The 57,671-nt window shown below is 36.4% G+C and carries 57 protein-coding genes, 1 tRNA gene, 3 rRNA genes and 1 riboswitch (2 of these 62 running past the window's edge); of the genes, 54 read left to right on the plus strand and 7 right to left on the minus strand.

Annotation, left to right across the window (positions count from 1 at the left end):
* The 8 genes from CIB29_RS02475 to CIB29_RS02515 all read left to right on the plus strand — a co-directional run.
* Positions 1 to 332: the 3' end of an aminopeptidase gene (locus tag CIB29_RS02475; protein ID WP_094546445.1), read on the plus strand. The gene continues 1,108 nt to the left of window position 1, outside the view; only the last 332 of its 1,440 coding nucleotides appear in the window; its start codon lies off the left edge, out of view; its stop codon occupies positions 330 to 332.
* 15 nt (positions 333 to 347) lie between these two features.
* On the plus strand, positions 348 to 1,343 hold the full coding sequence (pdaA, locus tag CIB29_RS02480) for a delta-lactam-biosynthetic de-N-acetylase (protein WP_242965031.1): 996 nt from the start codon (positions 348 to 350) through the stop codon (positions 1,341 to 1,343).
* Between the two features lie 291 nt (positions 1,344 to 1,634).
* Positions 1,635 to 2,957 (plus strand): SpoIVB peptidase, encoded by a 1,323-nt coding sequence (spoIVB, locus tag CIB29_RS02485; RefSeq protein WP_094546447.1) that lies wholly within the window; start codon positions 1,635 to 1,637, stop codon positions 2,955 to 2,957.
* 230 nt (positions 2,958 to 3,187) lie between these two features.
* Entirely contained in the window at positions 3,188 to 3,994 is an 807-nt protein-coding gene (gene spo0A, locus CIB29_RS02495; protein ID WP_094546450.1) for a sporulation transcription factor Spo0A, read from the plus strand.
* 119 nt (positions 3,995 to 4,113) lie between these two features.
* Positions 4,114 to 5,229 carry a putative cytokinetic ring protein SteA gene (steA, locus tag CIB29_RS02500; protein WP_094546452.1) on the plus strand — a complete coding sequence of 372 codons (1,116 nt, stop codon included), beginning with the start codon at positions 4,114 to 4,116 and terminating at the stop codon, positions 5,227 to 5,229.
* Between the two features lie 18 nt (positions 5,230 to 5,247).
* The gene (locus tag CIB29_RS02505) at positions 5,248 to 6,162 is read left to right on the plus strand and encodes a copper transporter (protein ID WP_094546454.1); all 915 of its coding nucleotides are present in this window, start codon (positions 5,248 to 5,250) and stop codon (positions 6,160 to 6,162) included.
* A gap of 9 nt (positions 6,163 to 6,171) precedes the next feature.
* A complete protein-coding gene (locus tag CIB29_RS02510) occupies positions 6,172 to 6,858 on the plus strand; it encodes a glycosyltransferase family 2 protein (protein ID WP_094546456.1) in 687 nt (228 codons plus the stop codon).
* 17 nt (positions 6,859 to 6,875) lie between these two features.
* Entirely contained in the window at positions 6,876 to 7,688 is an 813-nt protein-coding gene (locus tag CIB29_RS02515; protein WP_094546458.1) for an MraY family glycosyltransferase, read from the plus strand.
* Here the strand turns inward: CIB29_RS02515 and CIB29_RS02520 are convergent.
* A complete protein-coding gene (locus CIB29_RS02520; RefSeq protein ID WP_094546460.1) occupies positions 7,660 to 9,435 on the minus strand; it encodes an Rqc2 family fibronectin-binding protein in 1,776 nt (591 codons plus the stop codon). The genes CIB29_RS02515 and CIB29_RS02520 overlap by 29 nt on opposite strands.
* 164 nt (positions 9,436 to 9,599) lie before the next feature.
* Between CIB29_RS02520 and CIB29_RS02525 the strand changes: the two genes are divergently transcribed.
* The 19 genes from CIB29_RS02525 (at position 9,600) to CIB29_RS18485 (ending at position 26,677) form a co-directional block, all read left to right on the plus strand.
* Positions 9,600 to 9,881 carry a DUF503 domain-containing protein gene (locus CIB29_RS02525; protein ID WP_094546462.1) on the plus strand — a complete coding sequence of 94 codons (282 nt, stop codon included), beginning with the start codon at positions 9,600 to 9,602 and terminating at the stop codon, positions 9,879 to 9,881.
* Positions 9,882 to 10,105: 224 nt separating this feature from the next.
* Positions 10,106 to 10,984 (plus strand): YicC/YloC family endoribonuclease, encoded by an 879-nt coding sequence (locus tag CIB29_RS02530; protein WP_094546463.1) that lies wholly within the window; start codon positions 10,106 to 10,108, stop codon positions 10,982 to 10,984.
* A 200-nt stretch (positions 10,985 to 11,184) separates the two neighbouring features.
* Positions 11,185 to 11,463 carry an extracellular matrix/biofilm regulator RemA gene (gene remA / locus CIB29_RS02535; RefSeq protein ID WP_094546465.1) on the plus strand — a complete coding sequence of 93 codons (279 nt, stop codon included), beginning with the start codon at positions 11,185 to 11,187 and terminating at the stop codon, positions 11,461 to 11,463.
* A complete protein-coding gene (gmk, locus tag CIB29_RS02540) occupies positions 11,438 to 12,061 on the plus strand; it encodes a guanylate kinase (RefSeq protein ID WP_423241278.1) in 624 nt (207 codons plus the stop codon). The genes remA and gmk overlap by 26 nt, the downstream gene beginning before the upstream one ends.
* Positions 12,058 to 12,264, plus strand: a complete 207-nt coding sequence (rpoZ, locus tag CIB29_RS02545; protein WP_094546469.1) for a DNA-directed RNA polymerase subunit omega — start codon at positions 12,058 to 12,060, stop codon at positions 12,262 to 12,264. Before gmk ends, rpoZ begins: the two co-directional genes overlap by 4 nt.
* A gap of 49 nt (positions 12,265 to 12,313) precedes the next feature.
* On the plus strand, positions 12,314 to 13,519 hold the full coding sequence (gene coaBC / locus CIB29_RS02550; protein ID WP_094546471.1) for a bifunctional phosphopantothenoylcysteine decarboxylase/phosphopantothenate--cysteine ligase CoaBC: 1,206 nt from the start codon (positions 12,314 to 12,316) through the stop codon (positions 13,517 to 13,519).
* A gap of 63 nt (positions 13,520 to 13,582) precedes the next feature.
* The gene (gene priA, locus CIB29_RS02555; protein WP_094546473.1) at positions 13,583 to 16,069 is read left to right on the plus strand and encodes a primosomal protein N'; all 2,487 of its coding nucleotides are present in this window, start codon (positions 13,583 to 13,585) and stop codon (positions 16,067 to 16,069) included.
* Positions 16,070 to 16,081: 12 nt separating this feature from the next.
* On the plus strand, positions 16,082 to 16,543 hold the full coding sequence (def, locus tag CIB29_RS02560) for a peptide deformylase (protein ID WP_094546475.1): 462 nt from the start codon (positions 16,082 to 16,084) through the stop codon (positions 16,541 to 16,543).
* 20 nt (positions 16,544 to 16,563) lie between these two features.
* On the plus strand, positions 16,564 to 17,499 hold the full coding sequence (gene fmt, locus CIB29_RS02565) for a methionyl-tRNA formyltransferase (RefSeq protein WP_094546477.1): 936 nt from the start codon (positions 16,564 to 16,566) through the stop codon (positions 17,497 to 17,499).
* Positions 17,500 to 17,502: 3 nt separating this feature from the next.
* Positions 17,503 to 18,270, plus strand: a complete 768-nt coding sequence (locus CIB29_RS02570; RefSeq protein WP_094546479.1) for a DUF116 domain-containing protein — start codon at positions 17,503 to 17,505, stop codon at positions 18,268 to 18,270.
* Between the two features lie 58 nt (positions 18,271 to 18,328).
* Positions 18,329 to 19,030 (plus strand): zinc metallopeptidase, encoded by a 702-nt coding sequence (locus tag CIB29_RS02575; protein ID WP_094546481.1) that lies wholly within the window; start codon positions 18,329 to 18,331, stop codon positions 19,028 to 19,030.
* 2 nt (positions 19,031 to 19,032) lie between these two features.
* A complete protein-coding gene (gene rsmB / locus CIB29_RS02580) occupies positions 19,033 to 20,388 on the plus strand; it encodes a 16S rRNA (cytosine(967)-C(5))-methyltransferase RsmB (protein ID WP_094546483.1) in 1,356 nt (451 codons plus the stop codon).
* Entirely contained in the window at positions 20,364 to 21,437 is a 1,074-nt protein-coding gene (gene rlmN, locus CIB29_RS02585; RefSeq protein ID WP_094546485.1) for a dual-specificity RNA methyltransferase RlmN, read from the plus strand. Before rsmB ends, rlmN begins: the two co-directional genes overlap by 25 nt.
* 19 nt (positions 21,438 to 21,456) lie before the next feature.
* On the plus strand, positions 21,457 to 22,194 hold the full coding sequence (locus CIB29_RS02590) for a Stp1/IreP family PP2C-type Ser/Thr phosphatase (RefSeq protein ID WP_094546693.1): 738 nt from the start codon (positions 21,457 to 21,459) through the stop codon (positions 22,192 to 22,194).
* 145 nt (positions 22,195 to 22,339) lie between these two features.
* Entirely contained in the window at positions 22,340 to 24,235 is a 1,896-nt protein-coding gene (gene pknB, locus CIB29_RS02595; RefSeq protein ID WP_157910186.1) for a Stk1 family PASTA domain-containing Ser/Thr kinase, read from the plus strand.
* Between the two features lie 9 nt (positions 24,236 to 24,244).
* The gene (rsgA, locus tag CIB29_RS02600; RefSeq protein ID WP_094546489.1) at positions 24,245 to 25,129 is read left to right on the plus strand and encodes a ribosome small subunit-dependent GTPase A; all 885 of its coding nucleotides are present in this window, start codon (positions 24,245 to 24,247) and stop codon (positions 25,127 to 25,129) included.
* Complete coding sequence (gene rpe, locus CIB29_RS02605) at positions 25,126 to 25,785, plus strand: ribulose-phosphate 3-epimerase (protein WP_094546491.1); 660 nt, start codon at positions 25,126 to 25,128, stop codon at positions 25,783 to 25,785. Before rsgA ends, rpe begins: the two co-directional genes overlap by 4 nt.
* Before the next feature lie 15 nt (positions 25,786 to 25,800).
* Positions 25,801 to 26,436 carry a thiamine diphosphokinase gene (locus tag CIB29_RS02610; RefSeq protein WP_094546493.1) on the plus strand — a complete coding sequence of 212 codons (636 nt, stop codon included), beginning with the start codon at positions 25,801 to 25,803 and terminating at the stop codon, positions 26,434 to 26,436.
* A 91-nt stretch (positions 26,437 to 26,527) separates the two neighbouring features.
* Positions 26,528 to 26,677, plus strand: coding sequence for a hypothetical protein (locus CIB29_RS18485; protein WP_157910187.1), 150 nt, complete (start codon positions 26,528 to 26,530; stop codon positions 26,675 to 26,677).
* A 177-nt stretch (positions 26,678 to 26,854) separates the two neighbouring features.
* Here the strand turns inward: CIB29_RS18485 and rpmB are convergent, their stop codons facing one another.
* Positions 26,855 to 27,043: a 50S ribosomal protein L28 gene (rpmB, locus tag CIB29_RS02615; RefSeq protein WP_094546495.1), complete on the minus strand. Its 189-nt coding sequence runs from the start codon at positions 27,041 to 27,043 to the stop codon at positions 26,855 to 26,857.
* A 175-nt stretch (positions 27,044 to 27,218) separates the two neighbouring features.
* Here rpmB and CIB29_RS02620 point away from each other — a divergent pair, with 175 nt between their 5' ends.
* From CIB29_RS02620 to CIB29_RS02635, 4 genes are all read left to right on the plus strand, one after another.
* Positions 27,219 to 27,575: an Asp23/Gls24 family envelope stress response protein gene (locus tag CIB29_RS02620; protein WP_094546497.1), complete on the plus strand. Its 357-nt coding sequence runs from the start codon at positions 27,219 to 27,221 to the stop codon at positions 27,573 to 27,575.
* Positions 27,576 to 27,629: 54 nt separating this feature from the next.
* Positions 27,630 to 29,216: a DAK2 domain-containing protein gene (locus tag CIB29_RS02625; protein WP_198543726.1), complete on the plus strand. Its 1,587-nt coding sequence runs from the start codon at positions 27,630 to 27,632 to the stop codon at positions 29,214 to 29,216.
* 225 nt (positions 29,217 to 29,441) lie between these two features.
* The gene (gene recG, locus CIB29_RS02630) at positions 29,442 to 31,649 is read left to right on the plus strand and encodes an ATP-dependent DNA helicase RecG (RefSeq protein WP_423241279.1); all 2,208 of its coding nucleotides are present in this window, start codon (positions 29,442 to 29,444) and stop codon (positions 31,647 to 31,649) included.
* A gap of 103 nt (positions 31,650 to 31,752) precedes the next feature.
* Entirely contained in the window at positions 31,753 to 31,956 is a 204-nt protein-coding gene (locus tag CIB29_RS02635) for an alpha/beta-type small acid-soluble spore protein (RefSeq protein ID WP_094546501.1), read from the plus strand.
* Between the two features lie 49 nt (positions 31,957 to 32,005).
* Here the strand turns inward: CIB29_RS02635 and CIB29_RS02640 are convergent, their stop codons facing one another.
* Positions 32,006 to 32,731, minus strand: coding sequence for an ATP-binding protein (locus tag CIB29_RS02640; protein WP_094546503.1), 726 nt, complete (start codon positions 32,729 to 32,731; stop codon positions 32,006 to 32,008).
* Between the two features lie 148 nt (positions 32,732 to 32,879).
* Here CIB29_RS02640 and CIB29_RS02645 point away from each other — a divergent pair, with 148 nt between their 5' ends.
* From CIB29_RS02645 to CIB29_RS02660, 4 genes are all read left to right on the plus strand, one after another.
* Positions 32,880 to 33,530, plus strand: coding sequence for a Crp/Fnr family transcriptional regulator (locus CIB29_RS02645; RefSeq protein ID WP_094546505.1), 651 nt, complete (start codon positions 32,880 to 32,882; stop codon positions 33,528 to 33,530).
* 104 nt (positions 33,531 to 33,634) lie between these two features.
* Positions 33,635 to 34,189 (plus strand): 16S rRNA (guanine(966)-N(2))-methyltransferase RsmD, encoded by a 555-nt coding sequence (rsmD, locus tag CIB29_RS02650; protein WP_094546506.1) that lies wholly within the window; start codon positions 33,635 to 33,637, stop codon positions 34,187 to 34,189.
* Positions 34,190 to 34,211: 22 nt separating this feature from the next.
* The gene (gene coaD, locus CIB29_RS02655) at positions 34,212 to 34,700 is read left to right on the plus strand and encodes a pantetheine-phosphate adenylyltransferase (RefSeq protein ID WP_094546508.1); all 489 of its coding nucleotides are present in this window, start codon (positions 34,212 to 34,214) and stop codon (positions 34,698 to 34,700) included.
* 6 nt (positions 34,701 to 34,706) lie between these two features.
* A complete protein-coding gene (locus CIB29_RS02660) occupies positions 34,707 to 35,147 on the plus strand; it encodes an ATPase (protein WP_094546510.1) in 441 nt (146 codons plus the stop codon).
* A 21-nt stretch (positions 35,148 to 35,168) separates the two neighbouring features.
* Here CIB29_RS02660 and ylbJ read toward each other — a convergent pair whose 3' ends face one another.
* Together ylbJ and CIB29_RS02670 are read right to left on the minus strand one after the other, a co-directional pair.
* Positions 35,169 to 36,464, minus strand: a complete 1,296-nt coding sequence (ylbJ, locus tag CIB29_RS02665) for a sporulation integral membrane protein YlbJ (RefSeq protein WP_094546512.1) — start codon at positions 36,462 to 36,464, stop codon at positions 35,169 to 35,171.
* Positions 36,465 to 36,547: 83 nt separating this feature from the next.
* On the minus strand, positions 36,548 to 37,795 hold the full coding sequence (locus tag CIB29_RS02670; protein ID WP_094546514.1) for a nucleotidyltransferase: 1,248 nt from the start codon (positions 37,793 to 37,795) through the stop codon (positions 36,548 to 36,550).
* A 299-nt stretch (positions 37,796 to 38,094) separates the two neighbouring features.
* Between CIB29_RS02670 and pta the strand changes: the two genes are divergently transcribed.
* The 19 genes from pta to CIB29_RS02775 all read left to right on the plus strand — a co-directional run bounded on the left by pta (position 38,095) and on the right by CIB29_RS02775 (position 57,174).
* The gene (gene pta / locus CIB29_RS02675; RefSeq protein ID WP_094546516.1) at positions 38,095 to 39,090 is read left to right on the plus strand and encodes a phosphate acetyltransferase; all 996 of its coding nucleotides are present in this window, start codon (positions 38,095 to 38,097) and stop codon (positions 39,088 to 39,090) included.
* A 14-nt stretch (positions 39,091 to 39,104) separates the two neighbouring features.
* Entirely contained in the window at positions 39,105 to 40,307 is a 1,203-nt protein-coding gene (locus tag CIB29_RS02680; protein ID WP_094546518.1) for an acetate/propionate family kinase, read from the plus strand.
* Between the two features lie 116 nt (positions 40,308 to 40,423).
* Complete coding sequence (locus tag CIB29_RS02685; protein ID WP_094546520.1) at positions 40,424 to 40,936, plus strand: YceD family protein; 513 nt, start codon at positions 40,424 to 40,426, stop codon at positions 40,934 to 40,936.
* Between the two features lie 35 nt (positions 40,937 to 40,971).
* Complete coding sequence (gene rpmF / locus CIB29_RS02690; protein WP_094546522.1) at positions 40,972 to 41,151, plus strand: 50S ribosomal protein L32; 180 nt, start codon at positions 40,972 to 40,974, stop codon at positions 41,149 to 41,151.
* Positions 41,152 to 41,371: 220 nt separating this feature from the next.
* On the plus strand, positions 41,372 to 42,271 hold the full coding sequence (locus tag CIB29_RS02695) for a YIEGIA family protein (protein ID WP_094546524.1): 900 nt from the start codon (positions 41,372 to 41,374) through the stop codon (positions 42,269 to 42,271).
* A complete protein-coding gene (locus tag CIB29_RS02700) occupies positions 42,268 to 42,465 on the plus strand; it encodes a capping complex subunit for YIEGIA (protein WP_278335815.1) in 198 nt (65 codons plus the stop codon). The genes CIB29_RS02695 and CIB29_RS02700 overlap by 4 nt, the downstream gene beginning before the upstream one ends.
* Before the next feature lie 92 nt (positions 42,466 to 42,557).
* Positions 42,558 to 43,904, plus strand: coding sequence for a DUF512 domain-containing protein (locus tag CIB29_RS02705; RefSeq protein ID WP_094546528.1), 1,347 nt, complete (start codon positions 42,558 to 42,560; stop codon positions 43,902 to 43,904).
* A 2-nt stretch (positions 43,905 to 43,906) separates the two neighbouring features.
* A complete protein-coding gene (gene der / locus CIB29_RS02710; RefSeq protein WP_094546529.1) occupies positions 43,907 to 45,229 on the plus strand; it encodes a ribosome biogenesis GTPase Der in 1,323 nt (440 codons plus the stop codon).
* Positions 45,230 to 45,233: 4 nt separating this feature from the next.
* Positions 45,234 to 45,830, plus strand: a complete 597-nt coding sequence (plsY, locus tag CIB29_RS02715; protein ID WP_094546531.1) for a glycerol-3-phosphate 1-O-acyltransferase PlsY — start codon at positions 45,234 to 45,236, stop codon at positions 45,828 to 45,830.
* 38 nt (positions 45,831 to 45,868) lie between these two features.
* Positions 45,869 to 46,894, plus strand: a complete 1,026-nt coding sequence (locus CIB29_RS02720; protein WP_094546533.1) for an NAD(P)H-dependent glycerol-3-phosphate dehydrogenase — start codon at positions 45,869 to 45,871, stop codon at positions 46,892 to 46,894.
* Between the two features lie 261 nt (positions 46,895 to 47,155).
* Complete coding sequence (spoIVA, locus tag CIB29_RS02730; protein WP_094546537.1) at positions 47,156 to 48,634, plus strand: stage IV sporulation protein A; 1,479 nt, start codon at positions 47,156 to 47,158, stop codon at positions 48,632 to 48,634.
* A gap of 164 nt (positions 48,635 to 48,798) precedes the next feature.
* Positions 48,799 to 48,875 (plus strand) — tRNA-Pro (locus CIB29_RS02735).
* A 155-nt stretch (positions 48,876 to 49,030) separates the two neighbouring features.
* The gene (locus CIB29_RS02740; RefSeq protein ID WP_198543719.1) at positions 49,031 to 49,252 is read left to right on the plus strand and encodes a spore coat associated protein CotJA; all 222 of its coding nucleotides are present in this window, start codon (positions 49,031 to 49,033) and stop codon (positions 49,250 to 49,252) included.
* A 2-nt stretch (positions 49,253 to 49,254) separates the two neighbouring features.
* The gene (locus tag CIB29_RS02745) at positions 49,255 to 49,512 is read left to right on the plus strand and encodes a spore coat protein CotJB (RefSeq protein ID WP_278335817.1); all 258 of its coding nucleotides are present in this window, start codon (positions 49,255 to 49,257) and stop codon (positions 49,510 to 49,512) included.
* A 13-nt stretch (positions 49,513 to 49,525) separates the two neighbouring features.
* Positions 49,526 to 50,098 (plus strand): manganese catalase family protein, encoded by a 573-nt coding sequence (locus tag CIB29_RS02750; RefSeq protein WP_094546539.1) that lies wholly within the window; start codon positions 49,526 to 49,528, stop codon positions 50,096 to 50,098.
* 595 nt (positions 50,099 to 50,693) lie between these two features.
* A 16S ribosomal RNA gene (locus tag CIB29_RS02755) occupies positions 50,694 to 52,212 on the plus strand.
* A gap of 495 nt (positions 52,213 to 52,707) precedes the next feature.
* Positions 52,708 to 55,551: ribosomal RNA gene (locus tag CIB29_RS02760) — 23S ribosomal RNA — on the plus strand.
* A 268-nt stretch (positions 55,552 to 55,819) separates the two neighbouring features.
* A 5S ribosomal RNA gene (gene rrf / locus CIB29_RS02770) occupies positions 55,820 to 55,936 on the plus strand.
* The 16S, 23S and 5S rRNA genes sit together here, the layout of an rRNA operon.
* Before the next feature lie 268 nt (positions 55,937 to 56,204).
* Positions 56,205 to 56,344: riboswitch (cyclic di-AMP (ydaO/yuaA leader) on the plus strand.
* A gap of 8 nt (positions 56,345 to 56,352) precedes the next feature.
* Positions 56,353 to 57,174: a peptidoglycan-binding domain-containing protein gene (locus tag CIB29_RS02775; protein WP_094546543.1), complete on the plus strand. Its 822-nt coding sequence runs from the start codon at positions 56,353 to 56,355 to the stop codon at positions 57,172 to 57,174.
* Positions 57,175 to 57,223: 49 nt separating this feature from the next.
* Here the strand turns inward: CIB29_RS02775 and CIB29_RS02780 are convergent, their stop codons facing one another.
* Positions 57,224 to 57,424 carry an alpha/beta-type small acid-soluble spore protein gene (locus CIB29_RS02780; protein WP_094546545.1) on the minus strand — a complete coding sequence of 67 codons (201 nt, stop codon included), beginning with the start codon at positions 57,422 to 57,424 and terminating at the stop codon, positions 57,224 to 57,226.
* An 87-nt stretch (positions 57,425 to 57,511) separates the two neighbouring features.
* On the minus strand, positions 57,512 to 57,671 hold the 3' end of the coding sequence (locus CIB29_RS02785; RefSeq protein ID WP_094546547.1) for a DUF2225 domain-containing protein. It continues 728 nt past the right edge of the window; only the last 160 of its 888 coding nucleotides appear in the window; its start codon lies beyond the right edge, outside the window; its stop codon occupies positions 57,512 to 57,514.

A 57,671-nucleotide genomic window follows, 5' to 3' on the forward strand; every position in this document is an offset into this window, starting at 1 on the left:
GAAATGCACCTTACATTAGTAAAGGTGTAGTAATTACTAAATATACCGGAGCCCGGGGAAAAGCCGGTTCAAATGACGCTCATGCAGAATTTGTAGGTGAAATCAGGGCACTTTTTAATAACAATAACATCCAGTGGCAGACCGGTGAGTTGGGAAAAGTAGACCAGGGTGGCGGAGGAACGATAGCCCAGTTCGTTGCCAATTTAGGGGCTGATGTTGTTGATTGTGGCGTAGCATTACTATCCATGCACGCCCCATTTGAAATTGCAAGTAAATTAGATATATATATGGCTTATAAAGCATATCATGCATTTTATAAGACATTTTCATAAGAAAGCAGGTAAACAATGAGATTAAATATTCAAAAAAAGTTAATGCTATTTGCAGTATTAGCAAGTGTTCTTACCTCTTGTACTGCAAAAATAGATAAAGAAACAGTGACAATTCCTGAAAAGGCAGGCTTCAATAGAGAATCCGAAGTTAATGTCACACAGCCGGAACAAAGTAAAAATCAGGATAGCCGGCAAAAAATTGAAGATTCTCAACCAAAAGTAGTTGTAGATGATAAAAATACAAAACCGTCCAAAACGGATGATACTCAAAAACCTGCCGCTAATCAGGATAACAAACAAGATGCGGATGGATTCAAAGGTTATGATAACAAGCGATACGGTTGGGGATATAAAAAGCAAAAAAATGCGCCGCCCATAATTTCCAAAAGTATTGATGACCTTTTAAAAAAGTACGATGGAATGTATGTTCAACACACAGATGAAAAAGTGCTGTATTTAACCTTTGATGAGGGATATGAGAATGGCTATACCCCCAAGATATTGGATGTGTTGAAGGAAAATCAGGTGCCAGCGGCTTTCTTTATAACAGGGCCTTATTTAAAAAAACATTCGGATCTTATAAAACGAATGGTAGAGGAAGGGCATATTGTTGGAAACCATACTGTTAATCACCCCAGCATGCCTGAGATACTGGATGATAAAAAGCTGGAAGAAGAGTTGTTAGGCCTTGAACGTTCCTTTTATGAGATGTTTAAAACACATATGAAGTACGTAAGGCCGCCCAAGGGTGAATTTAGCGAAAGGACACTTGCACTTACGAAATCTTTAGGATATAAAACCGTCTTTTGGAGTTTTGCATATGTTGATTGGGATGTTAAAAACCAAAAAGGTGTTGACTATGCTTATGACCAGGTTATGAGTGGTTTACACAATGGGGCTATTTTATTATTACATGCTGTATCCAAGGATAATGCTGAAGCTTTGGATAGAATTATCAAAGATGCGCGCGCATTAGGCTATAAATTTAAATCATTGGATGAGATTCAATAAAAATTTATGTAAAAAAGCTCTTAAACGAAACAGTTTAAGGGCTTTTTTATTGGTTTGATATCCAAAAATCTGTATGAAATATCAAAATATGACTTACCAATACAATAAGATATTGTCAGCATAATAAAACTGTTTTGAGGTTATTTTAAGTTTAGAAATAGAATTATGTAAATATTAAATCATCTGAATAAAGCGCTGTTTTCTATATAATCTGAAAAATGATTTGAATTTTGTAATTGACCTGATGCAAGATATGCAAAAATGTAAGAAAAAGAGCGGGGAGGGAAATATTTGGATTCTCGATGGTTTATTAGAAAAAGATTAATAATTTTATTTTTAGTATTAATTACAGTGCCATTTACGATTATATTACAGATATATTTGATTTTTCCGAATAGATTAATGCTTCTTGAAGGCGAAGAATATGTTTATGATTTAAATGCACCAATCAGTATTGATGCACAGGTTGATAAAAGCGGTGTTTTAAGTTTAAATGGCGATATTGTCGAAGACAGTTACAAAGTAGATTTAAATTCACCTTTAGTAATTAAGTCAGAAGAGTTAGGTAATTTTAATGTTAATTTAAAATTATTTGGAGTAATACCAATAAGATCAGTAGAAGTAGATGTAGTGCCAAAAGCTACAGTAGTACCATGCGGTAATACAATAGGTGTAAAGTTATATACCGATGGCATATTAGTGATAGGCACATCAGATTTTACCGGAGTAGACGGCAAAAAGTACGAACCATGGCGGGAGGCAGGAATTAAAGAGGGAGATATTATTGAATCAATAGGAAATACACGGGTTGAAGATATTGAACAATTAGTTGAAATTGTAGAAATGTCCCAGGGTAATGAATTAAATATTGATATAAGAAGGAAAGGAAAGCTAATTAATACAAAAATAGTTGCAAAAAAATCTATTGAGGATAGACAATATAAGTTGGGACTATGGGTAAGAGACAGTACTGCCGGTATAGGTACATTAACCTTTTTTGACCCGAACACAAATAGTTTTGGCGCTTTAGGACATGGAATAACGGACATAGATACCGGACAGCTTCTAACTGTGGGCAGAGGAGATATACTAAAATCCAGTATTATTTCAATTAGAAAAGGAATGAAAGGAAAACCTGGAGAATTAAAGGGCGTATTTATGCAAGATGAGCCAAGTTTGGGTAAGATATTAGAAAATAATGATTTTGGAATCTTTGGAAAGTTATATCAGAATGTAAATATGAATAATCTTAAGCCTATGCCTATAGGGCTAAGGACACAGGTGAAAGAGGGCCCAGCATATATTTTATCAAATGTTCAAGGACAAAAGATAGAAAAGTTTGATGTTGAAATTCAGAAAGTAATGAGGCAGAGTGAAGAAAGCTGTAAAGGGATGATAATTAAAATTACGGACCCGGCATTGCTAGAAAAGACTGGCGGAATTGTACAGGGAATGAGCGGTAGCCCTATCATTCAGGATGGTAAAGTCATCGGTGCAGTTACACATGTTTTTGTAAATGATCCTACCAGAGGATATGGTATATTTATAGAATGGATGTTAAAGCGGGTTGCCAGCTTTTCTCAGGAATATGAGCAAGTAAAAAGTAATTATTAGATAAAAAAGATAGGAAATTATGCTCAATTTATCAAGCATAATTTCCTACCCATCAACAAAATTTACACCTAAATCTTTTATTAAAAAAAATTTGTTAAAAATAAATATAAAAAAAGACTTTTTGGAGTTAAAAAAAGTTCAAATATATAAAAATATGCTTGAATTTTTGCTAATTAGAAAATATAATATAATTATGTAAAAAAATACAAATGACATGGGGGGACTAAATCTTGATAGATAATAAAATTAGAATTGTAATTGCAGATGATAACAGAGATTTTTGTGAAATCTTGTGTGAATACCTTAATAGTCAAGAAGATATTGAAGTGATAGGGATTGCAAAAGATGGAGCTGAAGCATACGAATTGATTACGACTCTCTTACCTGATGTTGCTATTATTGATGTAATTATGCCTCATTTGGATGGATTGGGTGTACTGGAGAAATTAAGTTCTACACCAATGCAGAGCAAACCTATATATATTATGTTATCTGCCGTTGGTCAGGATAAAATAACTCAAAGTGCAATGGCATTAGGCGCTGAATATTACATTATAAAACCTTTTGACATGGATGTGCTGATTGGAAGAATAAGACAATTAAAGGGTTCTATCAGGACGAATAGAGTAACGATTAGGAAGGATGCGGTGAATGAAGGGAAGTCTACATATAATCCTGCGTTAAAAGACATAGAGGCTAATGTTACCAAAGTTATTCATGAAATTGGTGTTCCTGCTCATATAAAAGGATATCAATACTTAAGAGATGCCATTATGATGGCAATAAAAGATATGGAGATTATCAATTCAATAACAAAACAGCTTTATCCCTCCATTGCCAGACAATACAATACTACTCCAAGCAGGGTGGAAAGAGCAATCAGACATGCTATTGAGGTTGCCTGGGGCAGAGGACAGGTAGAAACGCTGGAGGGTATGTTTGGATATACAATACAAAATAGTAAAGGTAAACCAACAAACAGTGAATTTATTGCAATGATAGCAGATAAGCTGAGGTTGCAGTTAAAAGTAGTATAACACATTTTAGCTTAAAAAATCCTGAAAAATTTTATTCAAAATTTTTCAGGATTTTTTTATTTATATTATTTTGGATTACTGTAAAAAATAATAAAAGAAAGAAATTTAGGGATGATGCTATGATAATAAAAGGATATGTACAAAAAGGGAAAAAAACAAAAGCTCTAGTTAAACTATTAAATTCAAATAATATTCCGGTTATCTGCCATGAGGATTTGGACGAAGTAGCAGCATCTTCTCTTATAGATAAAAAGATTAAAGCTGTAATTAATTGTAACAAGAATATTTCTGGACGATACCCTACAAAAGGAGCCAAATTATTACTGGAAAATGGTGTTACCATCCTGGATGATATGGGAGAAGCATTTTACCACTATATTCAAAATGGAGATTTAATAGAAATAAAGGATTCTGATTTATTTATCAATGGAAAAAAATATCATAATCAATTTAATATATTAAATGAAGATAAGATTAATTCTCTTCTTGAGAATAGTTATCATAATTTTTCTATTGAATTAGAAAAATTTATTGACAATACTTTAGAATATGCCCATAAAGAAAAAGACATTATACTAAAAAATGTAAATACTTCGTTTATAGAAACACATATGGAAAATAAGCATGTATTAATTGTTGTGAGAGGATGTAATTATAAACAAGATCTCCAAACAATTAGAGAATATATAAAAGATTTTAAACCTGTTTTAATTGGGGTGGACGGTGGAGGAGATGCACTTTTAGAATTTGGTTTGGTTCCGGATATTATTGTTGGTGATATGGATAGTGTAAGCGATTTTTGCCTTAAAAAATGCAAAGAAATCATTGTGCATGCATACCCTGATGGGAAAGCTCCTGGGTTAGAAAGAATAAATAGATTAGGTCTTAAGGGAAAAATATTTCCGTTTCCGGGCACCAGTGAAGATGTTGCAATGATCATTGCATATGAAAAAAAAGCGGACCTTATTGTAGCAGTAGGAACCCATTCGAATATAATTGATTTTTTGGAAAAAGGCAGAAGAGGTATGGCCAGTACTATGCTTACAAGATTAAAAATTGGATCAAAATTGGTGGATGCAAAAGGAGTGAGTAAGTTATATTCTAATAAGCTAAGACTCTCCTATTGCATTCCAATATTAGCCTCTGCATTAATTCCAATTATTGCAATCCTCAAAATATATATTCCCATCCAGGTACTCTTGAATATATTTCAGTTGAGGTTGCGAATAAAATAAGAAAAAAGGAGGTTGGAGATGAGTAAAGGAATCACCTATCATATAATAACGATTGTAGCAATTTTTTCAGCACTTGGACTTGGAATCTTTATTGGATCTATGCTCAATGGAGAACAATTAATGGTATCACACCAAAGTAAATTGATGACCGAGTTAGGCGGACATTTAAAATCTATAACCCAAGAGAGTGAAACTTTAAAAAAAGAGATCTCACAGCTAAAAAATGATATAGGCCTAAAAGACCAATTAATTAATTGTATATTTTCAGATTATGTTAGTGGGAGATTAAAAGGATATAATGTAGCTATTGTTATGACCGGAGATAAAGAGTTAAGTGAAGAAATAAGCCTGCTGTTGCAGAACGCAGGTGCGAATATTTTGTCTGTTACCTCTATTATGAATTTATATCAAATTGACAGCATTAGTGCATTTAATCAAATAAAACCCGTTAGGGATGATTTCCGTTTGAACAAAGCTGACAACATAACCACATATGCTGCAGAAAGCCTCATGTATTCAATTTTATCAGGAAAAGATGTAGATTTTATAAATGAGACAGCCAGTAAAGAGTATATAGAAATTCAAGGAGATTATTCAAAAATGGTTGATTATATCATTTGGGTTGGGCCAAATCAAAATGGAAGAGAATATATAAATGTTGTCGATATACCAATGTTAAATATTGTTAAGAAATTGAATATTCCCAGTTTAATAGTAGAAAGGTCCAGTTCAGCATATTCCGCGATGGATATATTTAAGCAATCAGGTTTTTCAACAATTGATAATATTGACACCATATATGGAAAGATATCAATGCTAATGGTTATGAAAGGAGTTCAAGGAAATTTTGGGACCAAAGAATCAGCAACAAGCTTGCTTCCCAAGCTTAGTGTCGAAAGTTTTAAACAACTAAATTTAAAAAAGAATAATTAGGAGAGAACCATGCAAAAGGTGAGTGTAATTATTCCGGCATATAATGAAAGTAAGACGATTAAAGAAACGATAGAAGCAGTACATGCTATCAGATTAATAGATGAAATCATTGTGGTAGATGACGGCTCAAATGATAATACTTGTGAAATTGCCCGGAAGTGTAATGCAAAAGTGATTAGATGTGCAGAAAATAAAGGAAAAGGCAATGCACTAAAGCTAGGTTTGCTAAGATGTAAAGGAGATATTGTTGTTTTTTTGGATGCAGACACCGAAAAGACTGCAAGAGAGATTGTAAAACTCATTCAACCAATACAAGATGGCATTTGTGATGTTGCCATAGCTAGATTTGGCAGGCCAAAGAAAAAAGGGGGTTTTGGGTTGGTTAAATTAGTAAGCCGGTATGGTACAAAGCTGTTGGCGGGGGAATATATAGAGAGCACCTTGTCGGGGCAGAGAGCATTTAAAGCAGAAGTCCTGAAAAATATAACGATTGGTACCGGATACGGTGCAGAGGTAGGTATGACAATAGATATTATTAAAAAAGGATATACAATTTTGGAATGTGATGTGGATATGACTCATAAGGAGACGGGAAGGAATTTAAAAGGATTTCTCCACAGAGGAAAACAAATGAATGATATTCTTGTCGTACTTATACGCAAGGCATTTGAAAGGACAGGCAAAAACAAAAATTGAAGGGACATTAAAGATTTATGTATGATGTACTGGTTTTAATTGTTTTAGGATATATTTGTACAATAGTTTCTCAAAGCGGGACCAGACAAATGTTAATTGAAGCAGGACAAGTTATTGCAAATTTCCAGGGGATTAAAATCCCTGGTTCAATGGGGATCGCTGTTATGCTGGGTACTGTTGCAGCAGTTGGTATGGCAATCCCCTTTGACCTGGTTGAACCACTGCAAGCACTATACGTAGTCTTTGCAGGATCTCTCATGGGCTTTGCAGGACTTATTGATGACCTTCTTGGAAACAATTCATCAAAAGGTTTTAAAGGACATATAAAAGGTTTAATGAAGGGAAAACTTACTACGGGGGGGCTAAAGGCAATTATAGGCTTTATTTCTGCTTTTATTGTGAGTATCCAGGTATCCAAAACCTTTTATGATATTATAGCCAATATATTTTTAATTAGCCTGGTTACCAACCTTATTAATTTGTTGGATACCCGCCCCGGAAGAGCAATAAAAGGGTTTATACTGCTAACGCTGCTATCCCTATTGCTTGGGACCCTAACCAATATTCATTATATTGTACTTGGAGCATTGCTTGCCTATCTTCCGTTAGATTTAAAAGCACGGGGGATGCTGGGTGATACCGGTGCAAACTTTATCGGGATGGCTTTAGGCATAGGTATAGTGATTGCTGTTAAAAGCTTCATGGTTCGGTTTATCCTTTTAACCATTGTGTTTTTATTGAACTTAATCAGCGAAAAGTATTCTTTTTCTAAAGCAATCGAGGGCAACCGCGTTTTAAATTTTATTGATCGCCTGGGGAGAGGGCGGTGATCAGCTCTTCATCCGGCGTCACATAGACAGTTTTATAATTCTCATATATCACCATTCCAGGTTTTGCTCCGGAAGGCTTTTTTACATTCTTTACAGTAGTATAGTCTACAGCAACATTAGACGAATATTTACCTTTACTAAAATACGCAGCCAAGGCTGCTGCTTGTAACAAGGTAGTATCCGGAATATCTTTTTTTCCTCCTGTTTTTACTATTGTGTGGGAACCGGGAATATTTTTAGTATGAAACCATAGGTCTTCGTCCCGGGCAAATTTTAAAGTAAGGTAGTCGTTTTGTCTATTGTTTTTGCCAACAAATATATCAATTCCGTCAGAACTGATAAAATGCATTGGTTTAGAGGGGGCAACATTTTTTTGTGACTTTTGTTTTGATTTCTGACTAATATAGCCCTGTTCAGCAATTTCATCTTTAATTTCATTTAATTCTTGTTCATTTGTTGCCCTAATCACTTCATCATGAACAGACTCAAGGTAATCAATTTCGTGAATATTTAATTCCATCTGCTCTGTTACCATCTTAGCAGCATTTTTTGCCTTTGCATATTCATTAAAATATTTTTGGGCGTTCCGGGAAGGGGAAAGTTCAGGGTCAAGGGGAATGGTTACAACAGGGCATCCCTCTTCATAAAAATTTTCAACCTCTACTTTGTCCATTCCTTGTTGAATTCTGTATATATTTGCGGTAATCAAATCACCGTAAGTTTTAAACTTTTCCCTGTTGGAGACTTCACCTAATTTTTGTTGCTGCAGTGCAAGCTTCTTTTTGCACCGATCCAAGTTTGTATTAATAATTTTTAGCAAGTCTGATGATTTTTGTTTTAATCTGTCTTGAGAATCACGTTTGGAATAAAATGTATCAAGGATACTGCTTATAGATGAATCGGTTTCAATTGCAAGATTCTCATATTGCAGGATATTAACAGCTGAAAAATCTACAACCCTTTTTGCCTCTTTATCATACAGCAGCACAGGTAAAAACTGGCCATTTTTTATTTGATCAAAAATCTTACACATTTCACCAGCTACATACTTTATTTGATCCTCACTAAGTTCACCAATATAATAATCGCTATTATGCAGCGCACGAAAACAAATTTCTCTTCCAATAAGCGGACTAATCCCGGTGAAATTGTTTACAATACATTTATCCACTTTTAAACCATCACTTTGTCTGCTTATAATATCAAATATTTCCTGTTCAGAACAATCCAGAGGATTTAATTTTTCTTGTGAAGGCGGCAGTACATAATCAAGTCCGGGCATAACCTGCCTTACGCTGCTAATATTTATGCCAATATGTTTAATACTATCAATAATTTTTCCATTGGAATCAACCAATATAATATTGCTATGCCGGCCCATTATTTCGATAATTAGCTTTTTGGTAGTTAAATCACCCAATTCGTTGTAGGATTCTATCATTAAATAAATAATCCTCTCAAAATCAGGTTGTGTCACTGCAATAATTCTGCCGCCCATTAAATGTTTCCTCAGTAGCATGCAGAACATGGGCGGTACATCAGGATTGGATTTATTTACTGTAGTAAAGTGAATTCTCGGATTGTTTGAACTGGCACTCAACAATAGCCGTTCACTTTTTCCTTTGTTCCTGATTATAAAAATCAACTCATCACTTTCGGGTTGATAAATTTTCTCTATTTTGCTATTTAAAATTCTATCGTTGAATTCATGAACCAAAGCGTTCACAACAATACCATCTAAAGGCATAATATCACTCCTGTTTTATACTTTTACCCCATATATTATAGCATTATATACAAAATACAGACAAATGTACAGGATATTAATTTTATGTGGTTTTTCATATTATCTTGACAATTACAGTATTATTGATAAAATGTAAACGTAGAAATAATAGAAGGATGTATATTATGATTATTGGCAGCTGTAGTGTGGATTTATCTTTGGAAGGTGTATTTTCTTTAAAAGAAAAACGGCAAATTGTCAAAAGTATTATAAATAGAATACAGTCTCGTTTTAATGTATCTATTGCAGAAATAGATGCCCAGGATAAATGGCAGTATTCTGTCCTGGGATTTTGTTGTGTTTCAAATGATACAGCCCATGCAAACAGTATTATTTCAAAAGTCATCAATTTCATTGAAAATGATGGAAGAGTAGTTGTAATTGATTATTCTGTAGAAATTATTTAATATAATAAAATTATATAAATCTCTTTTAGCTTTTATCGTATTATGATTGCAATGTTATTGTGGAGAAAAATGTATTATAAGTATTTTATTTTTTTTAATTTGTGTTATAATACATTCAGAATTACATTTTTTTATTCTGGATGGTATATGTAAAATATGTGAAAGGATTTGTTTTATTGGCTGTATAGCAGAGTTTTTGAATAATAATTAAGGTGGTACATATAATGATCAGGAGTATGACGGGATATGGAAGAAGTGAATTGCAGGAGAAAAACAAGGATATTGTAGTAGAAATAAAATCCGTTAATCATAGATATGCCGATTTTTCTATTCATGTTTCCAGATATTATGGTTTCTTAGAGGACCGGGTACGGGAATACCTGCAAAATTATATTTCAAGAGGTAAAGTTGATGTATACTTTTCTATAGATTCCTATGAAGATGATGATAAAATAGTTTTTCTTAATGAAGGACTTGCAGCAAGTTATATAAAAGCTCTTTATCAGTTAAGAGACACTTTCTGTTTACAGGATGACATTACCGTTTCCAGTGTTGCCCGATATAATGAGATTTTTAAAGTTGAAAGAAAAGAAGAAGATCAGGAAGAGTTATGGGGACTTATTAAGAAAGCTCTTGACGTTGCTATAGAGGATTTTCTAGCTATGAGAGCAAGGGAAGGCATGCGGCTGGCAGAAGACCTTGTTGAAAGAGGAAAATACATAACGACCGTCCTTGATGAGATTGAATTAAGATCTCCCCAGGTAGTAAACGAATACAGGGAAAGAATAGAGCTGCGGGTTAAGGAACTTCTTAAAAATGTTCCCATTGATGAAAATAGAATTTTAACGGAGGTTGCGATTTTCGCAGATAAAATAAGCATCGCTGAGGAAATTGTCCGGTTAAAAAGTCACTTGGCTGAATTGAGAGAAATATTAAACAGTGACCAACCTGTAGGTAGAAAATTAGATTTTTTGGTTCAGGAAATGAATAGAGAGATTAATACAATTGGTTCTAAAGCAAATGATTTATATATCTCAAAACGTGTTGTAGAGGTGAAGGCAGAAATTGAGAAATTAAGAGAACAAATACAAAACATCGAGTGAGTGATATATATTTACTGATAATGATTTTATATGGCAGATAAAGTCAATAAATTCACAGTTCACAGTAAAAGCTGTTAAATCGTTTATTACTGTGAACTGAGAGCTTTTAACTGTGAACTATTATGTTAAAAATCATATAAAAAAGCAAACTCAAAGCTTGTACTTACAATTTTTAAAGTAAATAACGGGAGGAACATGTAATGAAATTAATCAATATAGGTTTCGGCAATATTGTATCTGCTAATCGATTGGTTGCTATTGTCAGCCCCGAATCAGCTCCTATAAAAAGAATTATACAAGAGGCTAGGGATAGAGGTATGTTGATAGATGCAACTTATGGCAGGAGGACCAGGGCTGTAATTATTACAGATAGTGACCATATTATTTTATCAGCAGTACAGCCTGAAACTGTAGCCCACAGATTAACTGCTAAAGATTCTACTCCAGTGGAAGATGAGGGAATTGAGGATGAAGAGTAAAGGACTTCTTTTGGTAGTATCCGGCCCTTCCGGTGCTGGTAAAGGCACCATATGCAAAGCCCTGATAGAGAAAAATCCTAATGTTGTTTTATCTGTATCAGCCACTACCCGTGCGCCAAGAAATGGTGAAATTGAGGGCGTCAGTTATTATTTCAAAAGTGAGCAGCAATTTAAAGAAATGATTGCTAATGATGAATTGCTGGAATGGGCTGCTTTTTGCAGCAATTATTATGGTACACCAAAAAAATATGTAGAAAAGATGCTTCAAGAAGGTAAAGACGTAATTCTTGAGATAGATGTACAAGGTGCATTAAAAGTAAGAAGTAAATACCCGGAAGGTATATATATATTTATCCTGCCTCCGTCGATGGAAGAATTGAAAAGCAGGATTACAAACAGAGGAACTGAAAGCCAGGAAGTTATCAATGAAAGGTTAAATACGGCCAGGTTGGAATTTACGCATATTAATAAATATAATTATATTATCATTAATGACCGGTTGGAGGATGCAGTAAAAGATCTGGAAGCAATCATAATTGCTGAAAAATGTAGAATTGAACGAAGCCAAGAAATTATTAAAGAGGTGTGTAATATATGATATATCCATCAATAAATTCATTAATGGAAAAGGTAGACAGTCGATATACCCTGGTTGTTGCAACTGCGAAAAGGGCCAGGATGATTGCACAGGGAGCGCCAAAGCTAGTTAAGTCTAATTCTGATAAACCTGTTACAATTGCAGTTAATGAAATTGCAGAAAATAAGATAACCTATCACAGGACAAAAGATACGATGAAATAGTTGTAGAGAATAGTGATATTTTAATGTGGGTGTTAAGCGGAGGGTTAATGTGTTAAAGGGAAAAGTAATTGTTATAGGTGTTTGTGGAGGAATTGCTGCTTACAAGTCTGCAGATTTAGTAAGCAGGTTAAAAAAATTAAATGCCGAGGTTCATGTTATAATGACGCGCTCAGCGTGTGAATTTGTAAATCCATTAACTTTTCAGTCTTTATCTCAAAATTATGTAATTAGCGATATGTTTCAAGAGCCTCGTTCGTGGGAGATTGAGCATATTTCCCTTGCACAAAAAGCTGATTTGTTTGTTATTGCCCCGGCTACGGCAAATATTATTGGAAAAGTGGCTAATGGCATTGCCGATGATATGCTATCCACTACAATTATGGCAACAAAAAGTCCTGTAGTATTTGCGCCGGCAATGAATTGCAATATGTATGAAAATGTTATTGTTCAACAAAATATTGAACGTCTGAAAGCTCTTAACTATATATTTGTTGAACCTCAAATTGGTCGTCTGGCATGTGGCGATATAGGAAAGGGCAAGCTTGCCGAGGCAGATGACATTGTTGAAATGATTGTACAAACGGTAGGCTATCAAAAGGACCTAAAAAATATGAAGTTGCTTGTAACTGCAGGTCCTACCAGAGAACCTATAGACCCTGTAAGATTTATAACCAATTACTCTTCAGGAAAAATGGGATATGCAATAGCGAGGGCAGCAAAATACCGGGGAGCAGACGTAATCCTGGTTACCGGACCTACTGCTTTAAAACCTATTGAAGGAATACAGATGGTAAAAGTGAATACAGCTTTGGAAATGTACGATGCTGTAATGCAGCATTATGAAAGTACGTCTGTTATTATTAAAGCTGCTGCCGTCAGCGATTATCGTCCATTACAAGTTAGTCAAAATAAAATAAAAAAAGAGCATAGCGATTTAGAGATAAAAGTTACAAAAAACCCTGATATCCTCGCGGACTTGGGCAAGAAGGTCAAGAATCAGGTCCTTATTGGTTTTTCGATGGAAACTCAGCACCTTGAAGAGTATGCAAGAGAAAAGTTGATCAGGAAGAACCTTGACCTTATTGTAGCGAATGACTTATCTGAACCAGGTGCGGGATTTGCTGTAGACACAAATATAGTGAAAATGATAGATAGAAACGGAAATGTTGAAAATATCTCTATTATGACAAAAGACCAGTTAGCTCATATAATACTGGATAAAGCATTAGCAATATATCATCAAAAACTGTGCTAAAATTTCGCTTATACAAGAGCTCACCCTGAGAGGGTGGGCTATTTTTGAAATGGGGTGAAACCAGTGGTTGAAAATAATATTGCAGAAGTTATAGTAAACAATCCATCTAGAAATGTAGACAGGATATTTCACTATCTAATTCCCCAGGAAAAACTAACTAAGGTCAAAATAGGAATGAGGGTGCTGGTTCCCTTTGGCAATGGAAATAAAAAAACCGAAGCATTTATAATCAATCGGGTTAATCACAGTGATATGTCCAACCTTAAAGAAATATGTGATATTATAGATGAGATACCGTTATTTGATGAAAAAATGTTATGCCTTATTAATTGGATGCGTGAAAGATATTTATGTACATATTATGAAGCAATAAAAGCAGTTTCGCCTCCTGGAATCGGGTTAAAGCATCAAGAATGGATTAAAATTAATAGGGAAATAGATAATGATACCATTGAAAAAAAAGTTAAAAATTCATCTTTACAGAAAAAGATAGTGAAAGTACTCCGGGAAAACGACGGGTGTTTAGAATATTCTCAAGTGGCTTTCCTGCTTGGAAGTTCTAATATCAGGTCTTCTATAAGTTCGTTGCAAAAGAAAAAAATTATTATTATATCAAATGAATACCGTTCTTTGGTTAAAAATAAAACAATACGGCTTGCCTGTTTAGCTATTTCCCGTGAAGAAGCAATAGACCATTTAGAAATGATGAGGGTAAAAGCGCCATCACAGGCAAGAATCTTGGAAATATTAATGGAAAATGAATTTGTAGCGTTAAGTGATCTTGTAATGTTTTCACAGGGTTCCTATAGTGCCATCAATTCATTATATAAAAAAGGACTTATCCATTATAAGGATCACGTAATCATGCGTAACCCTTTTGCTGATAAACAATTTGAAAGGACCGGTGCATATAGACCTACCCTGGAACAAGAAAATGTGATAAAATTAACTACAGAACACATTAGAAACTCTATACCTGCTACAATTTTATTAAGAGGAGTAACTGGCAGTGGGAAGACAGAAGTTTTTCTCCAGATTATTGATCAGGTTATTTCCATGGGGAAGCAAGCAATAGTGTTAGTTCCTGAAATCTCTTTAACTCCTCAAATGGTAGAACGCTTTATGAGCAGGTTTGGAGATAGAGTTGCTGTATTTCACAGCGGCCTTTCTCTTGGGGAAAGATATGACCAGTGGAAACGGATAAAAAATTTGGAGGTAGATGTGGTGGTTGGGGCCAGATCGGCAATTTTTGCACCCTTCCAAAACCTTGGTATTATTATTTTGGATGAAGAGCACGAAAACTCCTATAAATCTGAGCTGCCCCCACGATACCATGCTAGGGAAGTTGCACAACAAAGAAGTGTTAATGAAAAGGCAGTGATACTTTTAAGTTCTGCAACTCCTTCCATTGAAAGCTACTATAAAGCTGAACGTGGTGAATATATACTCACACAAATGTTAAAGCGTTATAATAATGCACCGCTGCCTAAAGCCAAAATCGTTGATATGCGGGAAGAACTTGTGAGAGGCAATAAATCAATTTTTAGTACCATGTTAAAGGAAGAAATAGAATATAATATAAGGAACAGGCAGCAGACAATATTATTTCTCAATAGAAGAGGTTTTTCTACTTTTGTATCTTGTAGAAATTGTGGATATGTTTTGAATTGCCCCCACTGTAATATATCTTTAACTTATCATATAAATAATAACAGGCTTACATGCCATTATTGTGGTTATAAAATTAAAAATGTAAGTATTTGCCCAAAGTGTCATAGCAGTTACATTAGACATTTTGGTATAGGAACTCAAAAGGTAGAACAGGAAATTCAGCATTTATTTCCTGATGCTTCAGTATTAAGAATGGATATAGATACTACTGGTAGTAAATTTTCCCATGAGAGAATATTGAGCACTTTTAAGGATCAAAATATAGATATTCTCATAGGGACGCAAATGGTATCAAAGGGCTTGGATTTTCCTAATGTTACATTGGTGGGAATTTTAGCTGCTGATATGTCGTTAAACATCGATGATTTTCGTTCTTCCGAAAGAACATTTCAGTTAATTACCCAAGTATGCGGGAGAGCCGGGAGAGGGGATATTGAGGGAAGAGCAGTTATCCAGACCTACCAACCGGATGATTTTACTATACAAGTAGCAAAGAATCATGATTATCTGGCATTTTATAAAAATGAAATACAAATACGAAAGCAGCTGAATTATCCGCCGTTTTGCCAGATTATTTCAATATTGATAAGTGGAACAGATGAACAAGCGGTAGTCCGGAAGATTAATGAATTGATACTGGATTTAAAGAAACAAATTAAAGAAAGCGGTTATAGCAAGGTTTGTAGTGAGATTTTGGGTCCCACGCCTGCACCTATATCCAGGCTTAAAAATAAATTCAGGTGGAGGGCATTGCTAAAATGTGTAGACAACTTGGAAATTAGAAAACTTTTAAATAATTTACTATATGAATTTTATAACAATAAAAAGAATGCAGGGGTTAATCTTACAATTGACATAAACCCGGTAAATATGTTTTAGGAGGTATAAAGAATGGCAAATAGAATCATTAGAAGAGTGGGCGATGATGTTTTACGTAAGGTAGCGCGTCCCGTTGACACTATAAATAAAAGTATTATTACCCTCTTGGATGATATGGCAGAAACAATGAGAAGTGCAAATGGAGTGGGCCTGGCTGCACCACAGGTTGGAATATTAAAGAGGATTGTCGTAATAGATGTTGGAAGCGGGCTCATTGAACTGGTAAATCCGGAAATAATTCATGCAGAAGGCAAACAAATAGAAGTAGAAGGGTGCTTAAGCGTACCGGGTAAGTGGGGTGAAGTTGAAAGACCGGCAAAAGTTGTTGTTAAGGCATTAAATCGAAATGGAGAAGAAATTCAGATAGAAGGCGAAGGATTGCTTGCAAGAGCTCTTTGCCATGAAATTGACCACTTGGATGGAGAATTATTTATAGATAAAGTTATAAGATTTGTCGAGCCGGACGAAAAGTAAGATGTGGATGAGGTGATAGAATGAAAATTTTATTTATGGGTACCCCCGAATTTGCCGTCCCCTGTCTTGATATGCTAGTAAATGAGGGGTATAACGTTATAGGTGCTGTTACACAACCTGACAAGCCAAAAGGAAGAGGGCATAAATTAAGTCAGCCTCCGGTGAAAGAATATGCTGTTTCAAAAGGAATTCCTGTTTTTCAACCCTCAAACCTTAAAAATGGAAGCTTTAAAGATGATTTGGAAAATCTTAATCCTGATTTGATTGTAGTAGTAGCTTACGGCAAGATCCTGCCCAAATATATTTTGGATTACCCTAAATATGGCTGCATTAACGTGCATGCATCTCTGCTTCCTAAATATAGAGGCGCAGGACCTATACAATGGTGCATTATAAATGGTGAAAAAGAGACTGGTATAACGACAATGTATATGGATGAAGGTATGGATACCGGAGATATGATCTTAAAGAAAAAGATTTCAATAGGGGAAGATGAGACGGCGGGTGAGTTGCATGACAGGCTGTCGGTATTAGGGGCAGAGGTACTAAAAGAAACAGTTGGTCTGTTAGAAAAAGGTCCGATACCAAGGGAACCTCAGCCGCATCATGAGGCTACTTACGCACCAATGCTGGATAAATCCATATCACGAATAAATTGGTCTAAACCTGCAATTGAAATAAAAAATCTGGTCCGGGGAGTAAATCCATGGCCTGTTGCTTATACCTACTATAAAGATCAATGCATGAAAGTATGGTCTGTAGATATTGAGGAATGCTGCACGGATGAAGTGCCAGGAACTATTTTAAAATATATAAATAATAAAGGTTTAGCCGTAAAAGCAGGGGATAAATACTGTATTATCATTAAAGAAGTACAGTTTGAGGGCGGAAAAAGAATGGGAATCGACGAATACCTAAGAGGACATTCTATTATTTATGGAGAATGTTTAAGTTGATTTATGGACTTCAAAAGAGAAAGACTACAAGTATTTTTTAAAATTTCACAAGTTTTCATTGCCTTGGCTTTTGCGGCATTATTTATAGCGCTGATGGTATATTTATATGTGGATGAGGTAACCTATAATTTAATAATGCTAATTTTAGTAGTTTTAGTATTCATCATTATTCTTTTTTCAGCCCTGCTTATATATATTATTGCAACTGCTTATAGGGCGGGAAGAATTAATAAAACATTTGCATTATTTATTAATAAATTTATTAAAATTGTTATGTCCATTGCAATAGATTTAGTTAGTATATTAAGAATAGACAAAAATATTATGCGAAGCTTTTTTGTAGATATCAATAATATTATTGTTAATTCAGCAAATCCTAAATCTGAAAATGACAAAATATTGTTACTGGTGCCTCACTGTCTGCAATGGGCCAAATGTGGTTACAAAGTTACAAACGACCCATCTAATTGCAAAAGGTGCGGCAAATGTGATATTACCAGAATTTTAGATATTGCTGAACGATATAATATAAAGATTTGTATAGCCTCAGGTGGAACAATGGCACGAAAAGCAATCCAGGAAAACAGAACGAAATTAATTATTTCTGTTGCCTGCAGCCGGGATTTAATTCATGGGATACTGGATATAGATAATATTCCTGTGATTGCCATTGAAAATACCACCCCTGAAGGTCCTTGTATTAATACAAAAGTAGAGGTTGATAAGATAGAAGATGCAATAAGGCAAGTTCTTGTTAAGAACCAGTTCTAGTTTTTTAATATTTTCTGTAGCCTGTAAATATCTTTTTATCAAAAAGGAGTGTGTAAATATGCCATATTTGTTGGGAATTGATCCGTATTATATTATGCTAGTAATGCCCGCTGTGTTATTTGCTCTTTATGCGCAGAGCAGGGTTCAAGGTACATTCAATCAATATTTAAATGTTAGAAATATCAGAGGCTATACTGGGGCTCAAATTGCAAGAGAAATTCTCGACAGCCAGGGTTTATATGACGTACAGGTAGAAATGATAGGTGGGCATTTAACTGACCATTATGATCCGAGAACAAAAGTAGTCCGGCTTTCTCAATCAGTGTATTCCAGTACTTCAGTAGCTGCAGTTGGCGTTGCAGCCCATGAAACCGGGCATGCCATTCAACACCGGGTATCCTATGCCCCGCTGGTCTTTAGAAACAGCCTGGTACCTATTGCGAATATAGGCTCACATGCTGCAATCCCGTTAGCTATTTTAGGATTGATTGCAGGATTAGAACCGTTAGTTAACTTTGGAATCATTTTATTTACTGCTGTTGTAGCATTTCAGGTTGTTACTCTTCCAGTAGAATTTAATGCAAGTGGTAGAGCACTTGAAATCTTGGAAACAAGAGGTTTCCTTTCAAGGGATGAGCTGCAGCCTACTAAAAAAGTTTTGAATGCAGCTGCACTTACCTATGTAGCAGCTGCAGCCGTAGGTATTGCAAATTTGTTAAGATTAGTACTTATTGCAGGAATGGGAAGAAGACGGAGATAAAAATGGCCAAAGAGATTTCACCAAGAGAGACAGCACTTAAAATATTGTATGAAATAGAGAACAATGATGCTTATGCAAATATAGCATTAAAAAAGTACCTGAAACACACCGATTATAAAGTGGTGGATAGAGGTTTAATTACAGAACTGGTTTATGGTATAATAAAATTTAAGCTGACAATTGATTATATTATTGGACAATTTTCAGCAATCAAGCTTAACAAGATTTCACCTTGGATTTTAAATATATTAAGAATAGGAATTTATCAAATTGTTTATCTTGATAAGGTTCCTGATTCTGCAGCTTGTAATGAAAGTGTCAAGCTGTCAAAAAAATATGGGCATTATGCTTCAACAAAGTTTGTAAATGCAGTTTTGCGCAATGTATCAAGAAATAAAAATAATATCAGGTTTCCTGATAAAAACCAAAACCCTATAGAATATTTAAAAATCTTTTATTCTTACCCGCAGTGGATGGTACAAAATTGGGTAGATAGATATGGCTTTGAATTTGCTGAGAGTTTGTGTATAGCAAATAATGAAATTGCTGACTTATGTGTAAGGGTGAATACGCTAAAAACTACACCGGAAGAATTAATAGAAATTTTGGGAAGTGAAAATGTAAAAGCGATCAGAGGGAAATACTGCAGTGAAGCACTTATCTTAAAGGAAGTCGGCAGCATAGATAGCTTAAAAGCGTTTAAAGAGGGATTATTTCAAGTACAAGATGAAAGCTCAATGCTGGTGTCAAAGGCATTAGACCCTCAACCGGGCGAATTTGTTATTGATGTGTGTTGTGCTCCTGGGGGGAAAACTACTCACATAGCACAGTTGATGCAAAATAGAGGTAAAATATTGGGATGGGATATACATCCACATAAAATAGAATTGGTCCAAAAAGCAGCTAAACGGCTGGGAATAGGAATTATTAATGCAGTGAGCCATGACGCTGCTATTGAGGTGTATGATTTACATGGACAGGCAGATAGGGTATTAGTAGATGCTCCCTGCTCAGGACTGGGGATTATCCGGCGAAAGCCAGATATCAAATGGAATAAGGTACAAAATGATGTGGGAGATATCGTAAATTTGCAGAAAAAAATATTACAGGTATCATCGAAGTATGTGAAGCCCGGAGGTTACCTTGTATATAGTACCTGTACTATCCAGGAGGAAGAAAATATAGGAGTTATAGAGGATTTTATAAAAAAAAATCCACACTTTATCCTTGAAAGTATTGAACCATATTTCCCTGAACAACTAAAAAAAGATACGGTAAAACAGGGCTATATACAGCTATTTCCCAATGTAGATAAAACAGATGGTTTTTTTATATGCAAACTAAAACGGCAGTATTGAAGGGAGAAGCTATCTTGTCGGATAAAATTAACTTAAAAGATCTGAGCTATGAAGAGTTGGAAGAATTTTTTGTAAATATCGGCCAGCAAAAATATAGGGCAAAACAGGTTTTTCAGTGGCTGCACAATGGAGTGACAAATTTTGATGAGATGACAAACCTATCAAAAGATTTAAGAGCCATGCTGGCCGAAAGAAGCTTTATCAGTACAGTTTCTATCGTAGACAAGCGAACATCCAGGCTGGATGGAACTATTAAATATTTGCTTGGTTTAAATGATGGAAATTTAATAGAAAGTGTCATTATGAGGTACAAGCATGGTATTACTATTTGTATCTCAACGCAGGTAGGATGCAGAATGGGCTGCAACTTTTGTGCATCAACAATAGGCGGACTGGTTAGACACCTTACTCCAGGTGAGATTTTAGACCAGGTAATATTTATACAAAAAGACATAGGAGAGAGAATTTCCAATATTGTTTTGATGGGTATTGGTGAACCGCTGGATAACTATGACAATGTCATAAAATTTTTAAAAAATGTAAATCATCCTGCGGGAATTAATATAGGATACAGGCATATTTCTCTGTCAACTTGCGGACTGGTCCCCGCTATATTGAAGTTATCAAAAGAAAATATGCCTATCACCCTTTCAGTTTCCCTTCATGCACCCAATGATGAAATCCGGAATAAAATTATGCCTGTTAACAGGAGTTATTCTATTGATAAAGTGTTGGATGCGTGTAGAATTTATGCTGAAACTACAAAAAGAAGAATAACTTTTGAATATGCAATGATTTCGGGAATTAATGACAGCGTAGACAATGCTAGAGAATTAAGTTCTAAAATTAAAGATTTACTATGTCATGTAAACTTAATACCAATAAATAAAGTTGAAGAGAAGGAATACTCTAAAAGTTCCAGTAAGCAAATTAATTTATTCAAAAGCATCTTAGAGAAAAATGGTATTTCAACAACTGTGAGACGTGAACTTGGTGGTGATATTAATGCTTCATGCGGCCAACTCAGGAGAGGTCATTCAAAAAAATAGTTTTCAAGGGGAGAAAAGCGTGAAAATTGGGGCATTTACCGATAAAGGGAAGACAAGAGAAATTAATGAAGATAACTTTTTTGTATCCGAGTTTGAGGATGGATCGGGAATTAGATTTTGCATTATTGCCGATGGTATGGGTGGCCATAATGCCGGTGAGATAGCAAGTAAAATTGCAATTGATGAGATTCAAACGTATATAAAGGAGTCTTATCACGAAGGCATGACTGACCAGCAAATCATTCAAATGATGCAAGACAGTATGAAAAAGGCGAATACAGTTATCTATAATAAGTCCCTTGAAAATGAAATGTATGCGGGTATGGGAACAACTGCCATTCTCTGTTTTATTCAAAACCATTATTTATGTGTTGCTCATGTTGGAGACAGTAGAGCATATTTAATACGTGGAAATGATATGTATCAAATTACTACTGACCATTCTATGGTTGAAGAACTAGTGAATAGTGGAAGTATTACTAGAGAAGAAGCGGCAAATCATCCGCAAAAGAATGTTATAACCCGGGCACTGGGTGGAGATAAAGATACTCAAGTTGATATTTATATTCAGGAGTATATGAGTAATGATATTGTGCTGATTTGCACTGATGGATTGACAAATATGTTGACTAATTCAGAAATTCTCGCAGTAATTAATAGTCACAACAACCTTCAATTGGCAGTAGAAGAACTTATTTCTATTGCAAATGATAAGGGAGGATTAGATAATATTACTGTTGTAGCTATAAGTCTATAGGAGACATATGAGACCATAATGATGTTCTTCTATTAAGCAAATAACTTGCGTAAAAATTGTGGACAGAAGTTCTTTACCTCGAAATTCTGCAGGTGTAACGATGCGCCTTTGTTCAAGATTTTGTTTTAAAAAAAGAGGTGTAAAAATGATTGGAAATGTCTTAGGGAATAGATATGAGATTTTAGAAAAAATAGGCGGAGGGGGAATGGCATTAGTCTATAAAGCACGTTGCCGGCTTCTTAACCGTTTTGTTGCTGTAAAAGTTCTACGGCATGAACTCATAGAAGACCAGGAGTTTATAAGTCGGTTTAACATTGAATCTCAGGCGGCGGCAAGTTTATCTCACCCCAATATTGTCTCAGTATATGATGTTGGACAGCAGGAGGACATACATTATATAGTAATGGAATATATTGATGGGATTACCTTAAAAGAGTTAATTACCAGTAAGGGTGCATTAGCCTGGAAGGATGCTTTAAATTTTTCTGTACAAATTTGTTCTGCATTAGAGCATGCACATAAAAAACATATTGTACACAGGGATATTAAACCTCATAACATTATGATTACAAAAGATGGAATGGTAAAGGTGACTGATTTTGGAATTGCCCGGGCAGCCACATCTACAACTTTGACGCTGGGTGGAAATACAATAGGATCTGTTCATTATTTTTCACCTGAACAGGCCCGGGGAAGCTATACAGATGAAAAATCAGATATTTATTCTTTGGGAATTGTAATGTATGAACTGCTTACCGGAAGAGTGCCTTTTGATGGTGAAAGCCCCGTTGCAGTAGCTATTAAACATATTCAGGAACAGCCTATATCACCCAGGAATATTAATAAAAGTATTCCCATTGCTTTGCAGTCAATTGTACTAAAAGCTATAAGCAAAGAACAAAGCAGCAGGTATCCTTCGGCAACATCAATGCTAAAGGACTTATATAAAGCATTTGATGAACCGGATAATGATTTTGTTGAAGGGGGAAATATTGATGATTCTCCAACACAAAAGGTACCGATTATAAATATTAATGGAAGTGACAATATGACACAAAAGAAAAAGAAAGTAAAAAAAGAAGATAGGGTAGCTGTAATTGCAGCAATTATTACTTCAGCAATCATTATCGGGGGTATTTCTTTTGTTGGGTATAATTTATTATTTAATGGACAATTGGCTATTAATAAAAATATCGAACAGAAGGTACCTAATCTGATAGGAAAGGATTTAAATACTGTAAAAAGTTTCTATAATGACCCTGAAAAATTTAATATCGTTGAAGTACAGCAGGAATATAGTGACGAAGTTGAAAAGGGAAAAATTATTTCCCAGAAGCCGGGCCCGGATGAAGTGGTAAAGCTGCCTGAAACCATTGAGGTGGTAGTAAGCCGGGGTCCTAGGACAATTACGGTTCCTAATCTGACAAATACAGAATATAGGCAGGCAGAAATAAATTTAGAACGAATTGGGCTGGGCTATAAAGTAATTTATGAGTTTCATGAAACAATTCCGGAAGGAATAGTAATACGTCATGTGCCGGAAGAGGGGGCTGAAGCAAAAACGGATGATATTGTCCAATTGTATGTAAGTAAGGGTAGAGAAATAAAAATGGTTAAAGTCTCTAATTTGGTAGGTAAAACGGAGGATGAGGCCAAAAGAATTATTGGACAACTTGGACTGGTATTAGGAAAAGTAACAAGAGAGCCAAGTGATAAACCAAAAGACACTGTAATAGCGCAGAGTATCCCGGCTGAAAGTGAAGTGGAAGAAAAAACAGTAATTGATTTGGTAATCAGTGATGGAAAGCCAACGGATGAAAAAGAACGGTATATCAATATTAATCTTCCACAGGACAAGGATACGGTAAAGGTTAAGATTGTTGCTAACAACAGTGAAGGATCAAAAACCGTATATGAAAAAATGCATAGTAAAAGTGATAGTCCTATTACTGTTAGGCTGGTAGGCAAAGGTACAATATCTATTCAGGTATATTTTGACGACGTATTAAAAGCAGAGGATACAATAAATTTTGGCGGGTGATGTTTCATAATGCCTAGAGGCATAATATTAAAAGGAATTGGCGGTTTTTATTATGTAAAAACAGAAAAGGGTATTGTGGAGTGCAAGGCGAGGGGGAAATTTAGAAAAGATGATGTTATCCCAATGGTAGGGGATTATGTGGAAGTGCAGTTGTCACAGCATGATGAAGCAAAAGGAAGTATAGAAAATATATTTCCAAGAACGAATACTTTGATTCGTCCCCCGGTTGCCAATGTAGAGCAGCTTGTAATAGTCGTTGCAGTCTGTTGTCCTGATCCTAACCTGTTATTGTTGGACAAATTTATCATTGCTGCCGAGTCAAAGAAGCTTGATATCGTTATATGTTTAAATAAAATTGACCTTGATAAAAATGATGCATATATCGATATATATAATGCTTACCTTAATGCGGGATATAAAGTTATATGCACGAGTACTCATACTTGCCAGGGTATTGATGAGCTGCGGGGAATATTAAAAGGAAAAGTTACAGTTTTTGCAGGCGCATCAGGGGTTGGAAAATCCAGCTTGCTGAATGCTGTTGATTCAAGGTTCAAGCTGCAAACAGGAGAGATGAGCAAAAAGATTGAACGTGGTAAGCATACTACTAGGCATGTAGAATTATTGGAACTGGAAGATGGGAGTTATGTTGTAGATACTCCCGGATTTAGTTCCTTTGATTTGTTGGATATAAAAGCAAAAGAACTTGATTGCCTGTTTAAAGAATTTAGGGAATATGTTTCTTTATGTAAATTTAGAGGATGTTCTCATACCTCTGAACCTGGGTGTGCAATCATAGAAGCTGTAAATCAAAAAAAAATATGCGGGTCCAGATACCAAAATTATTTGCAATTTTATAACCAGCTAAAAAATGTAAAGGAGTGGAAGAAATGATTAAAATTGCTCCATCAATATTATCTGCAGATTTTTCAAGACTTGCAGAACAGATAAAACTAGTAGAAGAGGGAGGCGCAGATTTACTTCATATTGATGTCATGGATGGACACTTTGTACCAAATATCACCATCGGTCCTCCGGTAGTCGAGTGGATAAGAAAATACAGTCAGCTGGAATTTGATGTCCATCTGATGATTGAGAATCCAGAAAAATATATTGAAAGTTTTGTGAAGGCAGGAGCGGATCTCATTTCTGTTCATGCTGAAGCTACAAAGCATCTCCACAGGTGTATACAAATGATCAAAAAATTGGGGATTAAAGCTTGCGCAGCTCTAAACCCGGCAACACCTATAGATATCATAGATTACGTTCTCGATGACATAGATATGGTGTTATTAATGACTGTAAACCCAGGCTTTGGCGGTCAGATGTATATTCCTGCCATGAGCAATAAAATAGCATCATTAAGAAAAAAAATTAATGATTATGGCAGGAATATCGATATACAGATTGATGGTGGTGCTACTTTAAAAAATATATATGAAATTACCAAAGCCGGTGCAAATGTTATTGTGGCTGGTTCAGCTATTTATAATTCTGGAGATGCAGCTGCTACTATCGCACAAATGAAAGCTTTGGCCTGGAAGGAATAGGAGTATAAGGGAAGTATGAGAGCCTGGGTTATTTCAAATGGCAATATCGTTGATTATGATTTTTTTAGAAACATGATTTCTGAAACGGATTTAATTATTTGTGCAGATGGTGGTGCAAAACATGCCCAAAAAATAGGGGTAACCCCTGACGTAATCATAGGCGATCTTGATTCTATAGAGCAGCATTGTTATCATGACATGATTGCTAAAAATATACAAATTATAAATTATTCTACCGATAAGGATGAGACCGATACTCAACTGGCGGTTGAATACGCAATTCAAAGAGGATGTGAAGAAATTATTCTTATAGGAAGCCTGGGCAGTAGATTTGATCACTCTTTTGCTAATGTATCCCTATTAAAATTGGTGCTGGATAAAGGAATTAAAGGAAGAATAATCAATGAAAATAATGAGATATATCTTATTAATGATTATATTCAGTTAAGAGGTAAAGTAGGCGAAAAATTATCTCTGCTTCCGTTAACTCCAAACGTATCCGGAATTACTACAAAAGGGCTTCAATATGGATTAAATAATGCACAAATGAAATTTGGCATTCCTAACGGTATAAGTAATGTGTTTATCAAACCTGAAGCAGAAATTACTATAAAAGAAGGACTTCTTTTAGTCATAAAAGCAAGGGATTGAAAGAGTCAACTTTATTTTTAAAAGCAATCACCAAAAAAGGCTCACTGAATATACTGATAATAGAACAGGTATAGGAGGTGAGCTTTTTATTATGTCCGGTAAACGCAGAACTCTTGGACTTACTCTGGGAGTGTTAGGGGTTGGTATTTTGCTTGCTTCTGTTATACCTTTAGGAGTACTGGTTGCATTAGAAGGCGTAATTTTAGTTGCGATAGGGTTTCTATTTTTAAAAAATGGATGAGATAAATAAAAAAGTGAGGTGTTAATATGAAAATTGTCGTGCTAAAAATGCCTAAGTTTATAGGGAAGATACTTAAGGCAGTGTTTAGAATTGACTAAAGGTACATACAGACCAGTAAAGAAGAAAAAATCATAAAAAAGGTTCAAAAATATTAAAAATTCTTGAACCTTTTTTATGTTATATTGCTCTTGTTACCTTATTTGAACGCAAACAACGAGTACAAGCGTAAATAGTTTTTGGAGTACCATTTACAATAGCTCTAACTCTTCTAACATTAGCTTTCCAAGTTCTATTTGTTCTTCTATGGGAATGGCTTACTTTTATTCCAAAAGACAAACCTTTTCCGCAAACATCACATTGTGCCATCTATATACACCTCCTTACAAGATATGAAGCGAACTCCGTCACTAGTAAAACAATATTTATTTTAACAAAGGAAGACTCATTTTGCAAGGGTTTTTTTAATCAAAAATGGTGGCAATAATAATAATAATATATTAAAATAGTTAATATGATTAATAAATTTAATGGAGGTAAAAGTATGGTGGGAAGATTAGACACTGACAATGGAAGTATTATAATACCCACAGAAGTTATAGCCAATATTGCAGGGATGACCGCTACCCAATGCTATGGCGTTGTAGGAATGGCATCACGTAATACCGCAGACGGGCTGGTAAGTCTTTTAAAGAAAGAGGCATTAAATAAAGGGGTCAAGGTAGTTATAGATGGGGAATACCTAGTAGTTGATTTACATATTATTGTTGAATATGGTGTGAACATTTCAGCCATCTGCGAAAACATCGTCAATAATGTCAGGTATTCGGTTGAGTCTATTACTGGATTCAAAGTAAAAAGAATCAATGTATATGTTGAAAGTATAAGAGTCGAACAATAGTGAGGAGGACTTGGTTTGGTATTAAAACAAATAGATGGCAGAATGCTAAAAAGAATGGTCCTATCTGCAGCAAACAATCTGGAGAATAATAAAAAAGTAGTCGATGCATTAAATGTTTTTCCGGTGCCTGACGGGGATACGGGGACCAACATGTCCCTTACCCTCCTTACAGCAGCAAAAGAAGTAAAATTAGCAGATGATAGTTCAGTTTCTATAATTGCAGACACATTGGCAGCTGCTTCACTAAGAGGAGCCAGGGGAAATTCGGGCGTTATTTTATCACAACTTTTCAGGGGCTTTGCAAAAGAATTAAAAGGGCATAATTGCGTAAATGCTAAAGTTTTTGCTGAAGCACTAAAAACAGGAGTAGATACAGCATATAAAGCGGTAATGAAGCCTACGGAAGGTACTATTTTAACTGTTGCCCGTGAAGGAGCAAAAGCAGCTGTTTTAGCAAGTAAGACTGCTGATAATATCGTTGAAGTTTTTAAGTCAGCAATAGAAAATGCAAAAACAACTCTCGATAAAACTCCTGAAATGCTCCCGGTTTTAAAGCAAGCAGGAGTTGTGGATGCAGGAGGCAAAGGGCTTATCTATATTTTAGAAGGTGCTTTACAGGTTATCGAGACAGATAGAGAAGTAGAGTTGGACAAACAGGAAAATCCGGAACAAATACAAGCGGGTCAAAAGGTAGCTGCAAAAGTTGATGGGGATATTCAATTTACATATTGCACTGAATTTTTAATCAACAAAAAGGATTTTACAGTGGACATCAATCATTTCAAAAGAATTATTGAAGGTCAGGGCGATAGCACGCTGGTGATTGATGATGATGACATCATAAAGGTGCATATACATACCAACAATCCCGGACTTGTCATACAAGAAGCCTTAAAAATTGGCGATTTGACAAACATTAAAATTGATAATATGAAAGAGCAGCATAAGCATACTATTTTACAGGAAAATCAAATAATTCAAAAGAAGGAATATGGATTTATTACTGTTGCCATGGGTGAAGGAATTATAAATATATTTAAAGATTTAGGAATTGATGAGGTTATTGAAGGCGGGCAGACAATGAATCCAAGTACTGATGATATTTTAAAAGCTATTGATAATATACATGCTGATAATATTTTCGTACTTCCTAACAATAAAAATATTATTCTTGCTGCCCAGCAGGCAAAAACTTTAACCGATAAAAATATTATTGTTATTCCATCTAAAAGTGTTCCACAAGGTATTGCTGCGATGTTAGCATTTGATTTCCAGGCAGGGGTGGAAGAAAACTTCAGAAGTATGACTGAAGCACTGGCAAAGGTAAAAACAGGACAAGTAACTTATGCAGTAAGAAGTTCTGCTTTTGACGATAAGAATATTACAGAAGGTGACATCCTGGGAATCAGAGACGGGCAGATTCAAATCGTCGGTAAAGATATAAAAACAGTTTGTCATCAACTGCTTGATGCATTAGTTGATGAAGAAAGTTCAGTTATATCTGTTTTCTATGGACGTGATACTGATGAGCAGGAAGCCCAGGAGCTTTCTGAATATATGGGAAACCGTTTTGCAGATTGTGATGTAGAGGTATACAATGGTGGACAGCCACTGTACTATTATATATTTTCTGTTGAATGAATAATATCGAGGGGGCACCCTCTATTTTTTTAATTTTGGAATTATTATATCGATAACCAATATTAAAGTTAAAAATAAATTAATGTAGTTATCGATGAAATTAACCAACTTTAAAATCTCAATATTCAGTTTTAAAGTTGGTTAATTATAAAAATAACTTTCGCAAAAACTGCGACAAAAGTGCACAATTGTTGAACCCGCATTGTGAAGAGGCATTAGAACTTCTTGGCGCAGTGCGACTTGGGGACGGCAAGACGTGGAATATATGATAGTATTCAGCCAGATGAAACAATGCACCTTTGTACGCATGGATGCCGGTATAAGCTCACGGTAAAGCACAGTATTGGAAGAGATGAGGTGGTTGAAATATCTGATTTAACAAAAGATATAAGTTGTATCAAGGGAGTAGGAGAAAAAAGAGCCCGGTTATTCAATAAAATTGGAATATATACAGTGGAGGATATGTTATATTATTTTCCAAGAGATTATGAGGACCGTTCTAAAATCAAAAAAATAATAGAAGTATTAGATGGGGAAATGGTATGCGTTAGAGGGACTGTATTTTCCCACATGGCAGAACAAAAAGTTAGAAAAGGCCTTAGCATTTACAAACTTATACTTAAGGATGATACTGGCACGATCACTGCAACATGGTACAACCAGAAATATCTTTCCAATACTTTTTCTGTAGGAGAGACATATATATTCTATGGTAAAATAAGTGCTAAGTACCGCAAAAAAGAAATCATAAATCCTATATTTGAAAATTCTGATAGAATTGGAAAATATACTCAAAAGATTATTCCCATCTACCCTTTAACTTCTTCTCTTACTCAAAAAGTTATACAAAGTATCATGGAAAATTGTTTTGCTTTTGTTGGAAGTAACTTAAAAGAATATTTACCTCATGCAATAAGAAAGAAATATAACCTTTCAGAAATAAATTACGCATTAAAAAACATTCATTTCCCTGACACGCATGAAGGTTTTTTGAAAGCCAGAAGAAGATTGGTCTTTGAAGAATTGTTTTTTTTGCAGTTGGGCCTTTTAAGTATAAGGACTACCAGTGAAGCGTTGGAAGGAATAAAATTTGGACCTGTTAAAGAACTGGAGGGATTTATAAGTAAACTGCCTTTCCAACTAACTGAAGCGCAGACACGGGTAATTAGTGAGATTGAAAAGGATTTGGAACGTGGCAAACCAATGAGCAGACTGATACAGGGCGATGTTGGTTCTGGTAAGACAATAGTTGCTGCACTTTCAATGTATATTTGTGTAAAAAACGGTTATCAAGCTGCACTAATGGTCCCTACAGAGATACTTGCAGAACAGCATTTTCAAAGCTTCAGAAATCTATTTCAAAATGAGGAAATGAATATTTGTATATTAACGGGCAGTATCCCTAAAAAACAAAAAATTAAACTTATAGATGACATTAAAGAAGGTAGAGTGAACATAATAATAGGGACACATGCTCTCATACAAGAAGAAATAGAATTCTTTAATTTAGGATTGGTTGTAACTGATGAACAGCACCGTTTTGGGGTAAAGCAGAGGGCTACACTGGCATCTAAAGGTAAAAATCCTCATATTTTAGTTATGACTGCAACTCCTATCCCACGGACCTTGGCTCTGATTCTCTATGGAGATTTAGATATCTCCATTATTGATCAACTTCCTCCAGGAAGAAAAAAAGTTAATACCTATGTTGTCGATGAGAGTAAGAGGGAAAGGGTATATTCTTTTATAAAAAAACAGGTTGCTGAAGGAAGACAGGTATATATTGTCTGTCCATTAGTTGAAGAATCAGAAGCTTTTGAGATGCAATCGGCTGTCGAACTTGTCCGGCGATTAAAAGAAGATGTATTTCCAAATCTGAGTGTGGGTTTAATGCATGGGAAACTTAAACCAAACGAAAAAGAAGAGATTATGCGAAGATTTGTAGAAGGAAGCATTAATATTTTGGTATCAACCACAGTAATAGAAGTGGGGGTAAATGTCCCTAATGCAACTGTAATGGTAATTGAAAATGCGGAAAGGTTTGGGCTTTCTCAATTACATCAGTTGCGGGGCAGAATAGGAAGAGGACAGCATCAATCCTATTGTATCTTATTTAATACCAGTAATTCTAAAGTTGCCCGTGAAAGAATGAAAATAATGCAGGAAACTAATGACGGATTTAAAATTTCAGAAAAAGATCTGGAACTAAGAGGGCCTGGTGAATTCTTCGGGACGCGGCAGCATGGCCTTCCTGATTTAAAAATAGCAAACCTTTTTTCTGACATTCATTTATTAAAACTAGCCCAGGAAGCAGCTATAAATTTAATTAAACAAGATTCAAAATTTGAAAAAGAAGAGCATAAGACTCTCAAGGAGAAGTTAATTCATCTGTTTAAGGAAAAAATAGATGTAGCAATTATTTTCAAAATTTAACGCACTGTTGCCAGACATTACCTCCATAACAATATATTACTTGTTTAATATTTTGTAAACTACATATATTAATAATAAACCAAACAACAGGAGGTGAAAAAGGATGGCTAACAGAAATAATAGAAAGTTAGTTCCTGAAGCTAGAGCAGCATTGGATAAGTTCAAATATGAAGTAGCTAGTGAAATTGGTGTTAACTTAAAACAAGGCTACAATGGAGACTTAACAGCTAAACAGGCTGGTTCTGTTGGTGGATATATGGTTAAAAAGATGATCCAGCAGGTTGAACAGGGTATGGCAGGTAAATAATTAATTATAATAAAATAAAAGGAATAGCCTTCGGGCTATTCCTTTTACCTTATGAAAGATGTTCTTTTTCACCGTCTATGCTTATTTTAACCTTATTTAATTTGATGTTTTTTCCGGAAGCTTTGATAGCATTTTCTAAAGTCATAACCATTCCAAAGCAACATGGAACTTCCATAAATGCAATAGTAATACTAGATAAGTTATTATTTTTTATTATTTGTGTCAATTTTTCGGTATACAGATTTAAATTATCCAGCTTAGGACAACCTACAACTACTTTTTTGCCTTTTAGTAAATCGTTGTGGTAATTAGCATATGCAAAAGGAACACAGTCAGCAGTTACCAGCAAGTCAGCGTTATTCAAGTAAGGTGCATTGGCAGGCACAAGCATGAGCTGCACAGGCCACTGTCTGAGCTGAGATTTTAGGCTAATTGCCGTATTTTCTGCCGCATCGTCCTTACTATCTTCAAACACTCTAATTCTGCTTCCCGGGCAACCACCAAAACCATGATGGTGATGCGTGCTTTGCTTTAAATTTTCTTCATGAAGTGCATGGACAGCATTTTCATCAAAAGCATCAGCCTCACGTTCAATAATAGTAATTGCATCTTGCGGACAGTGACCAAGACAAGCTCCTAAACCATCACACAGGTTATCGGAAATTAGCTTGGCTTTACCATCTATGATTTTTATTGCTCCTTCAGCACAGTTAGGAACACATAATCCGCAACCATTACATTTATTTTCATCAATGTGTACAATTTGTCTTATCATTTTTAAACCTCCTATAATCTGTTCTTTTTATAGAAATTATACTATAATAATAGTGATAGTGCTGTGACTTCAGTTACGAAATATATAGTTTGCAATCTTTTTTTAGGGTACTTAATGCTTTATATTTTAAGAAAGGACTTAGCGAAAAATGAAGAAGGATACAAAAGGACTGCTTTCTGTTTTGGATAGTGCGAATTATGAATTCTTGCAACAGAATATGAAAGTTTATGAATACCAAAAAGGACAGGTTATTTTTTCCCCATGTGATACATGTCAACATCTTAGTATAATATTAAAGGGGCAGGTCAGATTAAGCAAGTATACTCTGCAGGGGAAAGAGCAAATTATTTCTTTTCTTGGCCCGGATGAAATTTTTGGTGAAGCCTTGATTTTTAATGAAGCACAATATCCGGTATTTGTTATTGCTGAAATGAATTCATCCATCGGTATGATAGACAAAAATACTATCTTAGAAATAACTTTAAGAAATAAAGATTTTACAAGAGTATTTTTTGAAGAACTGAGTAAAAAGATAATTTTACTTAATAATAAAGTTGAACTGTTATCTTATAGTAATATTAAACAGAGAATAGCCTTTTATCTATTGAAAATAGCAAAAGAAAACGGCAGTAATTTAATAGAGTTGCCTTTCTCAAAACAAAAAATAGCAAATTTATTAAGCACCTCAAGAGAAGTAATTTCCAGGAATTTTAGTGAACTGGAAGATGAGGGTTATATTAGAATGGAAGGTAAGAAAGTTAGAATAAATATTGAGGAGATTAGTTCTTTACTTGAATAAAATATTTAAAAGGAAGAATATTATGTCTAAAAGTGTTGACTTTTGTATAAGTTGATATAAAATAGAAATATGGAAAAAAATATGAATTTTTTGGAGGAGTTAAATTGAGAGTTATTTCCGGCTCTGCCAAAGGTCATAAATTAAAGAGCCTGAAAGGAATGGCTACACGCCCAACAGCTGATAGGATAAAGGAATCCTTATTTAATATAATTGCAGCTTATTTGCCTGATGCTTACGTTTTAGATTTGTTTGCAGGTACTGGAAGTCTTGGAATAGAGTCATTAAGTAGAGGTGCAGAATTTGTTGTATTTGTTGACAAAAATCCAATGGCAGTAAGAATCATCTCTGAAAACCTATTGCACACCAAGCTTAACGAAAAGGCAAAAGTATATAATTGTGATTGGTCGGAATATATAAGCAGGTTTTCTAATGCAGAAAGAAAGTATGATATCATTTTTATGGATCCACCCTACAGTAAAGGATTTATTATTCCTGTTTTACAAAAAATCTGGCAGAAACAGTTGTTAAGTATAGAGGGTATGATTATAGTTGAGCGAGAAAAAGGAGACGTTATTCCTGAACTGATAGAAGGTCTTAAGATAGTACGCGAGCAGCATTACGGCAGAACAGTTATTACATTTATTCAATATCATAAATAATTATAGTCAGGGTGAGAGAAATATGAAAATAGCAGTATATCCAGGAAGTTTTGATCCGGTAACAAATGGACATTTAGATATTATCGAAAGAAGTTCCAAGGTATTTGATAAAGTAATCGTAACCATTATGAAAAATAGCAGCAAGTCGCCCATGTTTTCTGTTGAAGAAAGACTGGAATTCCTGAGAAAAGTTACAAAGAATCTAGATAATGTTGAGGTAGATTGTGGTTCAGGATTGTTGGTTAATTATATGAAACAGAAGCATGCCCGGATAATTATAAAAGGGCTTAGAGCTGTTTCTGATTTTGAGTATGAGTTTCAAATGGCCCTAATGAATAGTAAACTAAACCCGGAGATAGAGACACTTTTCATGACGACCAGCAGCAAATATTCCTATTTAAGCTCTAGTGTTGTGAAGGAAGTTGCAATATTAGGAGGATGTTTAAAAGAACTGGTTCCTGATGAAATAATTTTTGATATCGTAAACAAGATTAGAAAAACCAGGGGGTAACATACTATGGAGGTTTTGGCGTTAATAGATGCTTTAGAAGACATTGTAGAAAAAGGAGTACCTATACCTTTATCAGGAAAAAGCGTTGTAGATAAACAAGAAATTTTAGAATTGATACAGGAGATCCGGCTTAAGCTTCCCGATGATTTGAAACAAGCAAAATGGGTAAAGGAAGAAAGGCAGCGGATATTATTGGAAGCTCAAAAGGAAGCCAATAATATCATAAAAGAAGCTGAGAGTAAAATTATTTCACTAATTGATGAACATGAACTTACAAAAAAGGCTTATGAACAGGCGAGTGAAATTATAGCCAACGCTCAAAAAAATGCTAGAGAAATCCGTTTAGGAACAAAAGAATATGCAGATAATATTTTAGCAAATCTAGAAAGAATTATTCAAGAAACTCTTGATGTTTTGCATGAAAACAGACAAGAATTAAAAAAGTGATTAAATAGTTTAATCACTTTTTTAATTTTTCTTAAAAATAGTAGTTGCAACCATCACTATACAGATTACTATTAGGAATAGTAGAATATTACCAAAGTATATCAGAGATGAGAAAAAGCTATTTATAATATTTAAATTTATTAAGTTTTCAGAAGGGACATTCAATGTTGCTGAAACGGTTGTGATTAATGGTGTAAAAGTAAGCAGTAAAAAGGTATAGATAGCTGAAAAAATTCCCTGGAGTCCTTTGCCTAGCAGATAGGGCAAGACACTGATATCCGATTTGCCAACAATGCCAAACACCTGGCAATGTACTGATAGGCCGGCCCAGCCCAGGATAAGACTGGTAACCATTAACCTTTGTATTAAAGGAATAGTGCTATGTGTACTGGCAATTTTAATCCCTGTTGTAATCTCAAAAAACCCGCTAATGATTGAAGGTAATAACTCTTGTGCAATGCCAAGAGGAACTAGAAAAATACTCAAAAGTTCAGCAAAGAAGGCGATCACTTTTAAATAATCTAAAAGATTAATCAAAACTGAAAAGAAAACAATAAATCCGCCTATTGTTAATAAAAGGTTTACAGCATTTTTAATAGTATCTCCAAATAGCTCACCAAAGTTCCTGCCATCTTTTTCTCTAAACTTTTTTATTTGTTTTAGAATTTCTGTAAGAGACTGTTTTGAAGATTGTTTCACTTGGTAACTTTCTTCACGGGTTTTATTAGGTTTATAAAATCTAAAACACAATCCTACTGTTAAAGAAGCTATAAAATGAGAAATGAATAGAATTATTCCTACAGATGGCTGGTTAAACATACCGACAGCTACTGCACCAAGTATAAATAAAGGGCCGGAATTATTACAAAATGTCAAAAGACGTTCACCTTCTGCTTTTGTACACAGACCTTTTTGTCGTAGGTCAACCGTTATTTTTGCTCCTACAGGGTAACCGCTGATGATTCCCATAGCAAAGGCGAAAGAGCCGCTGCCGGGCACATTAAAAATAGGCCTCATGACAGGTTCAAAAAAAAACTTTAATATATGGACCAAACCTAAGTTTGTAAGCAGCTCTGTACCTACAAAGAAAGGAAATAAAGAGGGAAATACAACATTTATGCATAGGTTTATTCCTTTAAGGGCAGCATCGAAGCTTTGCTTAGGGTTAAAAACGATGGTTAATATAAATAACAGTACACATGTACTTATAAGTATTGATGACATATATATACTGATAAAGAATAAATTTCTAATGACCCATCTAAACACGTAATATATTAAATAAATTACAGCAACCATAATAAGCAAATTAGCCATTTTTCCAAAACCCTTTCTCTAGCAAATTTTATATTAACTGCCTATTGTATATATATTTATAGTTGCTGCTTAATATAACTTATCTAAATAATTACCGGTGAGGTCAACAAATCCAATCTGCCTTTCCGCTCATTCTTTGCAGGATAGTGCAGGCTATATAAATCGGTAGCCAAAAAATCAAGCTCAATCATTTGTTTTAATAATGGATTGCATGACTGTTTATAAGATGATGGTTTAATGATAATTGGCAATGAAGCTTTTTTCTTTATTGCTTTTAATAATTCCTTACCTCTTGAATTCATTCCTAATACACGTATATACTGCGGTCCTCCGTATTTTTGGAATGTATTCAGCATATCCTGTGTAATTCCTAAAAGAATATTAAGCATGATTCTTTGTAATCTTGTACGGGTATATCTTTTCGTCTTAACAGCAGATATAACCTCTTCATACGTACCGAATTTGTACGCTGCACTTTGAATCCTGTTTTCCAGCCCTTCATTTACATCCGGGAAAAGTGCCAGCTGTAGATGATCCTGCTTTCGTAGTAATGATAGAATCGCTGTTTCAAATTGCTGTGTGAAAATGGGGGCTTTTCCAGCATTAATTTCTTTATTAAGGATGTCAAAAGAGGATAACGGCATATAAGGTTTGATTTCCATTATATTTGATTGATGCAGTATCAGGTTTCTGATTGCTGTAGCACTAGCAATTTCATCTTTAAATTCTAACGAGTGATAACCGGTTTTATAGCGTTTTATGGTAACTGGTCTAATATTGCTGTTCAGTTTATATAATGCCTTGATATATTCAATGGCCAGAATATTATTGGGAGAAGACATAATCTCTTCTATATGTTGTGCGGAATATTTTCCCTTCATATAGTCGATTATGGCTTTCTCTCGCGCCTTTACAAAACTATCGCCCTGGTCCAGAAACTGCTTAAATTTCAGTGAAACCTCAACCGGTTCATCGAATAAAATTCCAGCGATATTTTTTAAATCATCAATTTTTCCCCATTCACTTCCGAAACACAAATCTGTAACAATATTTAAACTATCGAGAATTTTAACAGCACCAAAAGCAAAATATTCTGCCGATTGCAATACATAAGTTACAGGAAGCTCAATTACCAGGTCCACACCGTTCATCAGCGCCATCTTTGTCTTTGCCCACTTATTCAATAAGGCAGGCTCACCCCTTTGGATAAAGTTACCGCTCATTACACACACAACGTAATCTGCAGCTGTTATATTTTTAGATGTCTCTAAATGATATTTATGACCGTTATGGAATGGATTATATTCTGTTATCAATCCTAGTACTCTCATTGCACCTACCTACTAACTATATATAATTTAGTATCATAACTTCTAAGTTTACTTATATATCATAACATTTGATAAAATTTGACACAATATAATAATAATAATATTCTTGGTTAATTATTAAATTTTTACTATGAAATTATCTTTAGGATATTGTATACAAAAATCAAATCATATATAATAAGATATGGATTTGCTCATTATTTTAAAAACTACAAAAACTACAAGAAAAATTTATTTTGTAATTTTAAAATAGTGGACAAATTGGCGTACTAATTAATATACTAGGAGGAGTATTTAAAATGAGTAATTTTATGGAAAAAATCAAAGAACAGGCCAAGTCCGACAAAAAGAAAATTGTTTTGGCTGAAGGAACAGAACCTAGAACTGTCAAAGCCGCTGCAATGATATTAGAGCAGGGCATAGCGGACATTGTTTTACTAGGGGATGAAAGTGAAATTAAGAAAGTTGCTGGGGATCTGGATATTTCAAAAGCTGAGATTATTAATCCTGAAATGTCAGATAAATTTGAAGAGTTTGTCAACAAGCTTTATGAAATGAGAAAAAGCAAAGGTCTTACCTTAGACCAGGCTAAAGAATTAATGAAAAACCCTCTTTATTTTGGCGTCATGATGGTAAAAAATGATATAGCAGATGGTATGGTTGCTGGAGCAATCAACTCTACAGCAAATGTGTTAAGACCGTCACTTCAAATTCTAAAAACTGCCCCGGGAACTAAGCTAGTCTCAAGTTTCTTTGTAATGGTGGTCCCTAACTGTGAATATGGCGAAAATGGAATATTTATATACTCTGATTGTGGTTTAAATGAAAATCCGGATGCTGAAGCTTTATCAGAAATAGCGATAGCTTCCGCTAAATCTTTTAAATCATTGGTTGGTGCAGAACCAAGAGTAGCTATGCTGTCATACTCTACATACGGTAGTGCGAAAAGCGAGTTGGTTGACAAGGTACAACTGGCTACCAAATTGGCAAAAGAAAAGAGGCCTGACCTGGCATTGGATGGAGAACTCCAGGCTGATGCAGCTATTATTCCTGCTGTTGGTAAATCAAAGGCTCCAGGCAGTAAAATTGCAGGTACAGCAAACGTATTAATATTCCCTGACTTAAATGCTGGAAATATTGCTTATAAATTAACTGAAAGATTGGCAAAAGCTGAAGCTTATGGTCCAATTACACAGGGTATTGCAAAACCTGTCAATGATTTGTCAAGAGGCTGCAGTGCAGAAGATATTGTAGGCGTTGTAGCGATTACCTGCGTACAGGCACAAAATAAGTAAAGGAGATGACTTCAATGAAAATACTAGTGATTAATGCGGGGAGTTCATCCCTGAAATATCAATTATTTGATATGGATAAAGAAGAAGTCCTGGCAAAAGGCTTGTGTGAGAGAATAGGTATAGAAGGTTCCCAATTAAAGCACCAACCCAAAGACCAGGATACTGTAATAATATCAAATCCTATGAAAAATCATGCTGATGCAATAAGAATGGTAATAGATGCACTGGTGGATCCAGCTTATGGTGTAATAAAAGATATGAGCGAAATTACAGCTGTTGGACATAGGGTCGTTCACGGAGGAGAGGCATTTAGCGGTTCGGTAATTATTGACGCCCAGGTAATGAAGGTACTTAATGCATGTATAGATTTAGCCCCTTTACACAACCCGCCTAATATTATCGGTATCGAAGCATGTAAGGAAGCTATGCCTGGTGTGCCGATGGTAGGTGTATTTGATACTGCATTCCATCAGACTATGCCTCCGGAAGCTTATTTATATGCCATCCCCTACGAGCTATATGAAAAGCATAAAATCAGAAAATACGGTTTCCATGGAACTTCCCATAAATATGTTGCTGAAAGGGCAGCAAAGCTGTTGAAAAAGCCGATTGAACAATTGAAGATTATCACATGTCATTTAGGAAATGGTTCCAGCATTACTGCGGTAAAAAATGGCAAATCAGTAGATACCAGTATGGGATTTACTCCTCTTGCTGGGGTAGCAATGGGGACAAGATCCGGAATGATTGACCCTGCTATCGTCACATTCCTAATGGAAAAAGAAAATCTTTCAATAAAAGAAGTTAATGACCTTTTAAATAAAAAATCCGGTGTACTGGGTATATCAGGTGTCAGCAGTGATTTCAGAGATATTCATGCTGCTGCCGATGAAGGGAATAAGAGGGCAAGACTAGCTTTAGATATATTTGCTTACAGTGTGAAAAAATATATTGGGACTTATGCGGCAATTATGGGCGGGGTAGATGCAATCGTATTTACCGCCGGTATTGGAGAAAACAATGCAAAAATGAGGACTGGTATCTTAAGTGGCTTAGAATTTATGGGTATAAAAATCGATGAAGAAAAGAATGCTATAAGAGGAAAAGAGATTGACATCAGCACACCGGATGCAAGCGTGAGAACTCTGGTTATTCCAACTAACGAAGAACTGATGATTGCGTTGGATACTAAAAAACTTGTTGAAAACATGAAATGATTGAACAAAAAAGCATCTGAAAACAGATGCTTTTTTTAGCCCATGAAAATTCTTTTATATTGACAAATGTTGTATAACTTAGTATAATATCATTTGTTGACTGCAGAGGTGGTTCCATGGTAATAGATTTGTCTAATGCCTTGAAATTTGAAGGTTCAAAAGTTGATTTTGATTCTCTTATGGAAGTTGAAAAAATCGAGTTTATGGGTGATCAGTATAAATTTTTACAGCCTGTAAGAGTTGCTGGGAGCGTAATTAAAGTAGGAGATACTCTGCAATTGAATGCTCAGGTTTCTGGCAGTATAAATGTCAATTGTTACAGATGTATGAAAGCGATACAGAAAGATTTCTGTTTCAGTATGGATGAAGTTTTAATTAATGATGATCTTTCTGATGTAAAAGATGAAGAAGCAATTCATTTTAAAGGCAGCCAGATAGATATAAAAGAAATTGTTATTAATAATATTTTACTAAATATATCTATGAAGCATTTGTGCTCTCAGGAGTGTAAAGGTTTATGCCCTCAATGTGGAACTGACCTGAATATAAAAGAGTGTGAATGTCGAAATGAAGATATTGACCCGAGGTTTGAAGTGCTAAAAAAATTACTTAACAATAATGAAAAGTAATTGCCTCATAAACATTAATTAAGGAGGTGTTAATAATGGCAGTACCTAAGAGAAAAACATCTAAAGCAAGAAGAGATAAGAGAAGAGCAAACTGGAAGTTAGCCATCCCAGGTATGGTGAAATGCCCGCAATGTCATGAATTTAAGCTTCCCCATAGAGTTTGCGAAGCTTGTGGATATTATAAAAATAAGGAAGTTGTAAAAGTTGAAGCGTAATGATGTATAAAAACAGAGGAGGAATGCACCTTCTCTGTTTTTATTATTACAAATTTATTAGCCTATGGTCATGCGTACTAGTATAAAGTATATGACTGTTAATAGTTGTATACTTTATTTTTTATGGGAAAATATATAAAAAAGAAAGTAGTGGGGAATTTTTTGAATTGAGAATTGACAATTGATAATTACGAATTAGAGTGAATAGGACGGTGAAATTTTGGAGAAATTTATTTATTATTTTATTATCAGTTTAATAGTAGGCACGCTGGGCAGGGTTTATCTGCTTAGGGTGGACTACCGGCAATATCCGAGCTATCCAAGAGGAGTTATAATGCACTTAACTTTTGGTGCAATTGGTGCTGCGTTAGGTTCTATAGCAATACCTGCACTACTTGCAAAAGACTATGCAGCTGTAACTTTTCTTGCCCTTGCTGCTGAACAATTTCGGAATATTAGAACAATGGAAAGAGAAAACCTTACCAATATAGAGGAATTTGAACTAATACCAAGAGGAAAATCTTATATCGAAGAGATAGCAAAAATATTTGAAGCGCGGAATTATATTGTTATTATAGCTTCTCTTGCAACATCGACAGTTTTACATATATTTGGCCAACCATACCTGGCTGTTTTAGCAGGAATAATCGTTTTAACCAGCTTGAAATATTTTATGAAAGGACAAAGGATAGAAGAAATTGCTAAAGTAAGAATAGGTAAGTTGTGGTTTAAGGGGACACTACTTTGTGTAGATGATGTTGTTATTATGAATGTAGGATTAAAGGAGTCAAGGGAAAGAATCGCAAGAACCGGAATTGCTGTCGTATTAGAACCGATTGATGAAAACGCCAGCATAACTCTTTCTAACATAGGGCAAAGGCAGGCTATTATTCATGATGCGGTAGCCCAGGTTGGGATTATAAAAGATCTGGATGAACCTGACTTCACTCCCCTTGCAAGAAGAAATGTTTATAATGGCAACTTAATGATAGTTTTTTATCCTAGTATTCAAAATGAAGAAGCTTTATTAAGGGCAGTAAAATATGCTCCTGTCCTGGAAAGTACCCGGAGAAGACCTACAGAGTCAGGAGCAGCCTACGGTAAAAAGGAGAGGTTATGATGAGTACAGAAATTAAGAATATTATTACTGCTATCGTTACTCATGACAGAGAAAAAGTTCAAAGCGGTTTTGCACCAATTTTCTATTCCACCAGTGAAACCGAAAGTGAAAAGTTGGCATTATATTTAGCCAAAATTACCCAGGGAATGGTCCATAACCTTGAAAATGGAGTATATCTTATCGTTAAGCATTAATGGGTATATTTAATTTTGCTCTTGACTTATGTATAGTTTTAAGTAATACTATTAATGTAAAAATTGTAGATAATATCAGGGAGCTGTAAGAGTTGAGAAAAAAAACAGATGCCAAAGTCAAGAAAGTATATAAAGGAAGTATAGCTGATGAAGCCGGAATTGTACCTGGAGATATAATAAACAAAATTAATGGCGAAGAGATTCATGATATATTAGAGTATAAATTTCTCACAAGTGATGAAGAGTTGGAATTAGAAGTCATAAAAAACAGTGGAGATGTGGAAATAATTTCTATATATAATGAAGAATACGAAGATCTGGGTATTGTATTTGAAAATCCTTTAATTGATAAAGCAAAATTTTGTTCTAATAAATGCATTTTTTGTTTTATTGATCAGCTACCCCAAAACATGCGAAAAACTTTATATTTTAAGGATGATGATTCAAGGCTGTCTTTTTTACAGGGTAACTATGTTACTCTTACTAATATGTGTGACAGGGATATCAGTAGAATAATCAAGTTCCGGTTGAGTCCAATCAATATATCGGTTCATACAACTAATCCTGAACTAAGAATTAAGATGCTGGGTAATCATAAAGCTGGACAGATAATGGAGCAAATAAGGCTATTGGCTCAGGCACACATTACCATGAACTGCCAGATTGTTTTATGTAGAGGTATTAATGATGGTAATGAGTTAGATAGAACTTTGAATGACATTACATCCTTATATCCTCATGTAAATAGTGTTTCAGTAGTTCCGGTTGGATTGACAGTTTATAGAGACAGGTTGTATGAGCTTGTTCCCTATAATAAAGAATCGTCGTTGGAGGTTATCCTGCAAGTAGAGGCGTGGCAAAAAAAAATGCTTAGAAAGTATGGCTCCAGAATAGTTTTTTTAGCTGATGAATTCTATATTATGGCATCCAGGCCCATTCCCTCTTATAAGTATTATGAGGGTTTTCCACAAATAGAAAATGGTGTTGGACTTATTGCCTCAATGCAGGAAGAATTTAATCAGGGAATTAAAAAGCTTAAAAAACAAATCATACTTGATAATAGATGTATAAGTATAGCCACCGGTGTTTCAGCAAAATCATTTATAGATTCCCTGGTCAATAAGTTGCAGTCAAAAATCTCCGGACTGGAAGTGAAAGTCCATGCAATAAAAAATATGTTTTTTGGAGAGAATGTAACTGTTGCAGGCCTGGTTACCGGAAAAGATATTATAAACCAATTAAAGGGAAAAGAGCTGGGAAGTGAACTGCTTATCCCGGCAACTATGCTGAGAAGTGACAGGGATATTTTTTTAGATGATACAAGTATTGAAGATGTAGAACAAGCATTAAAAGTAAAAGTTGTTACCGTAGAAAATAATGGATTTGATTTTATTGCTAAGGTAATAGGTACTAATAATATTGACAATTTGGAGGAATAACAATGTCTAAACCTATTGTAGCTATTGTAGGAAGACCTAATGTAGGAAAATCTACATTATTTAACAAAATTGTAGGGCAGAGGATATCGATCGTTGAAGATACCCCAGGGGTTACGAGAGATAGAATTTATGCTGAAGCTGAATGGTTGGGCAGACATTTTACCCTCATTGATACAGGCGGAATTGAACCAGAAAGTAAAGATGAAATATTGGCGCAGATGCGTAAACAGGCAGAAATTGCAATAGAAACATCTCATGTAATTATTTTTTTGGTTGATGTAAAAGATGGAATGACAGCATCTGATAAAGATGTGGCCAGTATACTGCAGAAATCGGGTAAGCCTATTGTTCTAGCCTGCAATAAGGTTGACAATATAGGCCAGCCGCCCCTCGAATTATACGAATTCTATAATTTGGGATTAGGAGATCCTATTGCAATTTCATCTGTTCATGGTTTAGGCATCGGAGATCTTCTTGATGAAGTATCCAAACATTTTCCGGATGCTGATCAAGATGGGTATGCGGACGATGTGATAAAAGTAGCAGTTATAGGAAAGCCTAATGCTGGAAAATCATCCTTGGTAAATAAGGTTCTGGGAGAAGAAAGAGTAATTGTCAGTGATGTTCCGGGGACTACCAGGGATGCAATTGACACATATTTTGAAAAAGACGGACAAAATTATGTGTTTATCGATACTGCCGGAATGAGAAAAAAAGGTAAAATCTTTGAAAACATCGAAAGATATAGCGTTATACGTTCTCTTGCTGCAGTTGAAAGGTCCGATGTATGCCTGATTATGATTGACGCTTCCGAAGGTGTAACAGAACAAGATACAAAGATTGCGGGTTTTGCACATGAACAGGGTAAGGCATCAATTATTGTAATAAATAAATGGGATCTTATTGAAAAAGATGACAAAACCATGAATCTTTTTAGACAAGATGTAATGGATAAACTAAGTTTTATGACCTATGCGCCCATAGCATTTATTTCGGCTAAAACCGGTCAAAGGGTTGAAAAATTATTTGAATTAATAAAATATGTATCGAATCAACATGCAATGAGAATTTCCACAGGAATGCTGAACGATATCATAAATGAAGCAGTAGCAAAAACACAGCCGCCTTCTGATAAAGGCAAAAGATTAAAAATATTATATGTAACACAAGCATCAGTAAAACCCCCTACATTTGTTATTTTTGTAAATGATAAAGAATTAATGCATTTTTCCTATGAAAGGTATATAGAAAACCAAATTCGTGGTGCTTTCGGTTTAGAGGGAACACCAGTAAGATTTATTATAAGGGAAAGGTCAAAGGAGTGAGGAAATGAAAATTTTGTTGGCAGTGTTAATTTCTTATTTGTTGGGAAGCATTAATAGTTCAATATTGGTGGGCAGGTTATGGGCTAACATCGATATAAGAAAATATGGGAGTGGGAATGCCGGTGCTACCAATACTCTCAGAACGCTCGGCAAATCAGCAGCTGCTGTTGTGTTAATTGGAGATGTCTTAAAAGGCATTATAGGAGTTATTATTGGCAGATACCTTGCAGGAGAAATGGGAGCATTAACTGCCGGAATAGCATGCGTTTTGGGACATAACTTTCCTATATACTTTGGATTTAAAGGTGGAAAGGGGATTCTTACTTCTGCAGGAGTTATTTTTATGATTAACTGGAAAATAGGTCTTGTTCTAGCTGTTCTTGTACTGCTTATCATAGCAATAACGAGATATGTGTCGCTAGGTTCCATTATCGGTGCATCTTTATATCCTGTTGTAGTGCTATTGTTTGATAGAAGGGGAATAGAATATATCATTTTTGCTGTTTGGATTGCTGTATTAGCCGTATACAGGCATAAAACGAATATTAAGAGGCTGCTGGATGGGACCGAATCGAAGCTGGGTAGTAAAGTAAAAGTGTAAGTATCGATATTATTTATAAGAATGAGGGAGATAAAATTATGAGTATAAGTGTTGGGGTAGTAGGCTCAGGGAGTTGGGGAACTGCTTTAGCTGTAATGTTAAGTAAAAAAGGATACAATGTAAATTTGTGGTCATGGTTGGAAGATGAGTCAAAACGATTAGCAGAGACCAGGGAAAATATAGAACTTCTTCCGGGAATTATTATTCCTAGTAATGTGACGTGTACATGGGACCTGGAAAAATGTATAAGTAATGTCGATATTGTTGTAACGGCTGTTCCCTCTCATGCAGTGAGGTCGACTGCAAGAAAACTTAAAGACCTTGTCCAAAAAGATCAGGTTATTGTAAATGTATCTAAAGGCCTGGAAGAGAGTACCTTAATGAGGCTTTCAGAAGTAATCTCTGAAGAAATTCCACATGCAAAAATTGCGGTAATGTCTGGGCCAAGCCATGCTGAAGAAGTTGCAAGGGATATACCTACCACTAATGTAGTAGCATCAAAAGAACGAGAAATTGCTGAATTAGTACAAGACGTATTTATGAATCCAAAATTTCGCGTCTATACGAACCCGGATATTATTGGAGTAGAGTTAGGAGGTTCATTAAAGAATGTCATTGCATTAGCTGCTGGAATTTGTGATGGCTTGGCTTTTGGAGATAATACCAAAGCAGCATTGATGACCAGGGGCATAGCAGAAATTGCCCGGTTAGGGGTAACAATGGGTGCAAAACTGGAAACTTTTGCAGGTTTGTCGGGAATCGGAGATCTAATTGTTACATGTACCAGTATGCACAGTAGGAACCGTAGAGCCGGAATACTCATTGGCAAAGGAAAGTCATTAGAAGAGGCACTTCAAGAAGTGCACATGGTAGTAGAAGGAGTTAATACCACCCGGGCTGCCTATCGGTTAGCTCAAAAACATAACGTCGAGATGCCTATTGTTAATGAAGCTTATCACGTGTTATTTGAACAAAAGAACCCTAAAGTTGCTGTAGTGGATTTGATGATGAGAAGCAAAACCCATGAAATGGAAGAAGTAGTGATTGAAAAATATAACTGGTAAGTTAAAAAAAGTAAAAGCTGGAAATATGGCTTTTACTTTTTTTATTAATATGAATTTACAAAGTATAATTTCCTACATATCAATAAAGTTAACTTTACAATCTTTTTCAAAGATATTGTTATATTATTTTTTTCATTTAGTAATAAAGATAGATAACCAGCAATATATATATATTGATAAACATGTACTAGTACAGTATTATATGTAAATAAATTGTCCACTACCAAAATTCTTGATATTGCTAGAAAAGGGGGCATTAAAATGGAAAACTACAATATATATCAGGATATAGCCGAAAGGACGGAAGGAGACATATATATAGGTGTAGTTGGGCCTGTACGTACCGGGAAATCCACCTTCATCAAAAAATTTATGGACCTTTTGGTTATTCCTAATATTGAAAACAGTTATAGAAAAGAAAGAACCAGGGATGAACTGCCTCAAAGTGCAGCAGGAAAAACAATCATGACTACTGAGCCCAAGTTTGTGCCAAATGAAGCAGTTGAGATCGCTTTAGGAGATAATGCAACATTAAAAGTAAGATTAATAGATTGTGTAGGTTATATAGTAAACGGTGCGTTAGGTCATATAGAAAACAATGCGCCCAGAATGGTAAGTACCCCCTGGTTTGAACAGGAAATACCTTTTTATCAGGCAGCTGAGATTGGTACAAGAAAAGTAATAACCGAACATTCCACAATAGGTCTTGTAATCACTACTGATGGAAGCATAACAGATATACCAAGAGAAGACTATGTCGATGCGGAGGCTAGGGTTGTAAGGGAACTGAAAGAAATTAACAAGCCCTTTATCATGCTTCTCAATTCTACCAAACCTTATGACCAAGAAGTTCAAAAACTTAGAGAAGACCTGGAAAACAAGTATGCTATCCCTGTGATGGCGGTGAACTGCGCACAACTGCAGATAGATGATATTAATACCATCATGGAAAAAGTACTGTTTGAATTCCCGTTAAAAGAGATAGGTATTAATATGCCAAAGTGGGTAGATGCATTAGAAAATGGGCATTGGCTAAGGGTAAGTATGATTAACGCGATCAAAGAATCTCTTAAAAATGTTTCCAAGATTAGAGAAGTCAAAATTGCAACTTCATCCCTCAATGGATATGATTTTATTGAAAAAGTATACTTTGATAAAATTGATTTAGGTCAAGGAAAAGTATTAATTGACATTGCTACCCCTGAAAACTTATTCTATAAAGTTTTAGGTGAAACCTCCGGATTTGACATTGATGGTGAAGATAAACTTATAACTCTCATGAAGGAACTATCTAATATCAAAAAGCAATACGACAAAATAGCTTTTGCTTTACACGAAGTTAAACAAAAAGGCTATGGAATTGTTTCACCTACTATTGATGAACTTACTCTTGAAGAACCGGAAATTGTAAAGCAAGGTAACAAGTTTGGTGTAAGATTAAGAGCTAGCGCACCTTCCATTCATATGATTAGAGCAGATATTGAAACAGAAGTATCCCCGATTGTCGGAACTGAAAAACAAAGTGAAGAACTGGTACATTATTTATTAAAAGAATTTGAGGTAGACCCAAGGAAAATTTGGGAATCAAATATTTTTGGAAAGTCCCTGCATGAGTTAGTCAACGAGGGCCTTCATAATAAGCTATATAGAATGCCTGAAGATGCTCAAATCAAATTGCAGGAAACGCTCCAAAAAATCATTAATGAAGGTAGTGGAGGTTTAATCTGTATAATACTATAAAAGTGCAAGGTATTAGGTGCAATAGGACTGATAATTGCACTTTTTTTCTTTTTAAAATTTAAAAATTATTGATTGACAAAATCAAAAGACTGTGTTAATATAATTTGGCAGGAACAAGTAATGTATATTTTATGTACTCTTTTATTAGTTTAATATTTGATTATCTGGGTGTGGCGCAGTTTGGTAGCGTGCTTGAATGGGGTTCAAGAGGCCGGGAGTTCAAGTCTCCCCACTCAGACCAAAATACACTGGTTTACCAGTGTATTTTTTTTTACCCAAAATAAACCTATGAATTCTTGGTGTAAAAACTTAAGCAATTAATAACATTTTATATACCCTTTGAATAATATGATATTGATTAAAACTAATAATCAATAAATTAGGGAGGTAGTAAATATGCAAAAACCTTGCACTGACTATGGTTATCCTGTCATGGGAGTATATATGCCACCGGTTCCGGTTATGCCAATTTGTCCTATGTTGGCAAGAGCATATGTGCCTTATCAGGTATACCATGCATCTTATGATTTGAAAGAAGCGCTAGATAAAGGTACTCTATACCCAGAGCTTGATCAACCTTACGAAGAAAAACATAGAGGATATATAAGGGAGGTATAGTTATGGAAATGAATTGTGAACAACTGGAGTTGTTGAAAGAAATTATGAAAGTAGAATTTGCTAATGTTGAAACAGCCCTTTATTTAGATACTCATCCTCAAGATGCTAAAGCACTAGCTGATCATAACAAATATGCTTACCGATTAGAAATGTTAAAAAAACAGTATGAGCAAAAATATGGGCCATTAACCCACTATGGGATGAGTGCATATCCATGGAAATACATCGAAAGCCCATGGCCTTGGGAAATAAATTATTAAGGAGGACTTGTCAATGTGGATATATGAGAAAAAGCTTGAATACCCAGCCAATGTTAGTTGTCCGGATCCCAGGATGGCAAAATTAATTATAGAGCAGTATGGGGGACCGGATGGGGAACTTGCAGCATCTCTCAGGTATTTAACCCAGAGATATACAATGCCTATTGAACAGGCGAAAGGATTACTGACCGATATTGGCACAGAGGAACTAGCGCATTTGGAAATTATAGCAACTTTAGTTTATAAGTTGATGGATGGTGCTACACCTGATCAATTGAAGCAAGCAGGATTGGCAGATTATTATGCAAATCATGATAAGGCGTTATTCTATGTAGATGCAGTCGGGAATCCATGGACGGCTACATATATTCAGTCGAAAGGTGACCCAATTGCCGATTTGCATGAAGATATGGCAGCAGAACAAAAAGCAAGAGCGACTTACGAAAATCTGCTTAATTTAACCGATGATCCATGTGTAAAAGATACATTGAGATTCTTAAGAGAAAGAGAAGTTGTTCATTTCCAGAGATTTGGCGAAGCGTTAAGACTAGTTCAAGAGTGGAAGGATAGTAAGAAAATATTCTAATAAAATAATAAAAAATACCTGCACAGATACAACTATGCAGGTATTTTTTATTTAACCATTTTAGAAAAATCATTGTAATATCCAAACGGTAAATATAACCTGCTATGTTAGTTAAATTAATGCGTTCTGCTAATTCATCCATACGAAAAGAATACTGTGGAAAGGCTTAGAGCCTGTTAATCCAGTTTTTTTATTCAAAAGGTGTTGACAGATTAAAAAGATTATGTTAGTATAGCATTTGTCGCTTCGGTAAGAAGTGATAAAAAATATCAGAAAAAAGTTGTTGACAAACAAACTTTGATTTGGTATAATGAGTTTCGCCGCTTGAGAGAGCGGTAAAGGAATTGGTCTTTGAAAAGTAAACAGCGTAAGAGGTTCTCGTTGATTATAGTTCACAGTTCACGGTTCGCAGTTCACAGAAGTGAGCGGTGAGAGTGAAAGTGTGAACAAAAAATGAGTAAACCTAGCGTACTTAATAAAGTAAGTCAGTAATAGTTTATGAGCTAAATTGAACGATTAATATATAACGGGGAACAGATTGGGTTGACAGAAGAGGTTCAGTGAACAGTGAACCGTGACCTGTGAACCGTGAACATATATTGAGAGTTTGATCCTGGCTCAGGACGAACGCTGGCGGCGTGCCTAACACATGCAAGTCGAGCGGAGGTATTGAAGGGAAACCTAAGATACCTTAGCGGCGGACGGGTGAGTAACGCGTGAGGAACCTGCCTTATACAGGGGGATAACACATCGAAAGATGTGCTAATACCGCATAAAGTCATCAGGACGCATGTCGTGATGACCAAAGGAGCAATCCGGTATAAGATGGCCTCGCGTCTGATTAGCTAGTTGGCAGGGTAACGGCCTACCAAGGCGACGATCAGTAGCCGACCTGAGAGGGTGACCGGCCACATTGGGACTGAGACACGGCCCAGACTCCTACGGGAGGCAGCAGTGGGGAATATTGCGCAATGGGGGAAACCCTGACGCAGCAACGCCGCGTGGAGGAAGAAGGTCTTCGGATCGTAAACTCTTGTCTTTAGGGACGAAAGATGACGGTACCTAAGGAGGAAGCCACGGCTAACTACGTGCCAGCAGCCGCGGTAATACGTAGGTGGCGAGCGTTGTCCGGAATTACTGGGTGTAAAGGGCGTGTAGGCGGGTAAGCAAGTCAGATGTGAAATACCGGGGCTCAACCCCGGGGCTGCATTTGAAACTGCATATCTTGAGTGCAGGAGAGGGAAGCGGAATTCCTAGTGTAGCGGTGAAATGCGTAGATATTAGGAGGAACACCAGTGGCGAAGGCGGCTTCCTGGACTGTAACTGACGCTGAGGCGCGAAAGCGTGGGGAGCGAACAGGATTAGATACCCTGGTAGTCCACGCCGTAAACGATGGATACTAGGTGTAGGAGGTATCGACCCCTTCTGTGCCGGAGTTAACACAATAAGTATCCCACCTGGGGAGTACGGCCGCAAGGTTGAAACTCAAAGGAATTGACGGGGGCCCGCACAAGCAGTGGAGTATGTGGTTTAATTCGAAGCAACGCGAAGAACCTTACCAGGGCTTGACATCCGGTGAATCCTCTAGAGATAGGGGAGTGCCTTCGGGAACACTGAGACAGGTGGTGCATGGTTGTCGTCAGCTCGTGTCGTGAGATGTTGGGTTAAGTCCCGCAACGAGCGCAACCCTTGTTGTTAGTTGCCAGCATTAAGTTGGGCACTCTAGCGAGACTGCCGGTGACAAATCGGAGGAAGGTGGGGACGACGTCAAATCATCATGCCCCTTATGTCCTGGGCTACACACGTACTACAATGGCTGTCAACAAAGGGAAGCAAGACCGTGAGGTGGAGCAAATCCCCAAAAGCAGTCCCAGTTCAGATTGTAGGCTGCAACTCGCCTACATGAAGTCGGAATTGCTAGTAATCGCGGATCAGCATGCCGCGGTGAATACGTTCCCGGGCCTTGTACACACCGCCCGTCACACCATGAGAGTCGGTAACACCCGAAGCCTGTGAGCTAACGGAAGAGGCAGCAGTCGAAGGTGGGGCCGATGATTGGGGTGAAGTCGTAACAAGGTAGCCGTATCGGAAGGTGCGGCTGGATCACCTCCTTTCTAAGGAGAGAAGTTCCAATTAATAATTAATAATTATTAAAGTAAGGAACGAATCCTATGGTCGATACATTACGATAAGTAATGTCTGAGAACGCTTACGCTGTTTAATTTTGAAAGACCAATTCATTAGTGGACAGTGAATAGTGGGGAGTGGGGAGAAAACCATTACCCATGAAAGCATGAAGCTAATAAAAGGTTTTTCAATAGTAGTGTAGAAGTGCAGAGTAGCAGAAGGGGAAACTCCCCACTAATCACTCCACACTCCTCACTGACAATGTACCTTGAAAACTAAACAATGTAAAGACATGAGGAAAAGATCATAGGGTAACTGCAGTGGAGAACACTGTATTACACTGTAATTTCAAAGGAAAACTTTACTCATATAATTCTAAAAACAGGAGAACACCAGAATGTTCAAAAAGTGAAGGATAAGGAAGTAAGGACTGGAGGAGGGAACTCCCCACTATCCACTTCCCACTCCACACTAAAACAAATGGTCAAGCTAGAAAGAGCGCAGGGTGGATGCCTTGGCATTAGGAGCCGAAGAAGGACGTGATAAGCTGCGAAAAGCTGCGGTGAGGCGCAAATAGCCTAAGACCCGCAGATATCCGAATGGGGGAACCCGGCCGGAGCAATATCCGGTCACCGTATAGTAAATCCATAGCTATGCGGGGGAATACCCGCTGAACTGAAACATCTAAGTAGGCGGAGGAAAAGAAAGAAACATCGATTCCCTAAGTAGTGGCGAGCGAAAGGGGAAAAGGCCAAACCAGGGGTAGAAATACCTTTGGGGTTGAGGACTGAAGACGGCATCACAGGAGCTAGCAGAACTACCTGGAAAGGTAGACCACAGGGGGTAAAAGTCCCGTATGCGAAAGCAAAAGTGAGCCATCAGGATCCGGAGTACCATCGGGCACGTGAAATCCGGTGGGAAGCAGGGAGGACCACCTCCCAAGCCTAAATACTACCTAATGACCGATAGAGGAAAGTACCGTGAGGGAAAGGTGAAAAGAACCCCGGGAGGGGAGTGAAAGAGAACCTGAAACCCTGTGTTTACAAGCAGACAAAGCACATTTAAGTGCGATGTCGTACTTTTTGTAGAACGGTCCGGCGAGTGTATGTATGCAGCGAGGTTAAGGTGTTAAGCACCGAAGCCGTAGGGAAACCGAGTGTGAAGAGCGCGTAAAGTTGCATGCATACGACCCGAAACCGGGTGACCTACCCATGGACAGGATGAAGCGGGAGTAAAGTCTCGTGGAGGTCCGAACCCACCACTGTTGAAAAAGTGGGGGATGAGCTGTGGGTAGCGGAGAAATTCCAATCGAACTCGGAGATAGCTGGTTCTCCCCGAAATAGCTTTAGGGCTAGCCTCGGATTAATCTTATGGAGGTAAAGCACTGAATGGGCTAGGGGCCTTATCCGGTTACCGAACCCTATCAAACTCTGAATGCCATAGAGATGATGTCCGGGAGTCAGACTATGGGAGATAAGTTTCATAGTCAAAAGGGAAACAGCCCAGACCAACAGCTAAGGTCCCCAAATAGGTTTAAGTGGTAAAGGATGTGGAGTTGCTAAAACAACCAGGATGTTGGCTTAGAAGCAGCCATTCATTCAAAGAGTGCGTAATAGCTCACTGGTCGAGTGATTCTGCGCCGAAAATGTAACGGGGCTAAAACCTATACCGAAGCTTTGGATACGCAAGTATGGTAGGGGAGCTTTCTATGGTAGGCAGAAGCATGACCGAAAGGACATGTGGACGAGATAGAAGTGAGAATGCCGGAATGAGTAGCGAGAATTATGTGAGAATCATAATCGTCGAAAGCCTAAGGTTTCTTGAGGAAGGTTCGTCCGCTCAAGGTAAGTCGGGAGCTAAGGCGAGGCCGGAAGGCGTAGTCGATGCACATACGGTTGAAATTCCGTAACCACCGAAGCCGAAAAGTATGCAAGGGACGCAGGAAGATAGTCTGACCACACCGTTGGTAGAGTGTGGCGAAAGGGAGCGAAAACAAGTAGCGAAGCAGATGAATCTACACTGACAAGAAAAGCTTGCATATTGGTGAGGTGCCCGTACCGCAAACCGACACAGGTAGGTGAGGAGAGAATCCTAAGACGAACGGGAGAAGCGTTGTTAAGGAACTCGGCAAATTGACCCCGTAACTTCGGGAGAAGGGGTGCCTGGGAGACCAGGCCGCAGAGAATAGGCCCAAGCGACTGTTTAGCAAAAACACAGGTCTCTGCTAAGTCGAAAGACGACGTATAGGGGCTGACGCCTGCCCGGTGCTGGAAGGTTAAGGGGAAAGGTTAGCGAAGAGCGAAGCTTTGAACTTAAGCCCCAGTAAACGGCGGCCGTAACTATAACGGTCCTAAGGTAGCGAAATTCCTTGTCAGGTAAGTTCTGACCCGCACGAATGGCGTAACGACTTGGGCACTGTCTCAACAGCGCGCCCGGCGAAATTGTAGTACCAGTGAAGATGCTGGTTACCCGCGACTAGACGGAAAGACCCCATGGAGCTTTACTGCAGCCTGATATTGGATTTTGGTATTTCATGTACAGGATAGGTGGGAGACTAAGAAATATGCACGCCAGTGTATATGGAGTCGACGTTGGGATACCACTCTTGAGATACCGAAATTCTAACCAGTACCCGTAAGCCGGGTATGGGACACTGTCAGGTGGGCAGTTTGACTGGGGCGGTCGCCTCCTAAAAGGTAACGGAGGCGCTCAAAGGTTAGCTCAGCGCGGTCGGAAATCGCGCAAAGAGTGTAAACGCAAAAGCTAGCCTAACTGCGAGACGGACAGGTCGAGCAGTAACGAAAGTTGGAGTTAGTGATCCGGCGGTAAGAGAGTGGAATTGCCGTCGCTCAACGGATAAAAGCTACCCTGGGGATAACAGGCTTATCTCCCCCAAGAGTCCACATCGACGGGGAGGTTTGGCACCTCGATGTCGGCTCATCGCATCCTGGAGCTGAAGTAGGTTCCAAGGGTTGGGCTGTTCGCCCATTAAAGCGGTACGCGAGCTGGGTTCAGAACGTCGTGAGACAGTTCGGTCCCTATCTGTCGCGGGCGCAGGAAATTTGAAGGGAGCTGTCCTTAGTACGAGAGGACCGGGATGGACGCACCACTGGTGCACCAGTTGTACTGCCAAGTGCACAGCTGGGTAGCTAAGTGCGGCAGGGATAAACGCTGAAGGCATCTAAGCGTGAAGCCCCCCCTAAGATAAGATTTCCCATAGCAAAAGCTAGTAAGGTCCCATGAAGACTACATGGTAGATAGGTCAAAGGTGTAAGTGCAGTAATGCACTCAGCTGATTGATACTAATAGACCGAGGGCTTGACCAAGAAAGCAATTAACAATGAATAATTATTAAGGACGAGGTTAATTGCGGGAAAGAATATATGAAGAAGGTTTTTGCAAAAACCTCATGTCAAAGCATTGTTTAATTTTGAAGGTACATGAAACAGTTCACAGTTCATGGTTCACAGTTCACAGTAGAAAGGTGAATGGGGAACATGCTGGTGAACAAGAAAGAGTACCTGAGGCAATTAAAAGAGCAGGTTAAGAATTCAAACCGTGACCTGTGAACGAAAAATCAACACAGTTGAATTATCCGGTGACAATGACATGGAGGACACACCCGTTCCCATTCCGAACACGGTAGTTAAGCTCCATCGTGCCGATGATACTTGGAGGGGGACCTCCCGGGAAAGTAGGTCGTTGCCGGAACTGATCAAAAAGACATATCCAATTGGGTATGTCTTTTTTTGGTTTTTATTTATGATGCGACTTGCCCCAATGTAACATATTAAGTGTATTATATATAGATATATTTACGTATTAGATATGTCTATCTTTGCAGAAAAATTTAATAATTATGTAATAATATTTAATAATTTTGTAATATATTAAGTAAACCTGAGCAATAATGACTTAATGCATTATAATAGCAGCTAATTTAAATATATAAAATTAGACCTATACAAAATATTATGGTAAACTAAAATTGCTGAATCTTTATTAATAAATAAAGAACGGGGGAACAAACATATTGGGGTGAAGCCAATTATTAGGCAGGGTGTTGTCTCCTTTTACCTAACCCGTCAACTAACCTCGTAAGCAAACAAAAGGAAAGGATGTTATTTATGAATATTAAAAAAGCAGTAATTTTAGGAACTGTAGGTTTAATGATTTCAGTCGGAAGTATTACATATGCTGCTCCAGTATCTGCACAAACAGTTACGAATAATGCAGTAATCATGAAAGTAGGGTCAAGTGGGAAAGCAGTAACGGATCTACAGCTTAAATTGAAACAACTGGGATATTTTAATGTTGATGTGACGGGATATTATGGTTCTATAACTAAAGCTTCGGTTATAAGATTTCAAAGAGATAACGGTTTAATAGTTGATGGGATTGCAGGGCCCCAGACTATGTCAGCACTTAATAGAAAGGTTTCAAATAAAAATGAAGTTTCCCGAAGTAAAGTATCTTCACAAACTCTTTTAGTACCATGGTTTTCAGAGGCAGAAAATATTTTTCCAAGAGGTGCAGTTGCAACTGTAACAGATGTTGACACAGGTTTAAGTTTTAAAGTTAAAAGGGTTGCTGGATACAATCATGCAGATGTTGAGACACTTACCCAAAAAGATACAGAAATCTTAAAGAAGATATATGGCGGTAATTGGAGTTGGGAAAGAAGGGCAATTATTGTAAATGTAAATGGAAGAGAGATGGCCGCTTCAATAGCAGCGATGCCACATGCCGGAAGAGATGATCAGCCTTTTGGTAAAATAGTGGATAATAGAAGCGGAGGGTATGGCAGAGGGGCAAATTTAGATGGTGTTAAAAATAATAATATGTCAGGGGTTGTAGATATACACTTCTATAAAAGCAAAACTCATGGAACCGACCGGGTTGATGAACGGCACCAGCAAATGGTTTTAAAGGCTGCACAAAGTAAATAAAAGTAGTCGTAATTTATTTACGACTACTTTTATTAATATTACATCATTATTATTTGCCAGCCATGCCCTGTTCAACTTGTTGAATCATTTTCTTAACCATCTGTCCGCCAACAGAACCAGCCTGTCTGGCTGTTAAGTCACCGTTATAACCCTGCTTCAAGCTAACGCCAACTTCACTGGCAGCTTCCATTTTAAATCTGTCTAATGCTGCTCTAGCTTCAGGAACTAATTTTTTATTAGTATTAGGCATCGATATCACCTCCATTAATATAGTTTCCTATAAAAAGAAACTTTATTAATGTATATTATGGTAATTTAGTAATATTTATGTACATATCTATTTACCCCAGTTAAAAAATCCACTCAAAAGACTTTGTTTTTTTCCAGTATTGATGATTTCTTTACTTTGTCTTTGTTCACTTATCTCTTCTTTTTTCTTTTCTTCGGATATTAAATGTTTTTGTTCACGGGCCATATCCTTAATTTTATTTTTTGCC

It is taken from the genome of Petroclostridium xylanilyticum (assembly GCF_002252565.1).
Taxonomy (GTDB): Bacteria; Bacillota; Clostridia; order SK-Y3; family SK-Y3; genus Petroclostridium; species Petroclostridium xylanilyticum.

Excerpts from the sequence above, each read along its gene's own strand:
- pknB (WP_157910186.1), top strand. The coding sequence starts at position 22,340 with ATGATTGGAAATGTCTTAGGGAATAGATATGAGATTTTAGAAAAAATA.
- CIB29_RS02680 (WP_094546518.1), top strand. The coding sequence starts at position 39,105 with ATGAAAATACTAGTGATTAATGCGGGGAGTTCATCCCTGAAATATCAA.
- CIB29_RS02525 (WP_094546462.1), top strand. The coding sequence starts at position 9,600 with ATGATTATTGGCAGCTGTAGTGTGGATTTATCTTTGGAAGGTGTATTT.
- pta (WP_094546516.1), top strand. The coding sequence starts at position 38,095 with ATGAGTAATTTTATGGAAAAAATCAAAGAACAGGCCAAGTCCGACAAA.
- rsmB (WP_094546483.1), top strand. The coding sequence starts at position 19,033 with ATGGCCAAAGAGATTTCACCAAGAGAGACAGCACTTAAAATATTGTAT.
- rsgA (WP_094546489.1), top strand. The coding sequence starts at position 24,245 with ATGCCTAGAGGCATAATATTAAAAGGAATTGGCGGTTTTTATTATGTA.
- ylbJ (WP_094546512.1), bottom strand. The coding sequence starts at position 36,464 with ATGGCTAATTTGCTTATTATGGTTGCTGTAATTTATTTAATATATTAC.
- remA (WP_094546465.1), top strand. The coding sequence starts at position 11,185 with ATGAAATTAATCAATATAGGTTTCGGCAATATTGTATCTGCTAATCGA.
- CIB29_RS02570 (WP_094546479.1), top strand. The coding sequence starts at position 17,503 with ATGGACTTCAAAAGAGAAAGACTACAAGTATTTTTTAAAATTTCACAA.
- CIB29_RS02720 (WP_094546533.1), top strand. The coding sequence starts at position 45,869 with ATGAGTATAAGTGTTGGGGTAGTAGGCTCAGGGAGTTGGGGAACTGCT.
- CIB29_RS02625 (WP_198543726.1), top strand. The coding sequence starts at position 27,630 with ATGGTCCTATCTGCAGCAAACAATCTGGAGAATAATAAAAAAGTAGTC.
- CIB29_RS02700 (WP_278335815.1), top strand. The coding sequence starts at position 42,268 with ATGATGAGTACAGAAATTAAGAATATTATTACTGCTATCGTTACTCAT.
- CIB29_RS02530 (WP_094546463.1), top strand. The coding sequence starts at position 10,106 with ATGATCAGGAGTATGACGGGATATGGAAGAAGTGAATTGCAGGAGAAA.
- rpoZ (WP_094546469.1), top strand. The coding sequence starts at position 12,058 with ATGATATATCCATCAATAAATTCATTAATGGAAAAGGTAGACAGTCGA.
- pdaA (WP_242965031.1), top strand. The coding sequence starts at position 348 with ATGAGATTAAATATTCAAAAAAAGTTAATGCTATTTGCAGTATTAGCA.
- rpe (WP_094546491.1), top strand. The coding sequence starts at position 25,126 with ATGATTAAAATTGCTCCATCAATATTATCTGCAGATTTTTCAAGACTT.
- CIB29_RS02740 (WP_198543719.1), top strand. The coding sequence starts at position 49,031 with ATGCAAAAACCTTGCACTGACTATGGTTATCCTGTCATGGGAGTATAT.
- rpmF (WP_094546522.1), top strand. The coding sequence starts at position 40,972 with ATGGCAGTACCTAAGAGAAAAACATCTAAAGCAAGAAGAGATAAGAGA.
- CIB29_RS02745 (WP_278335817.1), top strand. The coding sequence starts at position 49,255 with ATGGAAATGAATTGTGAACAACTGGAGTTGTTGAAAGAAATTATGAAA.
- CIB29_RS02645 (WP_094546505.1), top strand. The coding sequence starts at position 32,880 with ATGAAGAAGGATACAAAAGGACTGCTTTCTGTTTTGGATAGTGCGAAT.
- CIB29_RS02510 (WP_094546456.1), top strand. The coding sequence starts at position 6,172 with ATGCAAAAGGTGAGTGTAATTATTCCGGCATATAATGAAAGTAAGACG.
- CIB29_RS02505 (WP_094546454.1), top strand. The coding sequence starts at position 5,248 with ATGAGTAAAGGAATCACCTATCATATAATAACGATTGTAGCAATTTTT.
- def (WP_094546475.1), top strand. The coding sequence starts at position 16,082 with ATGGCAAATAGAATCATTAGAAGAGTGGGCGATGATGTTTTACGTAAG.
- CIB29_RS02780 (WP_094546545.1), bottom strand. The coding sequence starts at position 57,424 with ATGCCTAATACTAATAAAAAATTAGTTCCTGAAGCTAGAGCAGCATTA.
- CIB29_RS02670 (WP_094546514.1), bottom strand. The coding sequence starts at position 37,795 with ATGAGAGTACTAGGATTGATAACAGAATATAATCCATTCCATAACGGT.
- CIB29_RS02610 (WP_094546493.1), top strand. The coding sequence starts at position 25,801 with ATGAGAGCCTGGGTTATTTCAAATGGCAATATCGTTGATTATGATTTT.
- CIB29_RS02685 (WP_094546520.1), top strand. The coding sequence starts at position 40,424 with ATGGTAATAGATTTGTCTAATGCCTTGAAATTTGAAGGTTCAAAAGTT.
- CIB29_RS02750 (WP_094546539.1), top strand. The coding sequence starts at position 49,526 with ATGTGGATATATGAGAAAAAGCTTGAATACCCAGCCAATGTTAGTTGT.
- CIB29_RS18485 (WP_157910187.1), top strand. The coding sequence starts at position 26,528 with ATGTCCGGTAAACGCAGAACTCTTGGACTTACTCTGGGAGTGTTAGGG.
- CIB29_RS02660 (WP_094546510.1), top strand. The coding sequence starts at position 34,707 with ATGGAGGTTTTGGCGTTAATAGATGCTTTAGAAGACATTGTAGAAAAA.
- coaD (WP_094546508.1), top strand. The coding sequence starts at position 34,212 with ATGAAAATAGCAGTATATCCAGGAAGTTTTGATCCGGTAACAAATGGA.
- gmk (WP_423241278.1), top strand. The coding sequence starts at position 11,438 with ATGAGGGAATTGAGGATGAAGAGTAAAGGACTTCTTTTGGTAGTATCC.
- CIB29_RS02635 (WP_094546501.1), top strand. The coding sequence starts at position 31,753 with ATGGCTAACAGAAATAATAGAAAGTTAGTTCCTGAAGCTAGAGCAGCA.
- CIB29_RS02775 (WP_094546543.1), top strand. The coding sequence starts at position 56,353 with ATGAATATTAAAAAAGCAGTAATTTTAGGAACTGTAGGTTTAATGATT.
- rlmN (WP_094546485.1), top strand. The coding sequence starts at position 20,364 with ATGCAAACTAAAACGGCAGTATTGAAGGGAGAAGCTATCTTGTCGGAT.
- spoIVA (WP_094546537.1), top strand. The coding sequence starts at position 47,156 with ATGGAAAACTACAATATATATCAGGATATAGCCGAAAGGACGGAAGGA.
- rpmB (WP_094546495.1), bottom strand. The coding sequence starts at position 27,043 with ATGGCACAATGTGATGTTTGCGGAAAAGGTTTGTCTTTTGGAATAAAA.
- CIB29_RS02575 (WP_094546481.1), top strand. The coding sequence starts at position 18,329 with ATGCCATATTTGTTGGGAATTGATCCGTATTATATTATGCTAGTAATG.
- CIB29_RS02640 (WP_094546503.1), bottom strand. The coding sequence starts at position 32,731 with ATGATAAGACAAATTGTACACATTGATGAAAATAAATGTAATGGTTGC.
- CIB29_RS02620 (WP_094546497.1), top strand. The coding sequence starts at position 27,219 with ATGGTGGGAAGATTAGACACTGACAATGGAAGTATTATAATACCCACA.
- der (WP_094546529.1), top strand. The coding sequence starts at position 43,907 with ATGTCTAAACCTATTGTAGCTATTGTAGGAAGACCTAATGTAGGAAAA.
- plsY (WP_094546531.1), top strand. The coding sequence starts at position 45,234 with ATGAAAATTTTGTTGGCAGTGTTAATTTCTTATTTGTTGGGAAGCATT.
- CIB29_RS02520 (WP_094546460.1), bottom strand. The coding sequence starts at position 9,435 with ATGCCTTTAGATGGTATTGTTGTGAACGCTTTGGTTCATGAATTCAAC.
- fmt (WP_094546477.1), top strand. The coding sequence starts at position 16,564 with ATGAAAATTTTATTTATGGGTACCCCCGAATTTGCCGTCCCCTGTCTT.
- steA (WP_094546452.1), top strand. The coding sequence starts at position 4,114 with ATGATAATAAAAGGATATGTACAAAAAGGGAAAAAAACAAAAGCTCTA.
- CIB29_RS02515 (WP_094546458.1), top strand. The coding sequence starts at position 6,876 with ATGTATGATGTACTGGTTTTAATTGTTTTAGGATATATTTGTACAATA.